Source organism: Natrinema longum, from assembly GCF_017352095.1.
Lineage (GTDB): Archaea > Halobacteriota > Halobacteria > Halobacteriales > Natrialbaceae > Natrinema > Natrinema longum.
Genome location: NZ_CP071463.1, coordinates 1,013,973 through 1,071,643, shown reverse-complemented (window position 1 = coordinate 1,071,643; position 57,671 = coordinate 1,013,973). Strand labels below are relative to the sequence as shown.

47 protein-coding genes and 1 pseudogene (2 of these 48 cut by a window edge) are annotated in these 57,671 nt (G+C 58.9%); 18 read left to right on the top strand and 30 right to left on the bottom strand.

Going from position 1 to position 57,671, the window contains the following annotated elements; translation table 11 throughout:
• The 6 genes from J0X27_RS05385 to J0X27_RS05365 form a co-directional block, all read right to left on the bottom strand.
• On the bottom strand, positions 1–276 hold the 5' portion of the coding sequence (locus tag J0X27_RS05385) for a hypothetical protein (RefSeq protein ID WP_207271382.1). 231 nt of this gene lie to the left of the window's left edge; the window shows 276 of its 507 coding nt (coding positions 1–276); it begins with the start codon at positions 274–276; the stop codon falls past the left edge of the window.
• Between the two features lie 115 nt (positions 277–391).
• Positions 392–775 carry a DUF7344 domain-containing protein gene (locus tag J0X27_RS18205; RefSeq protein ID WP_425491942.1) on the bottom strand — a complete coding sequence of 128 codons (384 nt, stop codon included), beginning with the start codon at positions 773–775 and terminating at the stop codon, positions 392–394.
• Between the two features lie 245 nt (positions 776–1,020).
• Positions 1,021–2,178, bottom strand: coding sequence for a BREX system ATP-binding domain-containing protein (locus tag J0X27_RS05380; RefSeq protein ID WP_207271381.1), 1,158 nt, complete (start codon positions 2,176–2,178; stop codon positions 1,021–1,023).
• A complete protein-coding gene (locus tag J0X27_RS05375) occupies positions 2,178–3,074 on the bottom strand; it encodes a hypothetical protein (protein WP_207271380.1) in 897 nt (298 codons plus the stop codon). Before J0X27_RS05375 ends, J0X27_RS05380 begins: the two co-directional genes overlap by 1 nt.
• Positions 3,071–4,105 (bottom strand): tRNA-guanine transglycosylase, encoded by a 1,035-nt coding sequence (locus tag J0X27_RS05370; protein ID WP_207271379.1) that lies wholly within the window; start codon positions 4,103–4,105, stop codon positions 3,071–3,073. The genes J0X27_RS05375 and J0X27_RS05370 overlap by 4 nt, the downstream gene beginning before the upstream one ends.
• Positions 4,106–4,202: 97 nt before the next feature.
• A complete protein-coding gene (locus J0X27_RS05365; protein WP_207271378.1) occupies positions 4,203–7,106 on the bottom strand; it encodes a DUF6884 domain-containing protein in 2,904 nt (967 codons plus the stop codon).
• A 241-nt stretch (positions 7,107–7,347) separates the two neighbouring features.
• Between J0X27_RS05365 and J0X27_RS05360 the strand changes: the two genes are divergently transcribed.
• The 3 genes from J0X27_RS05360 to J0X27_RS05350 all read left to right on the top strand — a co-directional run bounded on the left by J0X27_RS05360 (position 7,348) and on the right by J0X27_RS05350 (position 9,460).
• Positions 7,348–8,253 carry an endonuclease/exonuclease/phosphatase family protein gene (locus tag J0X27_RS05360; protein ID WP_207271377.1) on the top strand — a complete coding sequence of 302 codons (906 nt, stop codon included), beginning with the start codon at positions 7,348–7,350 and terminating at the stop codon, positions 8,251–8,253.
• A 332-nt stretch (positions 8,254–8,585) separates the two neighbouring features.
• Positions 8,586–8,939 (top strand): DUF7344 domain-containing protein, encoded by a 354-nt coding sequence (locus J0X27_RS05355; RefSeq protein ID WP_207271376.1) that lies wholly within the window; start codon positions 8,586–8,588, stop codon positions 8,937–8,939.
• 254 nt (positions 8,940–9,193) lie between these two features.
• Positions 9,194–9,460, top strand: coding sequence for a hypothetical protein (locus J0X27_RS05350; RefSeq protein WP_097007351.1), 267 nt, complete (start codon positions 9,194–9,196; stop codon positions 9,458–9,460).
• A gap of 1,084 nt (positions 9,461–10,544) precedes the next feature.
• On the opposite strand, the gene J0X27_RS05345 is transcribed toward J0X27_RS05350, so the two are convergent.
• From J0X27_RS05345 to J0X27_RS05315, 7 genes are read right to left on the bottom strand one after another with little or no spacing between them, the layout of a single operon-like run.
• A complete protein-coding gene (locus tag J0X27_RS05345; protein ID WP_207271375.1) occupies positions 10,545–12,521 on the bottom strand; it encodes a phospholipase D-like domain-containing protein in 1,977 nt (658 codons plus the stop codon).
• Positions 12,514–17,964 (bottom strand): DEAD/DEAH box helicase, encoded by a 5,451-nt coding sequence (locus tag J0X27_RS05340; RefSeq protein ID WP_207271374.1) that lies wholly within the window; start codon positions 17,962–17,964, stop codon positions 12,514–12,516. The genes J0X27_RS05345 and J0X27_RS05340 overlap by 8 nt, the downstream gene beginning before the upstream one ends.
• A 26-nt stretch (positions 17,965–17,990) precedes the next feature.
• A complete protein-coding gene (locus J0X27_RS05335) occupies positions 17,991–23,519 on the bottom strand; it encodes a DEAD/DEAH box helicase (protein ID WP_207271373.1) in 5,529 nt (1,842 codons plus the stop codon).
• Positions 23,520–23,521: 2 nt separating this feature from the next.
• Positions 23,522–24,358, bottom strand: a complete 837-nt coding sequence (locus tag J0X27_RS05330; RefSeq protein WP_224214653.1) for a hypothetical protein — start codon at positions 24,356–24,358, stop codon at positions 23,522–23,524.
• A gap of 1 nt (position 24,359) precedes the next feature.
• Entirely contained in the window at positions 24,360–27,437 is a 3,078-nt protein-coding gene (locus J0X27_RS05325) for a hypothetical protein (RefSeq protein WP_207271372.1), read from the bottom strand.
• A complete protein-coding gene (locus J0X27_RS05320; protein ID WP_207271371.1) occupies positions 27,434–28,363 on the bottom strand; it encodes a hypothetical protein in 930 nt (309 codons plus the stop codon). The genes J0X27_RS05325 and J0X27_RS05320 overlap by 4 nt, the downstream gene beginning before the upstream one ends.
• Positions 28,360–29,226: a hypothetical protein gene (locus J0X27_RS05315; protein ID WP_134668595.1), complete on the bottom strand. Its 867-nt coding sequence runs from the start codon at positions 29,224–29,226 to the stop codon at positions 28,360–28,362. Before J0X27_RS05315 ends, J0X27_RS05320 begins: the two co-directional genes overlap by 4 nt.
• 374 nt (positions 29,227–29,600) lie before the next feature.
• Between J0X27_RS05315 and csa3 the strand changes: the two genes are divergently transcribed.
• A complete protein-coding gene (gene csa3, locus J0X27_RS05310; protein ID WP_338147520.1) occupies positions 29,601–30,317 on the top strand; it encodes a CRISPR-associated CARF protein Csa3 in 717 nt (238 codons plus the stop codon).
• Positions 30,318–30,319: 2 nt separating this feature from the next.
• Here csa3 and J0X27_RS05305 read toward each other — a convergent pair whose 3' ends face one another.
• Entirely contained in the window at positions 30,320–30,913 is a 594-nt protein-coding gene (locus tag J0X27_RS05305; protein ID WP_207271370.1) for a winged-helix domain-containing protein, read from the bottom strand.
• 530 nt (positions 30,914–31,443) lie between these two features.
• On the opposite strand from J0X27_RS05305, the gene J0X27_RS05300 reads away from it, so the two are divergent.
• The 3 genes from J0X27_RS05300 to J0X27_RS05290 are packed head-to-tail and all read left to right on the top strand — an operon-like array spanning position 31,444 to position 33,504.
• A complete protein-coding gene (locus tag J0X27_RS05300; protein ID WP_207271369.1) occupies positions 31,444–31,902 on the top strand; it encodes a hypothetical protein in 459 nt (152 codons plus the stop codon).
• On the top strand, positions 31,892–32,353 hold the full coding sequence (locus tag J0X27_RS05295; RefSeq protein ID WP_207271368.1) for a hypothetical protein: 462 nt from the start codon (positions 31,892–31,894) through the stop codon (positions 32,351–32,353). Before J0X27_RS05300 ends, J0X27_RS05295 begins: the two co-directional genes overlap by 11 nt.
• Positions 32,354–32,358: 5 nt before the next feature.
• Positions 32,359–33,504, top strand: coding sequence for a tyrosine-type recombinase/integrase (locus J0X27_RS05290; RefSeq protein ID WP_207271367.1), 1,146 nt, complete (start codon positions 32,359–32,361; stop codon positions 33,502–33,504).
• A 433-nt stretch (positions 33,505–33,937) separates the two neighbouring features.
• Here J0X27_RS05290 and J0X27_RS05285 read toward each other — a convergent pair whose 3' ends face one another.
• The gene (locus tag J0X27_RS05285; protein ID WP_207271366.1) at positions 33,938–34,756 is read right to left on the bottom strand and encodes a hypothetical protein; all 819 of its coding nucleotides are present in this window, start codon (positions 34,754–34,756) and stop codon (positions 33,938–33,940) included.
• Positions 34,757–35,093: 337 nt separating this feature from the next.
• Positions 35,094–35,990: pseudogene (locus tag J0X27_RS05280) on the bottom strand (MBL fold metallo-hydrolase); the annotation flags it as partial.
• A gap of 238 nt (positions 35,991–36,228) precedes the next feature.
• Between J0X27_RS05280 and J0X27_RS05275 the strand changes: the two are divergent.
• Entirely contained in the window at positions 36,229–36,747 is a 519-nt protein-coding gene (locus tag J0X27_RS05275; RefSeq protein ID WP_207271365.1) for an Lrp/AsnC family transcriptional regulator, read from the top strand.
• A 54-nt stretch (positions 36,748–36,801) separates the two neighbouring features.
• On the opposite strand, the gene J0X27_RS05270 is transcribed toward J0X27_RS05275, so the two are convergent.
• Both J0X27_RS05270 and J0X27_RS05265 read right to left on the bottom strand, forming a co-directional pair.
• The gene (locus J0X27_RS05270) at positions 36,802–37,965 is read right to left on the bottom strand and encodes an acyl-CoA dehydrogenase family protein (protein ID WP_207271364.1); all 1,164 of its coding nucleotides are present in this window, start codon (positions 37,963–37,965) and stop codon (positions 36,802–36,804) included.
• Positions 37,965–39,338, bottom strand: coding sequence for an aspartate aminotransferase family protein (locus tag J0X27_RS05265; RefSeq protein WP_207271363.1), 1,374 nt, complete (start codon positions 39,336–39,338; stop codon positions 37,965–37,967). The genes J0X27_RS05270 and J0X27_RS05265 overlap by 1 nt, the downstream gene beginning before the upstream one ends.
• Before the next feature lie 350 nt (positions 39,339–39,688).
• Here J0X27_RS05265 and J0X27_RS05260 point away from each other — a divergent pair, with 350 nt between their 5' ends.
• A complete protein-coding gene (locus J0X27_RS05260; RefSeq protein WP_207271362.1) occupies positions 39,689–41,095 on the top strand; it encodes an APC family permease in 1,407 nt (468 codons plus the stop codon).
• Positions 41,096–41,161: 66 nt separating this feature from the next.
• Here the strand turns inward: J0X27_RS05260 and J0X27_RS05255 are convergent, their stop codons facing one another.
• The 6 genes from J0X27_RS05255 to J0X27_RS05230 all read right to left on the bottom strand — a co-directional run bounded on the left by J0X27_RS05255 (position 41,162) and on the right by J0X27_RS05230 (position 43,938).
• Positions 41,162–41,566, bottom strand: a complete 405-nt coding sequence (locus J0X27_RS05255; RefSeq protein ID WP_207271361.1) for an SHOCT domain-containing protein — start codon at positions 41,564–41,566, stop codon at positions 41,162–41,164.
• A 113-nt stretch (positions 41,567–41,679) separates the two neighbouring features.
• Positions 41,680–42,021 (bottom strand): hypothetical protein, encoded by a 342-nt coding sequence (locus J0X27_RS05250; RefSeq protein ID WP_097381473.1) that lies wholly within the window; start codon positions 42,019–42,021, stop codon positions 41,680–41,682.
• A gap of 52 nt (positions 42,022–42,073) precedes the next feature.
• Positions 42,074–42,352, bottom strand: coding sequence for a WNWW family protein (locus tag J0X27_RS05245; protein ID WP_207271360.1), 279 nt, complete (start codon positions 42,350–42,352; stop codon positions 42,074–42,076).
• A 281-nt stretch (positions 42,353–42,633) separates the two neighbouring features.
• Entirely contained in the window at positions 42,634–42,966 is a 333-nt protein-coding gene (locus J0X27_RS05240) for a (2Fe-2S) ferredoxin domain-containing protein (RefSeq protein ID WP_207271359.1), read from the bottom strand.
• On the bottom strand, positions 42,963–43,748 hold the full coding sequence (locus J0X27_RS05235; RefSeq protein WP_207271358.1) for a CbtA family protein: 786 nt from the start codon (positions 43,746–43,748) through the stop codon (positions 42,963–42,965). Before J0X27_RS05235 ends, J0X27_RS05240 begins: the two co-directional genes overlap by 4 nt.
• Positions 43,749–43,752: 4 nt before the next feature.
• Positions 43,753–43,938: a CbtB domain-containing protein gene (locus J0X27_RS05230; RefSeq protein WP_207271357.1), complete on the bottom strand. Its 186-nt coding sequence runs from the start codon at positions 43,936–43,938 to the stop codon at positions 43,753–43,755.
• Positions 43,939–44,184: 246 nt separating this feature from the next.
• Here J0X27_RS05230 and J0X27_RS05225 point away from each other — a divergent pair, with 246 nt between their 5' ends.
• The 9 genes from J0X27_RS05225 to J0X27_RS05185 are packed head-to-tail and all read left to right on the top strand — an operon-like array spanning position 44,185 to position 52,670.
• Positions 44,185–45,219, top strand: coding sequence for a monovalent cation/H+ antiporter subunit E (locus J0X27_RS05225; RefSeq protein ID WP_207271356.1), 1,035 nt, complete (start codon positions 44,185–44,187; stop codon positions 45,217–45,219).
• Complete coding sequence (locus J0X27_RS05220; RefSeq protein ID WP_207271355.1) at positions 45,216–45,497, top strand: cation:proton antiporter; 282 nt, start codon at positions 45,216–45,218, stop codon at positions 45,495–45,497. Before J0X27_RS05225 ends, J0X27_RS05220 begins: the two co-directional genes overlap by 4 nt.
• The gene (mnhG, locus tag J0X27_RS05215) at positions 45,494–45,847 is read left to right on the top strand and encodes a monovalent cation/H(+) antiporter subunit G (protein ID WP_207271354.1); all 354 of its coding nucleotides are present in this window, start codon (positions 45,494–45,496) and stop codon (positions 45,845–45,847) included. Before J0X27_RS05220 ends, mnhG begins: the two co-directional genes overlap by 4 nt.
• Complete coding sequence (locus tag J0X27_RS05210) at positions 45,844–46,383, top strand: DUF4040 domain-containing protein (RefSeq protein ID WP_207271353.1); 540 nt, start codon at positions 45,844–45,846, stop codon at positions 46,381–46,383. The genes mnhG and J0X27_RS05210 overlap by 4 nt, the downstream gene beginning before the upstream one ends.
• Entirely contained in the window at positions 46,383–46,913 is a 531-nt protein-coding gene (locus J0X27_RS05205) for an MnhB domain-containing protein (protein WP_207271352.1), read from the top strand. Before J0X27_RS05210 ends, J0X27_RS05205 begins: the two co-directional genes overlap by 1 nt.
• Positions 46,906–47,277, top strand: coding sequence for a cation:proton antiporter subunit C (locus tag J0X27_RS05200; RefSeq protein WP_207271351.1), 372 nt, complete (start codon positions 46,906–46,908; stop codon positions 47,275–47,277). The genes J0X27_RS05205 and J0X27_RS05200 overlap by 8 nt, the downstream gene beginning before the upstream one ends.
• Complete coding sequence (locus tag J0X27_RS05195) at positions 47,270–48,811, top strand: proton-conducting transporter transmembrane domain-containing protein (RefSeq protein ID WP_207271350.1); 1,542 nt, start codon at positions 47,270–47,272, stop codon at positions 48,809–48,811. The genes J0X27_RS05200 and J0X27_RS05195 overlap by 8 nt, the downstream gene beginning before the upstream one ends.
• A complete protein-coding gene (locus J0X27_RS05190; RefSeq protein WP_207271349.1) occupies positions 48,811–50,838 on the top strand; it encodes a proton-conducting transporter transmembrane domain-containing protein in 2,028 nt (675 codons plus the stop codon). The genes J0X27_RS05195 and J0X27_RS05190 overlap by 1 nt, the downstream gene beginning before the upstream one ends.
• On the top strand, positions 50,838–52,670 hold the full coding sequence (locus J0X27_RS05185) for a Na(+)/H(+) antiporter subunit D (protein ID WP_207271348.1): 1,833 nt from the start codon (positions 50,838–50,840) through the stop codon (positions 52,668–52,670). Before J0X27_RS05190 ends, J0X27_RS05185 begins: the two co-directional genes overlap by 1 nt.
• Before the next feature lie 92 nt (positions 52,671–52,762).
• On the opposite strand, the gene J0X27_RS05180 is transcribed toward J0X27_RS05185, so the two are convergent.
• The 6 genes from J0X27_RS05180 to J0X27_RS05155 all read right to left on the bottom strand — a co-directional run.
• Positions 52,763–53,887 (bottom strand): tyrosine-type recombinase/integrase, encoded by a 1,125-nt coding sequence (locus J0X27_RS05180; protein ID WP_207271347.1) that lies wholly within the window; start codon positions 53,885–53,887, stop codon positions 52,763–52,765.
• A gap of 261 nt (positions 53,888–54,148) precedes the next feature.
• On the bottom strand, positions 54,149–54,313 hold the full coding sequence (locus J0X27_RS05175) for a hypothetical protein (RefSeq protein WP_169924315.1): 165 nt from the start codon (positions 54,311–54,313) through the stop codon (positions 54,149–54,151).
• A gap of 205 nt (positions 54,314–54,518) precedes the next feature.
• Positions 54,519–54,905, bottom strand: coding sequence for an FAS1-like dehydratase domain-containing protein (locus tag J0X27_RS05170; RefSeq protein WP_207271346.1), 387 nt, complete (start codon positions 54,903–54,905; stop codon positions 54,519–54,521).
• A gap of 474 nt (positions 54,906–55,379) precedes the next feature.
• The gene (locus J0X27_RS05165; protein WP_207271345.1) at positions 55,380–56,162 is read right to left on the bottom strand and encodes a 4-phosphopantoate--beta-alanine ligase; all 783 of its coding nucleotides are present in this window, start codon (positions 56,160–56,162) and stop codon (positions 55,380–55,382) included.
• A gap of 148 nt (positions 56,163–56,310) precedes the next feature.
• Positions 56,311–57,138 carry a pantoate kinase gene (locus J0X27_RS05160; RefSeq protein ID WP_207271344.1) on the bottom strand — a complete coding sequence of 276 codons (828 nt, stop codon included), beginning with the start codon at positions 57,136–57,138 and terminating at the stop codon, positions 56,311–56,313.
• Positions 57,139–57,258: 120 nt separating this feature from the next.
• On the bottom strand, positions 57,259–57,671 hold the 3' end of the coding sequence (locus tag J0X27_RS05155) for a zinc-dependent metalloprotease (RefSeq protein WP_207271343.1). 547 nt of this gene lie beyond the right edge of the window; the window shows 413 of its 960 coding nt (coding positions 548–960); its start codon lies beyond the right edge, outside the window; it ends in the stop codon at positions 57,259–57,261.

The window sequence follows — 57,671 nt, the reverse complement described above, 5'->3', positions numbered from 1 at the left end:
GATGCCGTTCGTACCGAATCGCCCGACAGCGATTAGCCGGGAGTCGTCTGAACGCAAGGTACCGATACCTCCTGCCTGAGAGGCTTCTTCAAATCGATTGAATACCTCCCCGGCTTCAGTTCGAGAGGACGAGGGAGCATCACTACTTTCGAAGGAATATCCCGTATTGAAATCAACCACCCATAGTCCTCGAGCGATGTATTGTCTCTGGGAGGCAGATGGAACGGCATTGTTCTGACACGCGATAGCGACAGGCTCTTCAAAATTGCTTGCCATGGCTCACTATCAATCCTCTCTTCACTTTAAAATAGCCTGTTGAATGTACAGTCTGTACTGTCTACGGATTTCGAAAGATCCTCTGAATAAAGAAGCTATATTGCCAATTCCTCGATTATACTCGAGGGTCGTTGCGAACTAACAGTTCTACTGCGGCGCCAAATTCCGGTCCAGGCCGAATTATATTGTCTTCGAAGTCGATAACATCGTACTCAGAGAGGAGGGGGAGGTGACGGCGACGAAGAGTCTGACGAATGTCATCGTAATCAGGATCCTGATCGGAACGTTCATCGATGTAGTCCCGAAGATTTTGCGCAAGTTGTCGAAGCGACATCTCCCTGTTTGGAGCAGCTAGCACCTGCCGCACAACGTGCTGACGGCGGGAATTCGTCCACAACTTGGCCCTCTCAGCGATGACCTCGGCACTGTTATCGAAGTACCGTTGGTCCTTGCCAAGCGGGCCAGTCCTATCTTGTTCATCTTCGCCATCAGAGGTCATAGGACCCCTCCTGCTTGGAGTTCTTTTGACTACGATACATCCAACTTCGAGCGTAGGATTCAGGACGTGTGCGTACGTATCGGATCATGCGGTCGAGCTGGTCTGACCGCATCGAGGTTAGAGCACCCACGAGCCAGCGTGGGTCGCTCGCCTCATTCGAGACGAGGATTCCTCGACGCGGTTCAAGATGGTTTGAGGGACAGAAGCCCCATAACTAGTGGGATGTTCGTTCAGTAGATCACTTTTCACATCGATTCTTGAACGAATTCGGGTGTGACCTGCTCTCGGTTTTCCTCAATAGCAGAGTCCAACACGCGGCTACAGATAGCGAGGGCCTGGCGAACGTTACCCTGTGAACGTTGTAGAATCACGTCCAACGCTTCATTAGTAAACGGGTCGATCGAAGAAGCTTCGGTCGGCCCATTGCGTTCTCGACTGAGGTAGTCTAATACCAGGTCGTTTAGATGCTCGTTCGTAAGCGGTTTCAGGGCAACCTCCTCCCCGATTCGCTCACTGAAGGCATGATACTCACTCATGACGTCTTGCCAGACTTCGGGAGCACAGCCAAACAACATACACAGCCCGGAACTATTCTGGTCCATCAGGTGTCGAATACTGTTGAGCGTAGCCTGCTCGTTTTTTGGGCTGAGACGTGCGATACTCTCGAACTCGTCGACGAAAACGAATACGCCAGTGTAACCGAGCTCGAGTAGCATATTCTTGAAAGCGGTAAACGCCCGGACGCCCATCGTATCGTCATCGAGTGCGCTGTGGATCTCCATCTCCTTGCGCTGCTCATACCGGATGCCCTCTGCGGTCAACCATTGCCAAGCATAGAGGTTGGTGTCTTCATACACCATATGTACGATCGCACGAGCAAAGTCGGCAAAGTGAGTCACATCGCTTAACCGTCGAACCGCCTCCGGGACGATCTCAGAGAGAAGGATTTCTCCCTCATCGATGAGCGATTTCATTGCACTCGCGCTAATTGGATTCGCATCTGTGACATCTCGAGCAACCGAGGCGAGGTACTCGTAGGCCAACTCTTGGACTCGATTGAAACCTAGGTCGTACACGAACTCATGATAGATGTCGAGAAAGCCCTCTCCCGGTTGAGCGACGTACCCAACGACGACATCGTCCCGGTCCCGTAACAGCGAGCGGGTATATTTGAGCGTATGTGACTTTCCGTTGCCGTATTTCCCAGTGATAACGAGATGCTTTGACTTTCCAGTCGAAAGCATCGTGGAGACTGTGGAACTGATTTTTTCGGAGACGTGCTGTTGACCACAGTATATTTCGGGGTCCTCTGCGGGAACCGGACTGTACGGAAACGGATTAGCCTCGAGACCGTACTGTGAGTAGTCTTGCTGTTCGTCTGAAATGTCGAATGCGTCGGCCATTATGTATCCTCCTGGTGGAACGTGACCTCGCGGTCGTGGACCGCGAGGTAGTAGTATTGTTTGTCGTACAATTCGACGCCAGACATCACCTGCTGTGTCGACTGCGACGTGGAGACTAACGTTCCCTCATCTGCCACGGAAATCCGCTTGATCCCGAGAGCAGAATCTTTAGCCTCCGTATCCATCGGAGCTCCCGAAAGCTCGAGTTTGCCGACGTTTTGCTGGCAGAGAGCGACTAGTGCCTCGTTGAAACCCGCACGTGAACATCCAATTCGCTCACAGACTTCCTCCCGAAGTTGCGGTATCGACAGATAGCGCTGTCGCAAATCTACGCCTGCTGTCTGTTCGAGGTGATCATAAGCGTCAAGCACCACGAAAGGGAAGTTGTCCGGAATGCTGGATTGGCTGGTCAAATAGTAGCTCCCAGTGAAGGCATTCCGCTGAACGCGACCTAATCGTTCGGCCCAGTCACCGACGACCTCTATGCCGGTCTGGTTGAAGGAATAGGGTGTATACTTCTGGTTTTCTTCCAGGCACTCCAGAAGGGTATCGAGGTCTGTCGGTTCGAGCTGCTCCAGAACCTCGAGAAATGTTCCGTAGTGAGGGCTACGAGTCGCGAGGATTGAACTCACTTGCTGCCAGTTCTCATCCCGAATCGCCTCTAAGAAGGCTTCGCCGATAGCGGTGGTCCCGTAATAGGAATCGTCATCTGATTCGCGTTCGTCCAGTAGATCGATTCGTTTCGCTTCCAGAACCGTTTCTCGCGCTCGTCGATGACTTACATCGAGGGCAGTCTCGAAGTCCTCTGTCGTTTTATCTCCGTCTTCACAGGCGTGTGTGAGTTCGACCAGACGACTCAGTGTGACTGGACGGATCGTCGCTCGTTCGTCACTCATGTGAGCCTCCTCACTTGCTGTTTTGCGGTCTCATAGGCTCGCTTAGTGACTTCGTTGCCCTGGAACCGAAGATCGAGATAATTCTCGACATCTCGATCGGACTCAGCTATGTATTTGAATCGCCGAAGCTCCGTTGCAAGCGCCCAGAGATTATGCTGAGTGAGCGCGGTTCGATCTTCCCGGATGTCCTCTAAGCTCCGTTGCCCACAGATCGGACAAGGGCAAGGCAACCGATCTAAGTCCTCGATGTTGTGGAGCTCTTCCCCTCCAAAACCAGGTATCAGGTAGTTACGATTGCCGGCACTTCTGATGAACGCCGACGAGTCAAAACTATCGACACCGAGATAAAGTAAAAGTGGTTGATAGACTAATCCACCGAGCCCATAGACGTGTAGATGTTTCTCAGTCGCATTTCTTGCAGCCAGTACCAGCTTTGTTACCTTTTTGTAGTCCGTCCGGATCGGAACCATACTCCCGAGTGCGTATCCGTCAAAATCCCCGTGGTTCTCCAGGTACTGGATATTGTTCCGAATTGTTTCTGGATCGTACCCGTGAACGCTCGCAAAGAGTAGAGCATCGCCAGTATGGAGATCACTTGCCTCGAGAGCAAACTCGATGCTTCGATCGATACGCCGTTGATTCTCTGCTGCACGGTTCTCTCTGGACAAAGGAATGTCTATTGTCCCGTGTATGTCGCTATCTAGTTTCCGTTGAGTTTTGATTGTCTTTTTCGGTGTAGTGTCGATCTCCTGCTCAGAAAAATCGAATCCACCGCTATCAGCGAAGATGATGGTCTCTTCTGGAACATCCATCTCTTCGCGGAGAGTCACACCATTCGTTAGCCGATTCCACATCGGGTCCCGGTTCCGTATCGATCGAGCGTTAATCATCGCCGCGGAAAACTCCGGGATAGTGCCGACGTACTTGGGAGTGTTGTCACTCGATCGTTTTCCCACGTTCCGAACCGGGAAGAGAACTGGTGTATCCAGTTCCCCGTGGGGTAGATCGAGTTTTCGTTGTCTGTACAGCATCCCTCCCGCTCGGATAGGCTGTTATCTTACTTAGATAATGGGGCGATAGACGATCAGAAGAGGTGAAGTATAGAGGTCCACCTTAGTAATTTCTCGTCTAATACTTCTCGAAGGCCATCTGAGTAGGTTCCTCTTCTACACGACGACAGAGGCCCTCAATCGCTTCAGGTTCCAGTGATTCGACACTGTCTATACGGTGTGCGAAATTCTTCATATAGTGTCCTTTCAACCCTACTACGATTGTGCCGTGGTTTTTCGCGTCTTCTGTGCGGGCAGGTACTGACACGATATTATCGAACTGATCGTCGACGAGTTCCCGGTTGAAGACGACTCCAATACGGTCAGAACGAACGTTCTGGACCATATTATCGATGTCAATGCTGGTGTAGTAATCCTTCCCGAGAGTGAAGAAGACTACATCGTAGTCTGACTCGTTCAGCACCTGCTCTAAGTCGGCCTGAATGCTGAGTTGTTTAGATCGCTCCCTGATGTCGGCAACGCCCATCGAGCTGAACGTCACTTCATATGGCGGCAACGGTTCGTCCTCGGAAACGAGGCCGAAGCCTGCACTTATGAAGTACCGCTCGACATCGTGACCTTCTCCTTTGAGTCGTCTAACCGCTTCCTTCACGAACTCCTGCTGTCGGCCCGTGTAGAGATCCTTGGCGTTGATTCCGGGAACATTATCGCGCTCCAAGAGCTCTTCTCTCGAGAATTGGAGCGTCTCTTTATCATCGAAGACGGGTGCACCTTCGGGGATGTCCTTCGAGCCAGAACATTGGTCGATAACCAAAATGTCGAGCCCATCCTGGACGTTGATTTTGGGTGGGTGAGGCAGGAAGTCATCCCCAGCTATGTAATTCTCTCCGCACGCTTCCAAAGCATTCTGGCGCAGTTTCGATGGATCTTGGAACGTCTGGATTGTGCAGTTGCTTTCTTCCACGGCATCTACGATGTGCTCGTCGATTTCTCCGTCAGGTGTGTGGAGGAACACCTTCTGGTATCGCTCTGCTTGCTGGCCAAGGTTTTCAGCCATGCGACTCCGGGCAAGCGAAACGCCGGTTGGGGTCTCGTCCCACCATTCCCGTACACCGCCGGCATCCAAAACGCCAACTTCGGCAACTGGGAGATCATGCACCTGCTGCCAGAAGTCAGGATGCTCGGCTCGAAGGTAGTCCTCGATAGTTTCGTAGCCGTTCAGAGATGCCGTACCTCGAGTTCCGATGAGGATTTTCGGTAGCTCGTCGGTGAACTCGTCGTAGAACCGTCGGGTGTTATGGAATCCACGTCGACGGTTGCGGTCGTTACCACGGAAGATACAGACCTCGATACTGTTCTCGGTACAGATCGAGCAATCGCACTTCTCCCAAGGTCGGTTTTGCAGTGTACGCTGGTACTCTTCTAAGAGGTCTTCGTCGCCGATCCACGTCGCGTAATCGCGAACGACGGTCCAAATCGCATCACAAGTAGTTTCAGGATCGTCGTTTTCGAGGATGGTAGTCATACGCGGGAAAGGCTCGAACTCCTGCTGTGCGACGGTTAGTAGATCAGAATACTCTTCGAAGCTAACCGGGTCTTCGGGATCGTCTTTCCGAAGAAGTTTGACCAGCTTTCCTCGAAGATTGTCGCTGAAGCTCGCTTGGAGCTCTCGGGCGTACTCGAAATCGTCTCTAAAAGCGGTTTCAACTTCTTGGAGTAGCGAAGCGTCGTATTGCTCGTCGTGACGGTGTTCACGTAGATATTCTCGAGTGGCTGGAAGGACCTTTTCTGCTTTCTTCTGCCACTCATAGAGCGCGTCAACGATGGGTTCCTCAGAATCGAAGGCTCTCAACGCAACTAGCGTCTCGCGGCCTCGAAGGGACTTCTCCACGGCCTCTGCAAGAGAATCGCGGTTAGATGGGTAACGAACCCGAATCGCGTCGTATCGCTCGTTGTTGTCAAGCCGGTAATTCTGCCCTCCTGTCCATGCCGAACGGAGCATACTCGCACTATCGAAACTGGTCATCCCCGATCGACCGACCGTCTCGAATCCTTCGCTCTTCGCAAACCCGAAGACGTGCGAGTCAATGCGAGTGTTATTCTCGCGTTCAAACTCCTTTACAGTCTTTCCGACGCCCTTCACGATTTGCCTGACGTCGTGGATGGGACTGCCAGCGACGCCACCGATACCGAGATAATTGTATCCAATGTCGAGCACTTCTTCCGTGGCCTCGATATACGTCTCGGGGTTCCAGCCCTGGATCGCTACCATTAGCCGGAACGGGTAGTTACCTCGGTGGTACAGGTCGTACATCTCCTGAGCGTTCCGGAGAGTAAGCTCGTATCGGAATGCTGCGTCGTCCTCTCGGTACACCGCTCTGGGATCGCGAGCCAATCGCGCAAGTACCGTATCGACGTCACCCTGGAAGTCTTCTGGAGCAAAGGCCTCGACCTCCTTCTTCGATTGAGTACAGATGGACGGTTCGTACTCCTCGACGTAAGTAGGCCATTCGTTGGGCCACTCGTCGACCATCAAATCGACGACGTCAGTCAGTGCGTCTGGGATGTCACTCTTCTTGAAATCGGTATGGAAGGCGCGTTCGTCGAGGTACAGACGACCCTTATCTTTCCCCGAACCCAAAACGAGGTGATCGATAGTAACGCCGACTGTGACCTCCAGCGTTTCGTAGAAGTCAAGCATCTCGGCGTTCCCGTACGGAGGGAACGGGAGTGACTTGTAGCCCCACGCGCCGCAGTCGCTGATCGTAGGAAGCCATTCTGGAACGGACAACACCGGGTCATCGTAGACCCCGTACTCGGCGAGACGATCTGCTTTGCGAGTCGTCTCTTCAACTTGTTCACGCGAAATTAGCACGCCATCGATCGGGGTTGTATCGCGCTCGAAAATATCCCAGATGTAATCTAGATCCCGCTCCTGGCGGTCGAGAGTAGAGAGTTCGTCGTGTCGGAAATCGTAGTGGGAATCGACCGCGTCGTCCCACTCAGGAACGTAAAATCTCACAGATTCTATTCACCGTCTTACGCTAAGTTGGTTCCTCCTTATGAATCTCCCTTTCCGCTTCGTCGAAGTGTAGTTCCGGAACGGATGAAAATATTATCACGTTAGGACGTACCCGAGCCCGAGGTGGGCTTTTCTAGTCTTGTTGAAACCCACAGCAGGTGATGGAGATTAGCGGTCGTGCTGGAATACAGCGCGCGTATACTGGGATTGGATTATAATTCTAGAGCCAGATATAGACGGTATGGAGGTTTTTTCGTGGAACGTCCAGGGTGCGTTTCCGCCGGCCGGATCACCTGACCGGATTGACAAGCAGATTCAGTTCATTGTGGAGAATGCCGACTGTCCCGATCTCCTGATGCTCAACGAAGTGACGACTAACCGGCGTGAACTCTGGTATAACAAACTGGAGGGCATTGCCGGGTATGCGGAAATCGTGGATACCTTGGATTGGAGTCGCAAACTCGGAGAGCTTGACGTGCCCCCCTTCCAAGATTTCAACGGGGTGAACGGGAATCTCATTGCGATACACGAGGATAGTGCTCTGGAAGACCTCAGTAGACAGACGCCAAGTATCAGTGAGCCCCCGTTTGGTGACGCTACCCGCAAGCACTGGGATACAAATTTCCCTGAGAAGATTCTCAACGCAGAGGTTGATTTCGGTGATACAACGATTGATCTCTGGAACGTACGGACCGTGCCTGGGAATATGTTCGGGGAGGAAAAGATCAAGATTCTGGAGAACGTATACAACCGCATTCTCGCGAAAGAGACCGGGCCCCGAATACTCGCAGGGGACTTCAACGCTCCCAAGGCTGAGACCGAAGACGGTGAGGTGATTCCGTGGCGAAGCGAGAAGGACGATGCACTATCGGAGCGATGGCAGGCCGCAGAGTACAACATTCTGACAGGTCTAGGGGATGTTGGGATGGTAGATGTCTTTCGAACGATCTACGGTTACGGTGATCTCGGTACACTAGACATCAGTCATCCTACGGGAGACCGTGATACCCTGACGGGGAAACGATTCGACCACGTGATCGCATCAGAGAGCCTGAATCCTGAGGACTGTTATTATGACGCTGATGGACTCGAATGCAGTGATCACGCTCCGCTTTTTGTCCGATTTTCGCCTAGCTTTTCTACCTGAGACTGCTAACGGTAGTGAGGATAGCCCCTCTATCCAGCATACGAGTTCTATCAACTGGGGGAAAATTTTGACAGAACCCGGTTTCTCTAAGAGAGGCGAATCCCAAAGCTTGGTTTGTTGGCCACTGAGCCGATTTACCTACGGTTAAGACGGTTCCCGACCTACACATTTTTGACGCGCGGTGGTCCACAGAAGTGGGCCCGGTGGTGAAGACACCGAACCCGCGCTGTCTGGAGCAGACAGCATGTACATAGTCGAGGACGATTCGCAAAAGTCCGACGATGGAATAGTAGATGCAACTATCGCATTGCCCTCAACGGAGGTGGAGAAGAATGGCAGCTAAGAGTGACGTCGACACCCGACCGGCTTCGGTTCACAAACTCCTCGGCAACGAACGGCGTAACCTACTCATTCGGTACCTCTCTCTGTTCAAGGAGAACGCCTCTGTAACAGTCCGTCACATCGCGAGGGTCATTCGAGGGATAGAGACCGGAACCCCGCCCACGCAGGTCAGTACAGGCGATTACGAATCAGCCTACAACGGACTGATCCAAACGCACCTCCCGAAACTCAGCGCGAAGGGCTTGATTGAGTACGATGAATCAGCGAAGGAGGTAGTGGTAACCCCCCGTCTCCAGAGGTACGCATCGATCTCTGTGCTCGCTCAACTTGCCATCTCGGTCTAAGGTCACCTCTTTAGAATAAAGTAAGTCACCAGTCTACGCGGCCAATATCTTTATCTCTTGACCGCATTTGATCCAGTGGACGACGGCCTACCGCGTAGTGGGATGCGTGGTATGCTCTAAAATTACGTCGTCCCCACCTGGGAAGCTTGGGAGTTGCCATCCTCCATCGGTGGCACGAACTTCCCTTTTGAAATAGTGACACAGCGCCGCCAAAGTAGCCGGTATTAATTTGTGTGAACACAGAACACTCGACCATGCCAAGAATCTCTCAGTCAACCACGCTGGAACAGGTTGAACACATTCTCGGGAGTGGATCTGGGATCCTTGATTTTGCAGTTGAAGGCGAGAATGACTACTACACATGGGAGGATGGTGAAGATGCGAATTGGGAGATAGAGGACGTTGACTGCGTCAAAAACGTTGAAGAAGATCGGTTCATCATGTTCCCTGAAGGAGATTCATTCACGTGTGAGGTCGAAACCGAAGAGGATGAGAGTCGAGTTCGCTGCTGGTGCGAATGACCAATTTTGTACGAGTTGGCTCTGATGAATCACTGGGCAGCGGCGACTTTCGGTAGGAAACCACGTCGCTCAAGACGTCACGCTGGAACGCTCTTGTGTGCAATCTCGAAGGATCCGTATTGGCGAGCCAATTAGACGTTCTCACGATGACTCCAACCCATTAGACCCCTTACAGTATGGCGATTCGCCAGAACCTACGAGTTAATAATAGCAGTGGGGTCTGAAAACGCAGAAATAACAGATGGAGTTCAATTTGGTGGCCAATAGTGTATGGGAGTTTATGTAATACTGACAAATATCCTAATACCTGAATTTTCATACGATACCTCTTGCCACGTCCACCAATTCTCAAGGAATGTGTGCAATCTGCCCACATTATGATAATCAGTCAAACTATTCCGGGCGCGAATTAAATCTGAGTTATAAAAACCATCTTATGTATAGTGGGCTACCTAGCACATGTCTGATTTTGAATATTGTGTTTCGGATTTCGTCTTGCGATTTCTGGAACTCTGTGGGCAATCTGCCCACATTACAGTAAAAATTCTCTCATGATGTGTGCTAAGCGTGCTGCATAATGGTAATATTATTTATAATACGGAGGATGATACACAGAATATCATTTGGATGATTTCAGAGTCGTCTCGATGGCCTGCGATTTTTAGACCGATGTGGGCAGTTTGCACACATTTGTGTCATCCCGAGAAGCTATATTTGTCACCAGAATTATCTTTCGGCAGTTTTAGTGGGAAACAAAAACCCAATTACTATTTCGGCTTCTATAAACTCCTTAGAAAGTGTGAGGTCGGCAATGGCAAAAATCGTCGAAACCTCTCACGCTTTCTCTCGCCATTAGATGGGGTATTATCATTTCTAATACGCTTATATAGCAAAAAGTGGAGTCGTGAGGGTGGTTTTGAGTCCGTAAGAACCCATGCCTATGAGCCATTAAGGCGACGAATCGACTGAGCCAACTTGCGAAGAACTTCAGTCGCCAGTTGGGCTATATACATATTTGTACCACTTGTATACTAACGTATGTTTCTGAGGCAGAGATCCAAATGCGCTTGCTAGGCAGGACAAGCTAGCTATAGTACGTTGGTACTAGCTGGTGATCGGGAATCTCTTGCAAGCGCTCAATCGATAATTCGTCAGCCGCCGAGATGTCCCATACGATGTCGAAGAATTCGACTGCGGCATCAACAAACTGCGTTCGTTCGGTGTAGATCCCACATTCGGGGTTCCAGTCGTAACTGTTCTCCATGAAGTTCGCAGACCCGAGGAGTGCTGCCCCTTCCTCCGGTGCACCGACCGTCTGGAGTTTGCCATGAATCCCGATTTCATTGAGATCGCGGAAGTCCATATCGGGCGTCACACGCTGGTGTTCCTTGAACCGCGAATAGGAACGCACCGTCACTCGATCACGATGTTCTTTGATCTCGCTCAGCAGGTTTCGTTGAAGCCGCCGCCACTCCCAGGGTTCCTTCGTATGGCGAGTGAGCAAACGAAGCTCGAAGCCATGTTCGAGAAGACGACGAATTTGGGCCACGTACTCGTTGAACGTGTCGTCGTCGAACGGTGTCATGATGCGCAAAACCTTGTCCTCTATGTCGCGCTCGAGGCCGAGGCTGAACAAGCGGTCGGTCATTGCAGTGTACGGTTTCAGTCCCGACGAGCGCCTCTCATGCCAGCGGCGGAGACGTGCCCGTTCTCTACCGAGTCCACGTGAATCTCCGACGTAGGCGTCCATCTTTTGCTCTCCGAGAGCGTCCGGATCGACGAGCGTGTAGGTGAAGTAGGTCGGTGCGATCGCCCCGCTGTCGATCGACTCGTAGTCCTGAACCACCATCGACTCGGTCGCGACGGGGTCAGGTGGGAATGACACCGTCTCTTGAGAGAGGGTGTCGATGCGACTCTGAATGTCCGAACAGCGTTCCACGAGGTGTTTCGTATATTCGTCTCGTACAGCCTCGACATCGACAGCTTCTGGCACGACCTCAAATTCGACGAGGCCGTCGCTGACCTCACACTCGACTCCCGGAACTGATGAAAGTGCTTGGTAGAGAGAGTACGGCGTTACGCTCGGCCACCGCTCAGTAACGAAGTGCACGTCGAACGTCGCCAGAACGGGGTATGCCGCAACAGTGGCGACGACTTTGAGAGCTGCCTCCCGTTCATCAGCGCTAAGATCCGCATCTTCCGATACATCGTCGAGTCCGACCGACTGGTCCGTGTTGACCCTCTCTAAGTCGGCCTCAGTTGATGGCACCAGCAGTGATCGCACTTGGTCGAATTCGTCCTCGTATTCCTGCCGCTGGTTACGGACTGCGTCTTCGACTTCCGTTTCATCGACTGTGATCGCTTGCGTACTGGCGAGGTTTGCTACCTCGGCCATCTCCAGTTCTCCCTTCGTCGGAGTTGTTCCAATTAATCGCTGCACGAGGTCTTCTAGACAGGCTGCGTCCGCAGATTCGACGACGCAAGAGAGGATGTCGCGATAGGCTTCTGCAACAACTGTCTCGGTAGACATTGTCTGCTGGGCCGACAGCGAACTGTCGATCCGTTCTCGATTGAGGTCGACGCTATCGGGATAGATAGTCATGAACCCGAGCGACCCTAAGAGGGGAGCAAGAACGGTTTCATCCCACTCGTCGGCGAGCAGGCTGTCGAGTTCGCGTCTCGGGACGTTATCCTCCTCGATTTCGTTGCACGAGCGAAGCACCATCTCAGCTGGCTGAAGCCGAGCGACAGTAGCTGTTCGGATGAACGGCTGTGGCTCGTCCGAGATTAGCACTACCATTCCCAGTAGCGAAATGGTGCCGTTGTCGACGAGACCGAGTTCGTCGAGCAGCCACTCGTGTATCGAGACGACGGGATCGCGGCCTCGTTCGTCATTCGTTCTGATAATTTCAGTCCGAACATGCGGTTCGAGGCGTTCCTGTATCGGCTCCCCAGTTGCTGTTGCGGCGAGTGCAGAGTACACGCTCTCCGCTGAAAGCGCCCAGAGGCGCTCAGGTGACTGCGTTCGGAGTTCGTTCGCGGTGTTGAGTGGATTACTCATCGTTCCTCGGTTCGAGGTGAAGATCGTGAGATAGCAGGTCTAGCAGTTCGTCCTTTGCAAACGATTCGGGGTCGTTCTGCTCTACACACCCATACTGGTAGAGGCAGAACGGACATCCATTCTCGCAGTTACACTTCGACTCGTCCGGTGAAAACGCCTCACGCATGAGTTCGACGGCGCGTTCGAATTTCTCTCCGTCATCTTGAGTTAGCAGCACGGTGATGCCGCTTCCGCCTTCGTCGGAATCGTAGACTAGTGTTCCTTCGTCCTCGATGGATTCCGGAACCTGCCTGACGCTAACGCCGCCGATGTACTGGAGTGCGACTCGGAGGCCGTGAGCGAAGCCGTGTTCGAGTTCTTCGCTGTCGAAGCGTACCCGGGCCGCCTTCGTAGAGAACTTCGTTGCGGGCCGGACAGCCTCGCTCTCATCGACAGGATGTTCGACGTTGTTCGTACAGTATGCCGAGTCTCCAGTTTTCGCGATTGCTCCGTTACATCCGTCGACACCGCACATCTCAAACACGTTCGGTAACGGGTCTGCTCCACCGTCCTTGTAGGTCGCCCAGTATTTGCTCGTCGAGGCGAGTAGCGTGACGTCTCCGTACTCGAACTGTCCGTGGACGGTCCCGTTTTCGTCGACGATGTCCCGGGAGAACGTCGCCTCGAACGAATCGCCGGCATCGGTTTCGACAGGAGCGTACGTGCTCTGGGGTTCCGTATCGTTCTGATAGACCGTCGAGGGTTGAAGTTGCTGGGTACTCGGCGTCGAACTGAGCGGGAGATCGTGCTGATACGCGATCACTCGCTCCGGGACCTGAGTGACGAGCGGCTTTAGTCGCGTCCCGCACGACTCGCAGTTGGAGGTGTCGCTATCGTACTCGGAAGCACACGTCGGACAGATAGCCGCATCTTCGAGGTCGTCAGTGATGCGTGCAGATTCCAGCGGCTCCCAGTACACCTGTGTCACGACGTAGGTCTCGCTGTCGTAGAGATACGCAGCGCCAGGATGGAGTTCAGAGAGAGCGATACGGCGCTCGCGTGACCCGTCGCTGACGTGCTCGAAGTCTTCACCGACGAGCTGGTAATCGACCGAGCTACCAACCGACCGCAATCCGAACGCAGCAGGACTCTCCCGGTTCAGATAGCTACCGAAGTCCATGTCCTCGAGTCGGTCGAGATAGTCGTTCAGTTGGTCGAGTTGACGCTCGACCTGCTCTCGCTGTTCTCGTAGGCGGCGCTTTTCGTCGCGATCGCGAGTGTTCCGTTCTTCTCGTCGTAGATCGCTTACTTCCTCGTCAAGTTCATCGATGTCGTCGTAGATGTCGTCTTGCTGGTCGCGATAGAGATCGACGATAGTCTCCTCGAAGCTCTGTTTGTCCTCGGTTCCGGCGAGGATCCCTTCGACGATGTCCCCATGCTTATCGAGAACCGACTCGACGACACCGTCACAGTCGTTACGCTGACACTCCCCGCCGTAGCCAGCGGCGTGCTTTCGACCACACGCTGAACAAACGCTGAACGACAGGAGGTCCTCCAACCACTGCTCGATTTCGTCCCGGTTCTCGTCGAGGAGCCTCCGAAGTGCTTCGAGTGGAGCATCATCGTTCCAACTCTGAACCTGGAAGTTCGTGGACGAAAGCACCCCGGTGAACGTCATCACGTCGTTCGGTCGGGGCTCCGTTCGCGGTACTGGCTCGTTGTCACAGACGATGAGGTCTTCGAGACCGCTCTGTTCGCGGCGCCATGGGACCCATCGGGTCGTCGCAGCCCAGTCGAGGACGGCCCACGAAAGCGACTGGTGGAGCACTTCGTGGTTCACCTCGTTGAGCGGAACCTGCTGGGGGTCGGCCGCGATGAGTTCCTCTGGGTGTTCGTGGTAGTAGTAATCGATGGGGTTCCGCTGGCTGACCGAGTGAATGAGGGAATTGCCCGAAGCCCGACCCGCACGTCCAATTCGCTGAAGATACGAGTTGGCGTTCGGCGGGGTCCCGTACAGGAGGAGCGTGTTGAGGTCGCCGATGTCGACACCTAACTCCATCGCCGGCCCAGACGAGAGGAAGTGTGGATACCGCCCCTGTCGGAACTGGTACTCCAGTTTTCGCCGCTCGTCGCGATCAGTCTCACCGTAGTATGCCCGCGCGAGCAACATCATCGGGTCGGACGTCGAAACCTGTTGAGCAGTCAGGGAGTAGTGGGAGTGAGAGAACTCTGACCGGTCCTCTATTGTCGTTCCGAACTCGATGACATCATCCGGTGCGAGCCCTAGAGTGACTTCGAGCGAGGTCGCGTATTCCTCTCGGCTCGGACTGTAGTTTGTCGGCGTCACGTTGTCGACGACAGCACATTCGACCGCATCTTCGTCGACCATGACGTACCGACTCCCCTCCTCTTCGACGCGACGTAGAATACCGCGATCGACGAGGGAATCGAGATGATCGTGTCCGTCCTCGGTCTCGTCCACCAGATTTGGCTCGTAATGGTGGTTTTGACCGATTGCCTCTACGAGTAACTCACGTTCGCCCTCGCTGAGTTCGTCAATTTCGGTGTCCAGCCGAACGTCGACCAGTCCCTCGTCGCTAAGCTGGTTACTGCGGTAACGCTGACTGTACTTCCCTTCAAAGACGCGAGACACTAATTCTTCCGTCAGGTATTCGTCGACCGACTGGTCGTAGCCGGTCAGATGTTCGTACATCCCCGGGGCGTTACCGTCCTTACCGACTAATTGCCCTTCGTACTGGTGAGCATCGTCTACTCCACACTCTACGACGTCGGACAGTGTTGCCCAACCCGATTCGTCGGCCTCCGAACTGACGCTATCTACGAACAACTGGTCGAAGAAGAACGACTCTTCGGGTTCGCGGAAGTTCCGCTCGAGTTCCTTCATGTCGGACTGGCTGTCCGCGAACGAGAGCATCTTCGATTCTCCGAAGGTACTGGGATCGTCGCGATCCGCCAGTGAACGCAACAAATAGCGCCCGCTCGTCACAGCAGCATTAGCCGGACCACGGAGCATCGAGTCGTATCGCCGGTTCTTCGCGTAGGTCTCTCGCCTATCTTCGTGGTAACACGGCAGTCCGCCGGGGAAGTTACTCGCTTCCCTAATTCGTCCGTTATCGTCTACCATCCGAAAGTTCCCGTAGCCCTTCGCCCGGCGGCTAATCTCGGGATCGTCGCAGTTGCAGTTGTGTGGGCCGTTAGGAAGGAACTCGTGCCCGCAGGACTGACACTCGTCGACCATGTTGATGTCGAACAGCGCGGATCGAACGAGTTTCCGTTTATTGCAGCTGCACGATGCGGGTGGATTACCGAAATACACTTCGTCGCACCCGGGGTCGCTGCACGTCCATCCGAGGAACCGTTTGGGCGTGAGCTCGCCGTCACAGTCGTCCGTAGTGCACTCCTGACCCTCCGGATCTTCGTAGACTTCTCCACACTCGGTGCAATACTGAACATCCTCGTCTGCAAGCGGCTCTAACGCAGTGGAATGGCAGGAATGACATTCGGGTTCCCGTGCTTCCTCAACCGTGAGTTCGCCGTCACAGTCTGGGTTGGTGCAGACGTGCTTCTCCATCGAATCGTCGAGGACCATCGCGGCGTCGCAGTCGGGACAGTCATGCTGGTGGTCAATCTTCTGACGCTCGCCACAGTCCGTACACTCGTAGTACGGTCGCCAGTAAATCCGAACCATCTCCGGTGTTTCGCCGTCGACGGTTTCACACTGACATTCTCTTCGTTGGAAATACTCGAAACGGCCCTCTTCCGACGTGACGGTATGAGGTGCGAGACGCTCACAGTTCGGGCAGAACCACGATTCAAGCGACTCTTCACCACACTCGTTGCATAGTGAGAGTTTCGTTACGAAGTGGTGGTCGCACTCAGTACAGGACGACTGCGGGGTGTCGTAGACAGTCCCGCAGTTAATACACGTATAGTAACCGTCGAGCGGCCAACTGAACAAGTGTGCGCGGCGCTCGAGAATACCCGACACCTCGCCGATAGTCATGAAGTTCGCTACGACTGTCTCCGCCTGGGACTCGGAAAGCCCAGTCTCGTCGATCAGGCGGTCCCGAAGACCGACTGGCCGAAGTGGGGTCTCACGAAGCGCCGCGTAGATCCCGCGGACGAACTCAAGGGGCCCGCCTTCGTCCTCGACTAAATGTTCGTAGAGCGCATCATCAACGTCCTCACTACCGTCCTCTACGGCAGCGGCGTCAAGTGCTTGCCTCGCGGCATCGGTGTCCCCGGCACGTAGATCCTCTTCGCTCATTTCTGCCGAAACAAATTCGTCGGGGATGTCGACGGGGAACGGTGCGTCGAGGGTACGCTCGTCTTCTTCGACAACTTCGATGTCAGGGTCGACGAATGGATTGATGCGCTGGAAGACCGTCCGTTTGTTCTCCACGGTCGCCGACGCACCGACGATGGTGAGATCGTCGTCTGCCTCACTCTCGTACCCGTTGAGTTCCTGCCGCTCTCGAATATACCGGCGCATGAGCGTCGACGTGAACGAACCGAAGAGTTCGGAATACTCGTGGATCTCATCGAACACGAAGTATTTCGGCTCGGCGACGAAGCGCTGCTGTTCCTCGTCACCGTTGACGTTGAAGAGCCTGTAGTTGATCGTGTCCGGGTTCGTCAACAGGATGTCCGCTGGCGATTCGACGATGGCGTCACGAGTGACCTTGATGAAATCGAACGTGAGGTCGTCCTCGTGTTCCACCATCGGTTCGACGACGAACGAGTCGTCGTCACGCTGCCTAACCGTCAGCGACGAATCACACTCGTCGCACGGGCAGTCGAAGTATTGGAACGTGGTCTGGAGGTACGCGAGTTCGTCGGGGTCGCGACGCTTAGTGTCTCCGTCGTAGATACCGACGGTTACTTGCTCGTCCGGCGATCGATCCCGGTTGAGCGTGAAGAGGTAATCGATTAATCGTTTCAACTGGTCCTGTGCGAGTGCTTTTGTCGGGTATGTGAGGACGCACTTGACACTGTCCGGTGGATGGTCGTCGTGCTGGCCCGCTTTTGCTTCAGTAATGAACTGGAGGATGGGGATGAGCCATCCCTCGGTCTTTCCCCGACCCGTACTTGCGGTCAGGAGCGTGTGGTGGTCCTCAAGAACCGATTCGACCGCTGACTCCTGAAATTCATACAGCGATCGGAACCCGGCCTCAGAGAACGTTTCGGTGACATCGTCGTGGAGGCCGTGGTTGCTGGCGAACGTCTCCCAAGAGGTGTCGCTCATCCGTGGAAGATCCAGCACCTGGAGGTAGGGTCCCTTCGTCCGGATGAACTCAGGAAGGTCGTCCTCCAGTGACTCGCCAGACCCGTCGTGGTACCGCGAGACGAGGTTCTTGACGGCTCGCTGTGGCTGGGAGCCGGCGTAGTGTTCAGCGTACGATTCGCGCATCGAGTTCGCGAGTTCGAGTGGGTCGAAATCCATCGGTGGCAATTGGTGTGGGATGTTGGTCAGTCGGTGAGCTGTTCGTCGATTTCGTGGTTCGTGATCGGTTGAATGATCACGCTACCGTTGGCGAGGATGTCTCGAAGACGTTCTCGGTCGAACGACCGCTGGTCGTTCCTGACGTCACAGCCGTATTGGTAGAGACAGGACGGACACCCGTTCTCGCAGTCACAGTCGAACTGATCGCGCATAAGCCCGACTGCACGGTGGAACGCCCGGAACTCTCCGTCCGTCCGCTCGAAGAGGAGACGCGCGACATCGGACCCGCCTTCCTGAGACTCGAAGACATCTACATGCTCCTCGCCGACATATTCGGCGAGGTCACGAATGTTGACGCCGCCGAGGTATTGCAGCGCGACTCGGAGGCCATGTGCCAACGTGTGCGACAGGTCGCGGTCATTGAGGTCAACTCGGACACCCTGAGTATCGTACTGGTATCCAAGGCGGATGAACTCGGAGTCAGCCCCGCGGCCGTTAGGGAAGTGGTCGGAGTCGGCGCTGCACCGACGCTCGTCGTCATCGTCACGATAGATGACGCCTGGACAGTTCTCTTCACCGCATACCTCGAAGGCTGTCGGCCTCGGATCGACCTCACCGGACTTGTACTTCGTCTTGTAGCTCTTCGTATGCAGCAGGACCGAGTAATCGCCGTACTCGATCGTCCCGAGAGGATCGCCATCGGCATCCTGGAGTTCGAACGTCCGTTCAGAGTCGAACTCGAGTATCGACGTCTCCCGCTCGGCGTACGTGTTCTGGATCGGTTTGTTCGGTTCGTCGTGGAGGTAGCGCGCTTCGTCACCCTCTGCGGTCAGTTTGAGGTTGTCGTGGTAGGCATCGACCGAATCGAGTACCGCCAGTCGGCGTCGCTTGAGCGGCACATCGTTATCGCAATCACACCCGTCAGCGTCGAGGTCGTGCGAGGTGTGGCACGCCGGACAGACGAGTTCCTCGGCCAGGTGATCTCCGTCGACGGCTTCGCTCACGGTATCACGGAGGTCCGAGCTAGCCTTGTCGTCGAGTCGGACGCGCGAGACGGTGTACGTCTCCCCGCCGTCAAGGTAGGCGGCACCGGGGTGGAGTTCTGAGAGCGCCATCTGCATCGCGCGGCCGCTCCCCTGATCGCCGACGTTCCGGCGGTTGTACCCTTCGTCGACCAGGGACAGACCGGCCGTCGTGGCGACGCTCCGCATCGAGAAGTCGTATTTGCTTTCACGGGACTCTCTGAGGAAGTCGAAGTAGCTCGCACCACCCAGATCAGAGAGGTAGTCCTCGAGAACCTCGATGCGGTCCTTGAGGCCCCGGCGTTCGCGCATGATGCGTGCCCGTTCGTCTGACCCGGCCCGCTGCTGGTCACGACGCAATCGAGAGTTACGTCGTTTCAGGTCGGACAACTCACTTTCCAGTCCCCGTTTGTATTCACGGTATCCAGTGATGTAGCGCTCGTCAAAGTTCGCGAGAACGTCGTCGACAAGGTGGCCGAACTCGCTCTGAGCGTGCAGGATTTCTCCATCACAGTCACTGTTGGTACACGTTTCGCGGTCGTCGTCAGTAGCGTACCGCCGCTCACATTCTTCGCAGTAGCGGTAGTCGAGGAGAGATTCAAGGTAGTCGGCGATGTCTCGTTCGTAGTCGTCGACGACTTCGCCGAGTACGTCGAGTTTTGAGTCGTCGCTGCCGAGCGACAGCGTGTCGGCACCGAGGGACATGACGTGGGTCAGTTTACTGGCGTCGTCACGTTCGCTCTCGTTAAGCATGCTCCGACGGTGATAGGTATCTCCACCATCGATCGACCGCGCGCTACCGTGTCGACTGACATCCCACGGAATAGTGAAGTTAGCCGCCACGTAGTCGAAGATCCCCCACGACAGCGAAACGCGTAGGACCTCCTCGTTGTGTTCGTTGAGCGGTACTGGAGTCGGATCGGTGTCGATGAGTTCGTCCGGGTGGTCGTAGTAGTAGTAGTCGATCGGGTTGCGCTGACTGACCGAGTGAACCATCGAAGAATGGGAGCTGCGCCCCGCACGCCCGACCCGCTGGAGGTACGCGTTCATGTTCGGCGGCGTCCCATACAGCAGGAGTGCGTCGAGGTCGCCGATGTCGACTCCGAGTTCCATCGTCGGTCCCGAAGAGAGGTGGTGGGGGTAGTTCTCCTCGCGGAAGAGGTACTCTAACTCCCGACGTTTGCGCTTATTCGTCGCCCCGAGATACTCCTCAGAGATGAGAATCCGCGTCTCTGAGTATTCGGCACGGTGGGCACGCTGTGTGAACCGGGGATGGGAGGTCGAGGCACGTTCGGCGAGCGACGTTCCGGACTGAACAGTGGACTGCGTATCTAGACCAAACTGGTGCTGGAGCATCGTGTAGTACCGCTCAGTATCAGGGTCGAACCGAATACCATCACCGTCGCCCGCAACCGTAACAGCGAGCGCCGACGGATCGAACGAGACGTAGTCATCAGAGTGCCCGTAGGAGAGGATATTGCGGTCGACCAGTTCGTCGACGACTGCTTCGGCGGGCCTGTCGGGACTCGGATGGTCGAAGTTTGCGACACGATAGTCATTGCCTTCGTCGGCGAGTTCGCGGACGATAGCGCGCTCATCACCATCGAGTTCGTCGAGACCTGGGGCAAAGCGGACATCGAGCAGTCCTTCTTCGGTGAGGGAGCCGTCCCGCTCGCCCAAACGCTGGCTGTAGGTGTGTTCGAGTGCGCGTCGGGTGAGTCGATCCCGAAGCGCGTCATCGTCGTCCCAGCGCTTTCGGGGCTGATCTTTCAATCGTGACTTCAGGTCAAACTCGACACTCCTCGCGACTCGCGGCGGTTCCAGTGCATCGTTTACCTCGTCGACGATGTTCGCCGCATCCTCGAGGACTTGATTAAACGGTGTCCAGTCGTTCCCGTCATTACGGGACGACGCACTTTCGATTAACAGTTGATCGAGAAGGGTCTCGACCTCTGGTTCCGAGAAGTCACGACTGAGCTCCTTCATGTCACGGTGAGAGTCAGCGAACGACAGGAGCTTCGCCGCCTGTTGGCCTTCCTCGTCGGCCACGCGGCGCAACATGTACTGCGAGGTGGTCACCGCGAGGTTGCTCGGACCTCGCATCAGTTCGTCGAACCGGCGGTCAATCTCGTACCGGGCATACGGATGCGGGCACGGGACAGCCGACGGCTGCGAACTCATCGTGTGAATCCACCCACTGGTGTCGATCGTCTTGTAGGCCTGATGGTGACCGGTCCGCGGATGAATGTCCGGATCGTCACAGTTGCAACCCTCGTCGCCGAGGAATGCCGTCTCACACGAACGGCAGTGTTGGTCGTCGTGAATCTCGAAGAGTCCGCGCTTTACGAACGACGATGTGCCACAGTCGCATTGATTGGGGGAATCATCGAAGAGGACCCGGCTACAATCGTCGCTCCCACAGACCCAGGGAAGGAACCTCGTCGAGGTGAGTGAGGAACCACAGTCGACACACTGGTCAGGGGCCTGCTCGGGGTGTTCGTAAGTCGCGCCACATTCCGGGCAATCGAATCGATTCGCAACAGTAGCTAGTCCGAAGTCGGACCCGTCACAGCTGTCGCAGACTCGCTCGATCTCGTGAGCCGACTCACACTTCGGATTAACGCAGGTGAACGTCTTATCGTCGGTCCTGACGGTCTTGGAACCGCACTCGGGACAGTCACGGGTCGTCGTTCGCTCGGTTCGGAGTCCACAGTCGAGGCACTCGAGGAACGGCTGGAACGTCGTACGAACCATCTGGACGACATCGTCGCGCGCTTCCTCACATCGGCGGCAGACGTGTTCCTCGTCTTGGTCGATCGTCCCGTGTTCGGTCGGCGTGTACGGCTCTAGTTGGTCGCAGCCTGGACAGTACCATCCGACAAGGTGTTCGTCGCTACAGTGTCGGCAGTAGGTAGAGCGCGTGACGAAGTCGAATCCACACTCGTTACAGTCGTCCTGTGGGGAGCGGTACGTCGCGTCACACGATGGACACGTATAGAAGCCGTCGATCGGCCAAGAGAACACGTGACTTCGGTTCTCCAGCATACCGGAAAACTCACCGAGGGTCCGGACGTTCGACACCAGTTTCGATGCTTCATCGGTGTCGAGATTCAGCGTCGTCGCTAACTCGTCGTGTAGTTGGGACCGTGTGAGCGGCTCGTCGTACAGCAACTGGTGGACGTAGCGAACGACCTGTGCGCCGAGGTCATCCTCGACCTCGGTGAGATGGTCGAAGAGAGCGTCACTCACTAGCGTCTCCCGGCGGTCACGGTCGTAACTCGATGCATCCTCCAGCGTGTAGTCGAACGCATCGAGGCCCGGAACAACGTCGTCCGGCGCGGCCGTCGCACGCAGAATGCGGTCGACGGACAGACTGTGCGACATTAGCTCTTCCGGAACATCGTCCGGAACCTCCCCATCGAGGTCGCGTGGTGACTCACTCACCTGTTTGACATCGACGGCACCGCTAACCTTCTGGAACAACTCGACGTCGTTCTCGACGGTCGCACTGCTCGCGACGAGTTGTAAGTCGTCAAGGCCGCGTTCCTCGCGGAGCGACTGGATTCGCTTCATCAGCGTCGACGTGTAGCTCCCGAACAGGCCGTCGTAGGTGTGGACCTCGTCGAAGACGAGGAACTCGGGTTCGTAGACGAACCGCTCGTGTTCGTCTTCGGCGTTAGTGTTGATGAGTCGGTAGTTGATCGTGTCCGGGTTGGTGAGCAGGATGTCAACGCCGTTCTCGAGGATGTCGTTCTTCGTTAGCCGCAGGAAATCGAGCGGAACGTCGTGCGGTTCATCGTCTTCACAGTGCGCTTTCTCTGGAATGAGTTTGAACCGAGCGCCGGTGTTTCGGATCCGAACACCACCACCGCAGTCTTGGCATTTGTCGAGTTCGTCATTGTACCCAGGGCACTCGAAGTGACGGAAGGTCGCATTGAGGTACCCTTCGGAGCCTGATTCGCCGACATTCCGCGGGGTATCACCGTCGTAAATACCGACGGTGATCTGTTGTTCCGACCGTAGGTGGTTGTTGATGAGGTAGAGGTACTGGAGGAGACGTTTCAACTGGTCCTGCGCAAGTGCCTTTGTTGGATAGATGAGCGTAGCCTTGACGCTCGTGTCGTCTCCCCCGTCACTGTGCCGTTTGTCTTCGAGGATGCGGTTGAGGATAGGAATGAGCCACGCTTCAGTTTTTCCTCGTCCCGTCGCGGCAGTAATGACGGTATCATTTCCCTCGAGAATGGCCTCGATACTACGCTCCTGGAAGTCGTAGAGCCGCTCGAAGCCGATCTTCGAGAAAGCCCGGCGGATATGCGGCTCGAGACGTGCCGACCTGGCGAACGCGTCCCACGAACGGCCGCTCCAGTTCGGGATGTCGAGTGCCTGAAGGTAGGGGCCGCGCATCCCCGTGATGTCGTCCTCGCCGTCCGCCAGGCGATTAGCGACACTACGCGCAGCTCGTCCCCCACGACCGATAAAGTAGTCGTGGTATGCAGCCTGCATTTGTTCCGCGCTGGCGACGGGATCCTTCATCGTTACAGGTTGAGTTCCACCGCCGACTCCAGTTCATCCACGCGCTTCATCTCCTCGAGCGAGTCGAGCGAGACATCCGCCAACGTAAGCTGTTGTGACTTACTGAGCGTCTTTACGTCCTCGATTGTGGAGTCTGAGAGGTCGTGTTTCTCTTGAAAGTCGTCGAAGCTCTGGAGCGATTGATGTTTCTCCCAGTCGCTGGTGGCGTTATCCCACTTTGACACGAAACTCGTGGCGCTTCCGCTCAAGTCCATCAACTCTCGTGTCAGCAACGTGTGCATGTGGTTGAGTGTACGCGCGAAGTCCGAGTCCTGCCCACCGAGGATCTTCTGGAGTTCCTCTGCCGCTGCGACCTTTGTACTCCACTCGTCGCGCTTGCTGTCGAGTTGACCCTCAATGGTTTCGGTGACGTTCTTTACCTGCTTCTTCGCCGACCGAATCTGCTTGATCTGCGTCTCGACGTCCGGTGTCAGTTGGACTTCGAGGTCGTTCTGACCGTCTGCGCCAAGATCGTCGAGTTCTGCGTTCCCCTCGCCCATATCGTCGCTCTGGACGTTCTCGAGCAGATCCTCTTGAGTCACCTCGACCCCTTTCTCCGCCACCTGAACCGCACTACTGGTCATCGATGGCGCGGAACCGTCGAAGGCCTCCTCAAGCACTGTCTTGTAGTATTTTAGGTCTCGAAGGCGCTCAGCGAGTTCGTCGAGTTCGTCGTTCACCTCACTGATGTTGTGCCGCGCGACAGAGACGTGATACTGCGTGTTCTGTGCCTGCTTGTGTTCTCGAGCCTTGTCTTCGAGGGCGTCAACAGCCGTCGGTAGTGATTTCGATTCGCTCATTTTACAGATCCTCCGTCAGAGAGACGATCGACTGGCGCTTCTGCTCGTAGTTACTGTACTCGCTGAGTTGCTTGATGCGATGTTCGAGATCGGCCCCGGTAGCGTGTTCCTGATCTTGGAGATCGCTGATCAGCGAGTCGAACGCCCCGTATATCTCCCACGCTGCTTGTTCGTCCTGGCTCCGGGCGAAGTCGTGAAGTCGGGCGATGAACGTCACACCGGTTGCGTCGCCCATGTTCCGGAACTGCTCGACGTCATCACGGAAGGCCGTGAGCTTCACTTCCTCCGGTGATTCGGTGAGCAGTTCGTAGGCGTCCTCGTAACTCGACTTGATCGGCACGTCCATCGCACCTGCGCACTGATACAACGTCTCGAACCACTCTGCGAGCTGATCGACCGTATGGCCGCTGTCGTACCACCGTTCAACGGGTTCAAGCGCCTTTTGGATGTGTGATGCGTCGTCGTCGACCGTGAGCCGCTGGAGTTCTGCTGCGTAATCCGAAATCCGATCGAAGAGACTCGATACCTTGGTATTGGCGTTATTTCGCGTCGTTCCGACTTTGTACGCGTCAGCGAGTTCGTCGGTATCGATGACCATCGCAGCGTCGACGTGTGCCTCTAGGTCTTCGGCAACCTCCCTACGTGCTTCAGACAGGCGCTCGTAGTCTACGACGTTCGATTTGAGGAGGAAGAACCCCTCGATGAGGTCACTAATATCTCCCGACGACACGGTGAGGTTGGTGAACGCCTGTCCAAACGCGCTATCTCGATCGAAGTTTTCGACGATCGGTTTACCGTACGACTGGTTGCTGTCGTACTCCTCGAAGGCGATTTCTGTGGGAATCTGATCGTCGTCGACCTCCACACCACGGGCAGCGTTGATAAGGAAGAACTGTGCGAGGACCAGCGTTTTCTCTATCGTGAGCTCCTCGGGTAGACAGTCCTCGATCTCTTCGCGCATTTCATGCTGAAACTGGGCGACGTTAGTGTCTGCCCACGCACGGAGCTGATCGAAGTTCGTCGTCGTTGGATCGAACATATCGAACAGTCCGTACTCCAGCATCGGAGTATAGAGATCGGCGTGTTCTGCACCCCATTCGAGTTCGATGTCGACGCTAGCCTGACGTTGTTGGTCCCCCTGAATGGAGACCGGGATACTGTCGCCGCGAGCGTAGTAGATCCCACCGACCGACCGCGTCGAGGAGTTCGGATTACTCAGGCGTGTGGGGTTGTGCCACCGTTTGAGAACGGCGACTGCGCCGTCGTGGAGCGTGTCCGAACTGGGATACTCCTCGCCGCTCGTGACCCAGTCTTGGAACTCTTGGAATTTTCGCTGTCGCTCGCGTTCTTCCTCGCTCAGTTCTGGTTCGTCGATGACCTCAACCTGCTCGTCTTCTGGCTCCTCGTCGTCTGCTGCTTCTTTGCCTTCTTCGCCCTCAGGAGAGTTGCTTTCTTTGTCGTCTTCGTCGTCCTCGGTATCGACCTCGTGATCCGGTACCGGCGGATTCTTGATCTTATCGAGTACCGCACTCCCTTTGCCCTTGTCGAACACGACGTAATCGCCTTTCACAGCGGCAATGTCGTCGTCCGGTAGTTCGATGCCGAACGTTTCGAAGATGCCGACCTTGACCCCGACGCCGTCCTCGACAGGTACTCCGTACCAGCGGCTGACGTCTTGGTAGATTTGGTCGTATTTCATGTCGATCTCGAAGGTCGGCGTGTCGACGAACGAGTTCGACTTCATCGCTTCGTAAGGTGCCCACGTCGACTTGAGACAGTGCTTGACCACTCGAAGAAGCAACAGTCGAGGCGTCTTCCGGTTGCTTCCTTCGTCGTTTAGCTGTCGATAAGCGACGTGTATGAAGCGCTCGTTGAACGGGTACAAACCGTCGAAAGCTTCTGCGACGTCCTGAGGCGCGTCTGCCGCATCAGAATTCCGTTTGATGGCACCTAGATACGATCGGGCGAGAGCTACCGAAGCATCGTCGTCGAGGAAGTACGCCTCGCCGTTCTCGTCGGTCATCGTTAGGTACCCCTCGGATCGCCCTTGCATGTACGTCGCTGCGTCTTCGCGAGCGAGGGCGTCGTCGATGTTGTCCTGCTCCCAGCCGACCGTCCAACCGAGAACGATGTCGTAGCTGCTACTACTGAGTTCGAAGATGTGATCCAGAAGTTGCTCTTTCAGGACGCTGAACGTCGTGAGGTCCTCACAGATGAGTACCGGCCGGATACCTCGCTCCTGATACATCTCCGAGTATTGCTGTAGCTGTTCCTTGAAGTCGCCCACGAGATTGCGGGAAAGGTATTCGTGAGCCTCGTTCTTCAGGACAGAGTACAGAACGTCTTTGTTCTCCGTGAGCTTCGTACTGAAGCTCAGTTGCAGGCGTAGAGTACGGAAATCTGCGCGGGTTAGCAGATTGAAGTCAGGATTCTCGTCACGAGAATCGAGAGCCTCCTGATACTCCCTGATATTCTTGGCGAAGATTTCTCGCAGGTCGCTATTATCGCCTCTGTTCTCGGTCAGCTCCTGTATCTCTTGGTCCGAAAAGTGCTCGGTTGACCAGATGCCGCGCATATACTCGACGATAGCACTCGCCGCATCGGCAGGGTCGAGATCATCGATGTTTCTGACATCGGTGTCGACATCGAGTGGCTCAGTGAGGACATCGATGATCTGATCCATTCGGGTCTGGCTACGGGAGACGTGCAGGGCGACGTAGTCTTCAACACCGTCGTCATCCTTGCCGTACCCATTTATCTGGTACTTCGTCCACTCACAGAGCTGGCTTTTCCCCGACCCTGGTTCACCACGGAGGATGAAAATACGGTTCGGGTCGTCGATATTCGAGGCAGTAATCGCGTCGAGTACGTTCTCTTGGGTGACGAAGTCGCCCGAGATACCGAGTGGGGTCAGCGTGTCTGCGTAAATACGATCGATGTCGACGTGGGTCTCTCGGAACTGTTCGGGCGTCTTCTTCTTCGTGTGGGCTTCCGACGTGATGAAGTGGTCGACTTCGTCGTCGTCCCAGTAGTGGGGCATCTCTCCGCTGGCCGGTGAATCTTCGGTTTGCTGGCTCATTGGTGAGTAAGAAGTTGGTCGAGAGGGTACTGATACGCCGTTTCGTCCGGTCGAGAATGAATCGAAACGTGCGTCACGCTTCGTCTGTTTCCGCGGACGTCATCGTCGAGGTCTGCTGGTGGCACTTCTACCTGGTTCTGCGCGTCGCCGGGTGCAGACAGGGACAGGACCCCATCTTCCTCCATGTTACGGAGGACGTCAGCGATTGCAGGGTGAAGCCGCGGCGTTCCAGTTCGTGCCTTGTAGACGGTGAACAGGTTGTCGTTGATCCAGTTGAGTGCGCGTCGGAATTCACCGTTTTCAACTGTCTCTCCGTCGTAGCCTGCGTCCTCTCCTGAACTAGTTGGGGCGAGTACGAGCGCGTCGTACATCATTGCCCGACAGGGGCTCAGCACGAGACCGTCCTCGGTCTCCGACACAAGACCCAGTTGCTCGCACAACGTCACCCACATGTCGATCTTCTCGTCAGTCCAACTGAAGTCGTAGTCAGTCTCGCGCTTCAGGATGGTTCGAAGGTTGTCTCGGCCAGCGTTCACCGTTCGGCTCCCCTCACTCAATAGGGCACGGTGAACATCCCCAAAGTGGGACTGACGACCGTCCTGCTGATTGCAGTGGTATAGCAACCGTGCTTCGAAAGGGAGGCCCTCGAAGTGCCGCTCGTTAATGGGTTCGACCGTATCTTTGATGTCCCCGGTCGGACTCTCGACAAGGTCGACCGCATTCAGGAAACGAAGTGACCCTTCGACGTGATCGGTTTTCACCTCACCGCCGGTGGCTGGTCGACCGAATTTGCTCGTGACTTCCGAGACACTGGTGGTCCCCTGAAGTGAGCCGTAGATGTGTTTTAGCTCCGGTGCTCGCACCGAGATGAACCCGGTGAGTAGTTTGTCCGGCTTGTTGGTCGCCGGTGTGTATGTTGTACTCATATGTCCTCCTGGTGGCGATAACGATAACTGTCTAATCGATCTTCCTCGAATTCTACACGTTCGAGCATGTCGAGCATGCTGTTCGCGACTTTCTGCGTGGGCCCGCGCTCAGTCCACGAACGGAGCGCCTCTCTGATGCGCTCGGAGTAATCTTCCAGTACACGGTCTACGTCCTCTCGAATGAGGTAGTAGAGGGGTGCCCAGGCGGGACTGTCAGCCGGAATCTGCGTGTAATCGAAGAGTACCGGAATCGAGCCTGCCTCGAGACCTTCCTGTTTGTGATGCGCAGAAATCTGATGGAAGAACAGATTCTGCGTCGTTGATAGCGGTAGATCCGAATCGAGGTTGTACTGTATGTACCGCTTTAGCAGTCCTTTGTAATCGGTGACCGTGCACTCGAACTCGTCGATGAACGATTTCCCTGGTTTTTTCGTATGACGGGGCATCTTTGGTGTGCTCGTGTCAGTGACGAGCACATATGGCAGACTTTCCGGGCGCTTCCGCAGCAGCCGCCGAATAACGTCTTGATCGTCGAATGTGCTGTCTTCGTCCCGTAGTTCTCCCGTCAGCATCTCTTGGCTGACGTAGTGAACTAGTGGAAACTCGACACCACCCACCCCATGCTCTCGGAGGTCCTCGTTCGGAAACAGTTCGTACTCAACGAGTCGCAACCCGTTATCGTATATCTCCGGATGTGAAACTCTATCGAGGCCGAATTCGGCGAGGAACGGCAACGACCTGAGTTGCGCACGTGCTTGCGAACCAGTCTTTGCTAGTTGCGGATCCCGAATCACGAGAAACGAATCCCGTGTTCCGATGAAGTCCGCTAATGCTGGCGTCTCTGAGTCGGGTGGATCGTGCATCGTTCTGGGTGATCGCTTGGGAGTTGGTTTCGGCGTCGGTGTGGGATGGACGCCGTCTGCACGCACCCATTGACCGTAGCTATCACTACGTCGTTCTCAGCCTTCTCAGGCCGTGAACGTAGGATGCGGACGCATAGCAGTCTGACCGGGACCCACATAAAACTGTCGGAGAGATTATAATTACGCAGATGCCTCTACTCGCCCCGCCGGCGAGATGAGCGAACACTTCACACTCTCTGTCGAATCATCATATAATTATCGGCGATGAAACAGTTCGTCGTGAGTTGCGATAATGTAATGCGGCACGTCGGGAACTAAATCAAGACATCCGATATACCAGTGATTTCTGACCCTTTCTCGTCGTTTCTGTTCGGATGCGGTGCGTACTGTTGCACTATTCCGGAACAGTAACGAGGCTTCGAGCAGATACTATCGATATGCGCACATACCTCGCTCCATTGGGATTCGATAGTCGACGAGTAGTCAGACCAGTTTTGAGTGAAGGCATAGAAACAGGAGATCGAGTCGTATTACTGCAACCCGCAAGCAGTTCCGATAGAGGAGAGGATGCTTTTCAGGAAGTTCAAAATGTCCTGACACAGGTAGTCCCGGACCTAGACTTAGAAACAGAGCATCTACCGTACACAGACTTTGTCGAGACAACGTTGTACTGTGCTGATCTCATCCAAGCATCGGAAGGGGACACCATCGTTATTTTGGGTGGTGGTGCGCGAGAATTACTGTTGCCACTAACAGTCGCGACATTCACTAGTGGTGCAAATATCGACACAGTGCTCCAAGTAGGCGATATAGATAGCAGCGTCCGACGGTTACCACGCTTGAATCTTCGCGGGGAAGTTTCGGACGCCGAAGCGACTCTTCTCGCCGACCTCCACGATTTGGATGCAGTTTTATCAATAAGTGAGATAGCAGATGAGTTTGATAAGTCGAAGAGTACAATCGCGCGCCATATTAATAGCCTAGAATCTGAGGGGTTCGTACACACCAGAAAGGATGGAAGGAGTAAAACTGTCGATATAACTGATAGTGGACGGGTTTTCCTAAAAACAAGAACTTCTATTCCTATCTGATATTATCCCCTCTGATGTTGGTTCGTTCCATCGTCTAAATCTACGACGCCGTATCGGTCTATCTGTCCTTCTACATCCGAGCCCAATCGGAACATTTGAAGTATATACTGACCTCCGAGCGACAATTTGAGCTGGTTCTCTGACGTTTCAGTAACGGTTCCATCCGAGATGAGATCCTCTATTCGATCCCGTATACGCTCGGGATTAGCGGAGACAACCGCAATGATTTCGTCAACTTCTGGGGGCTCGTCACTGCTATGAATCGCATCGAGAATTTCATAATCTAGTGGCTCAATCTCTGTTACTTCTACGGGTTCATCTCCCGCTGTGGACGCCCCATATGGTGAACCAGTGAGATAGCTGACCCCTTTCCCCGTGATGCGATAATAGGACCCCTCCTCGCGAGCTTGTTCTACAAAGCCTGCTTCAGCCAATTTATCGATTCGCCTCTTGATCGTCGAATACGAGACGGACTTGTCGCTAAGTTCGAGGTTCAACTCAATCCCTCGCTTATTGAGAGCAACACCGCTCTTTCCCAGTAATTCGAGGATTAGATCATCGTTTTCATTCAGCCAGTTCGGCTGGATACGACGCATTTTCGCAATCGTACGCACGTTGCCTTTTTATTAGTGTCCCCTATCGATTCGCAGTTGTGGCCATTATATTCTCTATCTATATGACCAAATAGTGGGCCACTTTTATATATCGCTGGCCATAATCTGGGGATGGAAACGATGTATGAAGATAATCGATGTACCCTGAATAGAGGTGAAATAGGCTGTGGGGAGTGAAATCGGCTCTTCTGGGACCTGGTACGATACGGAGGAGCAGGTAGCCTGGCCAGATTGGTCTCCCAGTAACGAGTGCACGAACAGTCCCTACGGCGATCCAGACGATTGGTCCAAAGTACAGGCCATCGGAAACGGTTCGGACCAACGGCAAGCAACCGTAAATCGAGACGCGAACGGAGATCCTCTCGGTATCGCGATTACGCTGAGTGCTGCCGAGTTGCATCTGCTTGGAGTCGAGCTTGACGGCGTCCGTGCCCTCGATTACTGGGTAGAGAACGGCCAGCTTCGATTTGCCGAAGTGAGATCGTCACGTACCGGTCCAGAACCTCGGAAGGATGTCTGAGTCGCAACCCGCTACCGCATATCCGACCGAAGAGCAGTACGATCGCTGGGCAGACCGTGCGGAAGAGTACGGGATGAGCATCAGCGAATTTATTCAAGCGATGGTGGAGGCCGGATTGAAGAAGTTCGATGCTCGCGTTGAACCGGACGAATCTCATCGTGAGCTGCGAGAGCAACGTAACGATATAAAAGACGAACTCGAACGCGCCCGAGACCGCATCGACACGCTAGAGGATCAACTCCATGGGACGGAACGCGAGACGATCCGGACCTACGTCGAGAAAAACCCTGGAGCAACATACGAGGAAGTCACGCAGCATATCATCGACACTGCTCCAGATCGTATAAACGGGCATCTGGATGCGTTGCAGGGCGACTCGATAGAGACCGTTGGTGATCGGTACTATCCTGCAACGATGAAGCCACAGGAGGGGGTCGCGGATGCCGCGTGAACTCTCCGAAGACCCGAAAGACCGCCTCGGCGTCTACAAGCGTCTCGAGGAGGTGCCTTCGCGGTACCGCCTGAATCAGCACGCTGCTGCGTACCGCGACAAAGACGTCTGGGAGACGTTCCTTGAGGACCATCTGTTCCCGCAGTATTCGAGTGATCGGTATCGGCAGGACACTTGCCGTGCGGGACAGCTCTGGAAGGAACACATGGCCGATCGTGGTCGCCACCACGCACTCGCGACCCCTGCTGACGTCGACCAGTGGTGTAAATCACTACTGGACCGACGGAACGTCAGGACGGTGTACAACCATTACTGGGTTCGTTTAGAGCGGTTTTACAGTTGGCTGCTCGCACGAACTGATCATCCTCATGTTTACCAGCCGTTCCTGATGGCTGCGGTGGAGTACGATACCGCTGGCCGAATTTGGGACGCAAAAGTCAGTTCGAGGTAACACCCATGAGTAATGAAAACAGGAATAACGACGGTATCGACGCACAGCGACAGGCCTTCGCTGACGCGTTCGACCTAGAGGCTGATCCGCTCGCGAAGTACGAAGAACAGTTTCAGATCCTCGATGTCGACCCTCTCGAGGTATACATGAAAGAGGTGATTGAGTCACGAGGGCTCTCGAGCCAGCGGGAAAACGACTATCGAAGGATCTTCCGGCAGTTCAAAGAGCACATGGAAGAGCAGGGTCGGCACTACGCCTGCGCAAACACGAGCCACATCACGAGCTTCGCCGAAGCGCAGCGGACAGATCGAGACCATGATGTCGGGACTATCAAACCGCAGCTGCGAGTGTTGAACGGTGCATATCAGTATTGGCAGCGTGAATCGGTGTTTCCTCACGGTGAAGATTTCAACCCGATTGAGGCTGCTCGCGAGAAGATTCCGTTCCGTGAGTGGAAGAAAGAGGAATCAGATAAGGATCACCCGAATGTCCCCCTCGAAGACCTACGAGAGGGGATCTGGGCGATCAAGCACATCAGAGACAGATGCTTTGTCTGCGCGCAACTCAAGTTGGGGATGCGAGCAGGAGCAGTCTGCAACAGTAAGCTCAAAGACGTGAGCATCCAGCACCCCGGAATCGAAGAGAGCTATCCGGAGCTGGGAACGCATCCTCAGGTTCGTGACTACGAAAATGCAATCTACATCCCGCCCGCAGACGAGCGGGATAGGAACAAGTCCAAACGAGGGCGCGTCCTGCCGCTGGACGACGAAATGCGTCAACTCCTCGTCCAGTGGCTGCTCATTCGACCCGACAACGGTGAGCCGTGGATGTTCCTCTCCGACCAGCGCCATGACAAGTTATGGCCTAAAAGGATCAACGAGGCGTGGAAGACCGGGTTCCATCCCAAGTACGCCGAAACCGAGCACCACGAAGCAGTGACGAGTCACTTCGGACGACACTGGTTCTCCAGCTTCTGGCGTATCGACCAGGACCTCAACCGAGAACTAGTCAAATACATGCGCGGAGACGCGATCGGCGACGCAGCAGTCGACTACGGCGAAGCAATCGACGTGTATCTCCACACGTACTACGACGACATCGAGAACATCTATCGTGAGAACGTATTTAAGCTAGGTATTGGACCATACTGAAATACATCTACATCTCAATTGAGAAGGCACTGATAGCTTCAAATCGTTCTCTCCACTAATAGTGCAAGGATGACTGTGAACAGCCAATGGATAGCACACAATTTTAATAGTGGAGGGACAGAATAGCCAATCCCATGCTAGTCACGGAACCGGCCTGGTTCAAAGTCGTCGGCAGACAGAACGGAAATCTCTGGCTGCAAGTCCAGACTGGCCAGGATCAAGGTCGCCGGATTTCCGTGCCAGTCGTCCATGAGGAGTATGACCGAGACCTAACGGGACGACTTAGATCCCTATCTGTTGGTGATCAATGTAAAGTAACCCTCCAGAGCAGCTCAGAAACTGCTCCAGATTGGCGAGTGGTGGATATTCTTGAAGTTGACGAGAGCGTTCAGAACTCCTCTGCTCGTAATCTGAACTCTGTTGGACTGTCAGGCTAATTTTCTTGGCTTTCGTTGGGGGACTCATCGTTATCAGGAGATCCCTGTGTATCTGGGGAATTAGACTTTGAATCTAAACCGTTCAGAGATTGTGAGTCCACTGTAAGTTCGCTGGTCAGTGAACCAGATAGTTGAAGCACATCGTCATTTGAGAACCGGAGTTCTTGGCTCGGTGTCTGAATCCCAATCGCATAGTCTACAAAGAGATACTCGACATAATCCTCCTCAAATGATTCAAAGAGCCACCAGAAGAGAACTACAGCAACAATCCCCACTATTGCTAGATTCCACACCGGTGTCCAGTACGTATAGTACGCTGGACGCGCGTAGACCACGCCTGGGTAGATTTGATCTCCGGGCTGGAAAATCAGATCCATTATAATTGCTACAGTAACCAGTACGGTAGAATACCAAGCCGCAATCCAAAGACCCCGCTGAAAATTGCGGATCGCCTGCATACGCACAGCACGAGATGGAGATTGAATATTATCTACTCGACTAGACATGAGGTGATAAAGGACGCCTAGTGAATCTGTATTATCGGGAATACTGTATGTGGAGGACAGGTGACTCCAAATTCGATTGATCAGGATAGCGTCATCAAGACGTTCTCCTCGCTCTGGGAGACGCCACCACCAAAGAAGCGGTCCGAGAACGGCATGGAGAAATCCGCCAGCGACATACCTCATTCCTTTCGATGACTCTGAGTCAGAGGTTGCTTCGCCATCCCCTGCTTCGCTATCTCCCGCTTCGCCACTTCCGCCCGAAGAAGGTTGAGACTTTGAAAGGCCTGGAAGCGATTCCGCTGCGGTCATTGTTTTGTCAAAACTCGTTCGTTCACCACCGGCCTTCGAAGCATGTCCCTGAACCACTGACCCAACCACAAAAGCTAGGACCACAAATAAAGAGTACCCAAGAAGAGTTGACGGGAGTCTCGGTCCTGGAAGAAATAGTAGTACCGCAACAAGCGTTAGCAGACCTGGAATCAGGTTTCCCAATAGATCAAATGACGTGAGGCCCCGAAAGTACCGTCCAACGGGCATTATCGGAACCACTGATTGACAAGCAATAGAACTTATGCTATCAAAACCAATGACCTATGCCTCCAGAAGAATTGGATTAGTCAGCGACTGCTAGCGAATCTTCGTTTCCGAGCATCCCACTCGTCGTGACGATGACCGTATTTTGTTCGGCGATCCGCTCGCGCTGGCCGTCGCGCCCGTCGACGAACCGGGCGTTGGCCTTCGCTCGGCGCAACAGCTCCGGATCGCGAAGGAACTCGCGGTTCCGATCGCGCAAGAACAGTTCCGTGACGCGTTTGCCCATTCCGTCGACGTAGCACTCGAGGTCGTACGCCTCGCAGATGCAGAGGACTTCCTGAGTCCGGCCGATGCCGAAGGCGGGGACGACGACGGTACCCCCCTCCCAGATCGTCGTCCGGAGACTCTCGGCGAATTCGCGTTCGATCTCCTCGCGGGGCGGTCGAGTCGCGTCCGAGTACGTACTCTCACAGACGACGACGTCGGCGTCGGGCCGTGCGGTCGTTCCGGCGAGCAGCCGTTGCTCCTCGGTGTGGAAGTCGCCGGTGTAGAGCAGTCGAGTCGTGCCGTCGTCGACCAGCACGTGGGCGCTGCCGGGGACGTGGCCGGCGTCGAAGAAGGAAATCTCGTAGCCCGCGGCCTCGAAGGACTCTTCGTAGCCGTGGGTCTCGGAGACTTCCCCGACGCGGGCGAGCTCCGCCTCGGTGAACGGGCAGTCGTAGCTGCCGCCGTGGAGCTTCAGCGTGTCCCGAGCGAGTACCATGGCGAGGTCGTACGTCGGGGGCGTCCAGTGAACTTCGGGGCGCGCGTCGCCGGACAGCAGCGCCGGCACCGAGCCGACGTGATCGAGGTGGCCGTGACTGACGACGACGGCCTCGGGATCGACGTCGCCGATCGGAAACGACGGCGGGTTCCCCGAGTCCATCCCGAAATCGAAAACGAGCGTCTCGTCGATACAGAGCGCGCTCCGACCGATCTCGCCGGCACCGCCGAGAAACCGTACGTCCATTACCGAGCGGTAATGGCCCGGACCGTTTGATGCCATCGGTTACTGCCCCGTCTTTCTCATCGATCAGCGCGCGAGCACTCCGTCCATCCGTTGCGGCCGACGATCGACGTCCCGGTCGGGCAGGCGGAACGCGAGGACACCGGCCACGCTCGGCCGAGTGGAATCGCCTTCGAGAACCGGCTCCGGCGGAGTGGTCACCGAAAGAGAATAGGTTCGGGTACGTCAAACGAACGCACGAATGAACAACACACTCGACGAGCGGGATATCAAGATTCTCTTTGCGATCGCTGATCGGGAGACCGACAATACGGAAGTGCTCCACGAGGAGACGGGCATCCCGAAGTCGACGGTTCATTACCGCTTGCAGAACCTCAAGGAGGAGGGCGTCATCACGAACGATCTGTACGAACTCGACCTCGACGAGGTCGGTTTGGGGCTGACCGTCATCTCCGAGATCTGGGCGGAGTTCGGTGAAGGGTATCAAGAGCGAGTCGGCGAGCAACTCGCCGCTATCGAGGGCGTCAACCAGGTGTATTTCACGATGGGGGATACCGACTTCATCGTCATCGGGCGGCTGACCTCGCGGGATATGGTCGAGGGACTCGTCGAAGACTACGAATCGATCGACGAGATCACCCGAACGAGTTCGAAGTTCGTCATCTCGACGATCAAGACGAGCGAGGGAATCGGTACGCTGCGCGATTACGGGCTCGACTCGTTTCTCGAGGCACACGGCCTGTCGGCCGACGAGGAGTAGCACGCCTCGCGTCCGCACGCGTTGATTCCGGCGGTCCCCTCGTCGATCGGCCGCTCACTCGTAGGCGGGGATCCCGGTGAATTCCTCGCCGAGCACGAGGGTGTGGATGTCGTGGGTCCCTTCGTAGGTGTAGACCGTCTCGAGGTTGGCCATGTGACGCATCGGCGAGTAGTCGGTGGTGATGCCGTTGCCGCCGAGCATCTCACGGGCGACCCGTGACTGGTTGCGCGCCATCCGAACGTTGTTGCGTTTGGCCATCGAGACGTGCTGGGGACGCAACTCGCCGCGTTCTTTGAGTTCGGTCAGACGGGAGACGAGCAGTTGGGCCAGCGTGATCTGGGTCCCCATCTCCGCGAGCTTGCGCTGTTGGAGCTGGAACCGGCCGATCGGACCGCCGAACTGGTCGCGGTCTTTCGCGTACTGGCGCGCCTCCTCGAAGCAGTCCCGAGCGGCACCGACGGCACCCCAGGCGATGCCGAAGCGAGCCTGCGTCAGGCAGGACAGCGGCCCTTTCATCCCGGAGACACCGGGCAGAACGTTCTCTCCGGGAACGTAGACGTCGTTGAGCCCGATTTCGCCCGTGATCGAGGCACGCAGCGAGAGTTTGTCGTTGATCTTGTTTGTCGTGACGCCGTCGCGGTCGGTCTCGACGAGGAACCCGCGGACCGGGTCGTCCTCGGCCGACGTGTCGCGGGCCCAGACGATAGCCACATCAGCGATCGGCGAGTTCGTGATCCAGGTTTTGGAGCCGTGCAGCACGTAGCCGTCGCCGTCGGCTTCGGCGCGGGTCTCCATCGCCGACGGGTTCGAGCCGTGTTCGGGTTCGGTCAGCCCGAAACAGCCGACGGCCTCGCCGTTGCCGAGTTTCGGCAGCCATGCTTCCTTCTGCGTCTCTGAGCCGTAGGTGTGGATCGGGTACATCACGAGCGCGCCCTGTACCGACGCCATCGACCGCAGCCCCGAGTCACAGGCCTCGAGTTCCCGCATCAAGAGCCCGTAGGCCGTCTCGGAGACGTTGGGCGAGCCGTAGCCCTCGAGATTGGGTGCGTAAAACCCCATCTCGCCCATCTCCGGAATCAGCTCGGTGGGGAAGGTGCCGTTCTCGAAGTGGTCGCCGATGTCCGGGCGTATCCGGTCGTCGACGAACTCGCGTGCGGTGTCCCGGATCAGGCGCTCTTCGTCCGTGAGTTCCGACTCGAGGTCGAGGAAATCGAACATCAGTTCGTCCCCTCCGTGGCACTCGCTCGAATCGCGTTGCAGAGGATGTCCATCCCGACTTCCGCCTGGTCACGGGTGAGGACGAGCGGCGGTATCAGCCGCAAGACGTTCCCGTGTCGCCCGGCGTTCCAGACGAGGAGCCCGTTCTCGTAACAGCGGGTCTGGATCGCTTCGACCAGGTCGGCGTCGGGGTCGCCGTCGGCGTCGACGAACTCCGCGCCGACGAAGAGTCCTTTGCCCCGTACGTCCACCAGTTCCGGCGTCGTCTCCGCGACCTCGTCGAGTCGGTCGCGGAGGTACTGTCCGAGCGCCGTCGCGTGGGACAGCAGGTCGTGAGATTCGATGTACTCGATCGCTCGCAGCCCGCCGACCATCGCCGGCGCGTTGCCGCGGAAGGTCCCGACGTGGCCGCCGGGCCCCCACGTGTCGAAGTCCTCGTGATAGAGCATCGCCCCGATCGGCAGGCCGGTCCCGCCCAGTGCCTTCGCCATCGTGATCGCGTCGGGGGTCACGTCGAAGTGGTCGGTCGCGAACCACTCGCCGGTTCGCCCCAGCCCGGTCTGGATCTCGTCGACGATCAACATCGCGTCGTTGTCGTCCGCGATGTCACGAAGCCCCTGGAGGAAGCCCTCCGGAGGGACGACGACGCCGCCCTCGCCCTGGATCGGCTCGACCCAGATTCCGGCGGGCGTTTCGTGACCGCCGTAGGGTGCCTCGAACTTCCGCTTGACGGCATCGAGACACCGCTCACAGGCCTCTCGACCGCCCGCGCCCGCGTCCCGCGTCGGGTACGGGACGTGAACGGCGTCCGCCAGTAGCGGCCCGTACCCCTCTTTGTACTTCTTGCCCGCGGTGAGACTGAGCGCGCCGGCGGTCGTCCCGTGATACGCACCCTCGAAGCCCAGAATCCCGTGGCGTCCGGTGTTGTGTTTGGCGAGTTTGATCGATCCCTCGATCGCATCGCTCCCGCTTGGACCGCCGAACACGACGTTGCTCGAGCCGGCCAGGCCGCCCGGGGCGATCGTTCGCAGTTTCTCGATGAGATCGACCCGCGCCTCGGTCGGGAAGTCGATCGTGTGCGCGATCGACTCGAGTTGCTCCTGGGTCCCCTCGAGAACGTAGGGGTTGGAGTGACCGACGTTCAGGACGCCGATCCCCGCGAAGAAGTCGAGGAAGGTGTTGCCGTCGACGTCCCGGATCGTAGCCCCCCGCGCCTCCTCGAGCGCGACGGGAACGCGTCGCGGATACGCCACTGCGTTGCTATCGATCTCTCGTTGGCGTTTCAGTAGTGTCCGTGAGTTCGGTCCCGGCACCTCGTCGACCGATGGTTCGGTCGCGAAGTGAAGGTCGTCGATCGATGGGCCTACGGCCATGGGTAACAGTCCCACTCCTAGGGTATATTTGGTTCGGTTCCTATTTTAGTGGTTATAAATGGGAAATTATACAATATAGATTCTTGTGTTGGGTATAGTACAGACATGTTGGGGAAGCGATCGGTTGGGCGATAGCCCTCGAGCAACTGTTTTCGAGCGCTGTTGGTTGCCCGCTTCCGCCGAGGAGTCCCACCGCTGGCATCTGGATGCTATATTATGTACAATATAGGTGGTGTAAGTTGGATGTCGGCCATTATCTAGTGCTGTATTTGTTATATATACAACGCCAGCGAAAAGTATAAGTACAATCGTATTTATGCGACATATGCTACGGTATCACAAGCAATACCATGTCAGAGACCACACAGAGCGGCCTGGAGAAGGCACTGGGGAGAAAAGAGATGCTGATTCTGGCGTTCGGCGCGATGATCGGGTGGGGATGGATCATCCTCGCCGGTGACTGGATCCACGAAGGGGGCCCGCTGGGAGCGATCGTCGCGTTTCTCGGCGGTGCGTTCGTCGTCGGGATCGTCGCGATAATTTACAGCGAACTCGCCGCCTCGATGCCGTTAGTCGGGGGCGAACACGTCTACAGTCTCCGCGCTCTCGGGCCGATCGGCTCGTTCGTCTGTACGTGGGCGATCATCTTCGGATACGTCACCGTCGCCGCGTTCGAAGCAGTTGCGCTCCCGTCCGCGATGGCCTTCATTATCCCCGGCTTCAATGCAGTCCCGCTCTGGGATATCGCCGGTGAACCGGTGTACGCGACGTGGGTTCTCGTCGGCGTCCTCGGGACGATCGGCATCACGTACCTGAACTATATCGGCATTCGGATCGCCGCACAGTTCCAGATCATCATGACTCTCATCATCGCGTTCGCCGGCGTCGTCTTGATCTCCGGGGCGATTACCAACGGACATCCGTCACCGGATAGCGCGTTCGGTGCAGGGACCGCTGGCATCTTCACCGTCGTGTTGATGACGCCGTTTATGTTCGTCGGCTTCGACGTCATTCCGCAGTCGGCCGAAGAAGCCGACGTTCCGGCGCGAACGCTGGGGCTGTTGATCATCCTCTCCGTCGGGCTGGCCGCACTGTTTTACATCGCCGTCATCTGGGGCTCGAGTCGCGCGCTCCCTGGGAGCGCCTTGATCGATAGTTCGCTCCCTGCGGCGGCGGCGATGGCCGAACTGTACGACAGTCCAGCCGCCGGCCAAATCATGGCTCTCGCGGGTGTTGCGGGCATTCTCACGAGTTGGAACGCGTTCATCATCGGTGGCAGTCGAGCCCTCTTTGCTCTCTCCGAGTCGGGAATGATTCCGGCACCGCTCTCGAAAGTCCATCCGGAACACAACACTCCGAGTAACGCGATCTTGCTGGTCGGCGGTCTGTCCGCGCTCGCGCCGTTTTTCGGCGAACAGATGCTCACGTGGATCGTCAACGCGGGCGGCCTCGGTATCGTCGTCGCCTGGTTCATCGTCGTCGTCTCGTTCCTGGTCTTGCGCTATCGTGAACCGGACATGGATCGGCCATACGAAGTCCCGGCGGGTCCAGTCGTCGGGATCGTCGGCTTCGTGACGACGGCGATTTTTATCTCGCTCTATCTGCCGGGCGGTCAATCCGCACTGCTGTGGCCCTACGAGTGGCTCATCGTCCTCGGCTGGTGCGTCCTCGGGGTCGTCCTGTACGCGTTCTCGGGCGAGACATCGGTCGAAACGGCCGACGAAGTGGTGAGCAGAATAGAAGCCCTAGACGAGTAACGGATCCGTCCGCGATCGGCCGGAACCGCTCATCGACCCCTTCCCTTCCATTTTCGTCCGTTTCCACTACCGCTCCCGGTGTCGACGACGCGAACGATCAGTCTCGAGGCCGTCTTCGGCACCGAAATCGTCCGCGTCGAGCACCCGCTCGAGTTCCCGTTCGAACTCCGCGTCGTCGAGTTCGCCGGCGACGTACTGCGAGCGAAGGCGTTCTTTCCGGTCGGCTCGCTCCTCGGACCGCCGTGGTGTCTGCGGGTCGCGTTCGGGTTCGGCACTGCTTCCGAGGATAGAGCCCAATCCGACGATCGCCAGGACGAACACGGCCAGGACGGCGACCGTCACGATCACCGAGAGGACGGTTGCGAGGACCGAGAGCGCGATACCGACGATCGCCCCGACGACGCTCAACACGACGAACGCGAGTACGAGCACGCCGATGCCCTTCAGCAGGACGGAACTGAGTCGTCCCATACGCGACGTTCGGCCGATGGATACAAAAACCACGCGGGGCGGGGAACGCGACGGTCACGGCTCGGGAGCCCGATACTGAGGCGATCGATCACGACCCCGCGGTCGGGAGCCGCTTACGTCCGCGAGTGAATCTCGTCGGGGCCGGTCGCCAGCGCCTCGGTCCGCTCGGTCAGTCCGATGAGATAGACGTCGAGCAGGCAGATCAACAGGATCGCGAGCGGAACGGCGACCTCGGTATAGCTCACCGCGTCGAACTGCAGTGCCGTCACGACGAAGGGGTCGCCCGGCTCGAGTGCGCCCGAGAGCGACCGTGCGCTCAGGAACGCGAGGGCGAGCCCGTAGCAGACGAACCAGATCACGCCGCGCTTCCACCGCCCGAGGTAGCAGTGGCCGAGCCCGGCGACGAGCGCCGACAGCGGGTACGACGGCCAGACGGGTCGTGACAGTTCGCTCATGGCCGTACCTACGTCGTGGACGCTAATCGGTGTTGCCATCGGTACGGATCGATCACTTCCTGTACGTACGGATCCCGAACCGGTCGTAGCCGCCGTATGCAGCCTCGAGCGATCCGATCCACCAGTTCCACCGCTCGGACGGTCCCCCGTCGGGAGCGTCCGCCAGTTCGTCGATGAGAAAGTCGTTCGTCAGCGTGGTCTCGGCGTCGGCTTCGTACTGGCCGGAATCCGCGAGATCGACGGCCTGTCGCACGACGACCCGCGATTCGCCGCTCGTCCCGCCGAATTCCTCGCGCAGCCGTGTCTCGAGTCGATCGGGGTCGATGAACACACCGACCGTAGGGGGTGGACGTACTTGACTGTTAGAACGGGTCCCCCGCTGATAGGGACTCCTGCCAGTCGGTGTGCAATCCATACGACGGGTCGCGGTTGCGCCGGCCCATCGGTACGGTAGACCGTAAGACGGTCCGTCTCCGGTCCTGGGGAGAACGGTTCCAGTCGATCTCGTCGTTCGGGTCGGTCACACTACCCACTGAAATGATTGAGACACCGATCGAAATGTCCTCCGGCGATCGGATGTGTATCGACTTTCAGTGACTACTATCGCCCGTCTCAGCGCTTCTCGTCGGTCCGTTCGGCGTCCGGTCCGAACGCCGACTCGAGCAGTTCGGGAACCGTTTCGGGCGTCACGTCCGAGTACCAGGTGTTTCGGGGCTGGATCGTCATCGCGGTCCCGTCCTCGCTGCACAGCCCCAGACACGAGGTTTCGCTGACCGACACCGCCGTCCAGAACGCATCCCGTTCTCGGAGCCACGATTTGACCGCCGTGACCGTCTCCTCGGCACCGGCCGTGCCACAGCTCGCGTACTCGGAGTCGCGGTCGTTCGTACAGACGAAGACGTGTGCGTCGAGGCGTTCGCGATGTTCCTCGGTACGGTTCTTCATGGACTGGCCAGGAGGTCGTCGCGTCGATCGGTCGCCGATCGAACGCCGGCCCGCGTCTGGAGCCAGCCGAACGAGCCGGCGACGAGCGCCCAAAGCGCGGCCTGGCTCAGCACGGTCAGTCCGCGGAACGCAGCCACGAGATCGGCCGGCATCGCGCCGGAGTCGACGATCGCCGGCGCTGCGACCGTGGTGACCGCAACGAGCGCGACGATCGGGACCGCAGCGGTGATGCCGCCGAGTGGTCGACTCCGCTTCGAGACGCGCTTGTAGCCGTCGATCGAGAGTGCAGCGACGACCGCACCGACGGCCATCATCCCGGCGTACATCGCGATCCGGAGCGTGGGATCGAACGCCTGTTCGGCACCGGGCGTCGTCGGGGGGAGCACCAGCCACGGCGCGACCGAGGCAGTGAGAAAACCGGCCCCGGCCAGCACGTAGGTCTTGGCTCGCCCGCGGCCGGGCAGGGCCGGTTCGAGGAAGTAGAACGCGAGCGCGAAGATCCCACCGAGCAGGATCCCCCAGAGAACGCCGCTGCCGATACTCACGGCAGCGGTGGTCGCTTCGCTTACCGCGTGGGCGTGTTCGCCCGCCTCGTGAGCGTGGCCGCCGGCAGCGTGGGCGTGTTCACCCGCTCCGTGAGCGTGGCCCTCGGCTTCACCACCGTCGGCGAGTCCCTCCATGTGGCCGATCAGTGGATTTGCGACGAACGTCATGTACGCTCCGTATGCGATGCCGGCGATCGAACCGGCGAGCACGCCCCGCTCGAGGTAGTCGACGAGCATGGTCTCAGTGACAGACGACGCCGGCCGCGTGTCGGAAGTTGTGCATCGAGTCGTGGGCCAGTGGCTCCTGCAGGAACAGCAGCGTAAACAGCAACGCCGCGGCGAGTGCGAAAACGGCCAGTAGCTGTGCGGTCGTGAGTTCGTTACGTGCGGTTCCGATTCGATCGTGAACGGTTTCGGTTGTCGTCATGCAAGTTAGCTTGGTCTACTGAAACTCGGATTGTAAAACTACCGATCGCCCGTCGACGGGGGCGGATTTCATTTCTGCCGACCGTTCGGCACGAACGGGGCCTGAATGTCACGATCGTTTCAGGGAACGGCACGGAAATGGGGGGCAACTGGTGGATAACGAAATCGTTTTCCTACGGCTACCGCTTGACTCGAGTACCAACGAGTGCTATGAGTATCCAACGACGGTCACCAGGAGGGAGACGCCGTGGCGGTTGAACGCCTGCTCGTTCCGCTGTCGGACACGGTGACCGTCCGGCAGACGGTTAGCTATGCCGTCCAGTCGGGGCTCGAGGGGGCCGACTCGCTCGAATGCCACCTCGTCGTCGCGATGCCCTACGACGCCGATGTCCCCGAGAGCGACCAGTACCGCGAGGACGCCGACGGACTGCTCTCGCGAGCGCGCAACTGGGTCGAGGAGGACGCGGGCGAGGCCGACGTGACGATCGAAACGACACGACTCGGTGCCGACGAGTACCTCTTCGGTCCCCGCGACTACGCGGAGATCTTCGACGCCTACGCCGACGACCACGGGATCGACCGCGTCGTCCTCGATCCGGAGTACCAGCCCGGCGTCACCGCTCAGTTGCTCCAGCCCCTCGAGCGCGAACTCGATCGCATCGGGCTGGCCTACGACGAGGCACCGGTCGAGCGATCGGCTCGCCGCGGACGCCTCGCCGGCGGCACCGAAGACTTCGGTCGGCTGTTCGCGACATTCCTGATCTCCTATGGCTTCTATCTCGTGCTCGGCGATCCGACCTACTGGTTCGATCTCGTGACCGGCGCGGCGGTCGCCGGTATCGTCGCCGTCTCGCTCGCACGGGTGACGTTTGCCGTGCCCCTCGATCTCGTTCAGTCTCCGCTGCGGGTCGTCCGGTTCGTTTTCTACATCCCGTATCTCCTCTGGGAGATCGTCAAGGCCAACATCGCGGTTTCGGCCGTGATCCTCCGGCCGTCGATGCCGATCGAGCCGACGCTGACGCGGGTCAACTCCCGCGTGCGAAGCGGACTGCCCCTGACCGCGTTAGCCAACAGCATCACGCTCACGCCGGGGACGCTGACGGTCCGGGCCAACAACCAGCAGCTGCTCGTCCACACGCTGATCCCCGCCGCGCGCGAGGACCTCTTCGATGGCGGCCTGGAGCGGGCGATCCGCTTCGTCTTCTACGGCCGCGCTTCGGCGGCGATCCCCTCGCCGCGAGAGCGCGACGACGCGGAGATCGTCGGAGGTGACGAGCTGTGACGCCGGTCTCGCTCGAGGACGTCTTCCTCGCTGCGGCCGGGCTGTTCGTCGTGCTGGCGATCGCGGTGTTCTATCGCGCCGTCGTCGGTCCGACGACGCAGGACCGACTGCTGGCGGTCAACGTCCTCGGGACGAACACGGTCGTCATTCTCGCGTTGCTGGCGGCGGGACTCGACCAGGCGTGGTTCCTCGACGTCGCGTTGATCTACGCCCTGCTGAACTTCCTGATGTCGATCGCCATCTCGAAGTTCACCGTCGAACGGGGTGGTGTGTTGTGATCGAGACGATCCGGTTCTGGACGATCGTCGTCCTGCTGGGACTGGGCGTGTTCTTCACGCTCGTCTCGACGATCGGCGTCGTTCGGCTCCCGGACATCTACGCACGGGCCCACACCGCCTCCCAGACGGACACGCTCGGCGCGGGCTTTGCACTCGCCGGCGTCGCAGTGGCCTTCGGCTGGAAACAGGGGGCGATCTACACCGTCCTCCTGTTGTTCTTCGTGTTCATCACGAACCCGACGGCGGCCCACGCGATTGCCCGCTCGGCCGCGGAAACCGGCGTCGAACCGATCCTCGCAGAGGAGGGAACGGACGCGGAGACGGACGAAACGGACGGTGAAACGACATGAGTCTGTTCGCCTATTCACTGGTGGCCTTCGTCCTCGCGACGGCCGTCGCGACGGCGCTGTTCCGGGACGTGCTATCGGTGATCGTCGTCTTCGGAGCCTACAGCCTCGGGATGGCCATCCTCTACACGTTCCTGCTGGCTCCCGACGTGGCGATGACCGAGGCCGCGATCGGAGCCGGCGTGACCACGCTCTTGCTCTTGTTAACGATCGCACGCACGACCAGACCCACGACCGATCGGCTCAGAGAGCGGATCCACCTGCCGGCGGTCGCCGTCGTCGGCGCGTTCGTCCTCCTGGTGTGTACTGCGGTCGTGCCCGAAATGTACCCGGTCGGCAGCACGGCGACGCCGGTCTGGTCGAACCTCGACGTCACCCAACACTACATCACGGAGACGTACAACGACACCCGCGTCGAGAACGCGGTCACAGCCGTGCTCGCGGCCTACCGTGGCTTCGACACCTTCGGCGAGGCGGTCGTCGTCTTCGCCGCCGGCGTCTCGACGCTCGTCGTCCTGAAACGCGAGGTGTTCGCCTAATGTCCGTCGACGATACCTACACCGAGAGTCAGGTGATCATGACCGCCGTCAAGATCATCGCACCGTTTACGCTCACCTACGGGCTGTTCATGACCTTCCACGGGGGCGACGCCCCCGGCGGCGGCTTCCAGGGCGGGACCATCGTCGGCGTCACGGTCCTCATGCTCGCCTTCGCCTTCGGTATCGAACCGACCCGACAGTGGCTTCGAAATTCCTTCCTCGTCGGCCTCGTCACTGGCGGCGTCGTCATTTTCGGCGCGATCGGTCTCGCGATGGTCGCCCTCGGCGGGGAGTTCCTCGAGTTCACGATGCTCGAAGAGGTCTTCCACGTCAAGCCAAAGTGGGGGCTCGAGGCCGTCGAGATCGGCGGCATCTCGCTGATCGTCTCGGGGGTCATCATCAGCCTCTTCTTCACGATGGCGGCGGGCTTTACGCCCGAGCGGCCCAGCGGAACCGGCGGTGTCCGCGAGACCGACACCGCCGACGAGAGTTTCGACTCGACCGACGTGGAGGTGAGCGACGATGATTGAGTTCCTTTCGAACTACTACACGTACGTGCTGATGGTCGTCATCCTGGGGATCGGGCTCTACATGGTGATCGCCAGCGAGAACCTCGTGAAGAAGCTGATCGGCGTCAACCTCTTCCAGACGGCTATCTTCCTGTTTTTCATCTCGATGGCCTACGTCGAGGGAGGATCGGCACCGATCGTCCCCCACGATGGGGTCCCCCTGGAGGTCATGGTCGCGAGCCCGCTGCCCCAGGTCATCGTGTTAACCGCCATCGTCGTCGGCATCGCGCTGACCGCGGTCGGCCTGGCGCTGATCATCCGCATCTACGCGGAGTACGGGACGCTCCGCGAGGACACCCTCAGGGAGGTGCGTGCCGATGAGTAGCGTCGACCTGCTCTTGCCACTGCTGATCGTCGCCCCGATCCTCGCGGCGACGCTCCCGATCGCGCTGGGACTGTGGTTCGAGCGGACCGGCTGGTCCGTCGCCGGACTCACGACGCTCGGCCTGTTCGGCGCAGCCGTCTCCCTCGCGAGCGTCGTCTACAGCGGCGGAGAGGAGGTGTCTCACAAGCTCGGTGGCTATCCACGGACGTACGGGATCGAACTCGTCGCCGACGAGTTCTCGATGCTGATCGTCCTGCTCGTGACCGCCGTCGCCACCGGCGTCCTCGCGTACACGCGACGCGGCGGCCCGCGCGGGAACACGTTCTACACCGCCTACCTGCTGCTCGTCGGCGGGCTGCTTGGCATCTCGCTGACCGGCGACGTGTTCAACCTGTTCGTCTTCCTCGAGATCACGAGCCTCGCGACCTACGCCTTGGTCGCCAGCGGCGACGGCCCCGAGTCGGCAGTCGCTGCCCTGAAGTACCTGATTCTGGGGACGATCGCCGCGTCGATGTACCTGATCGGCGTCGCGTTCGTCTTCATGGCGACGGGGACGCTGAACATGCTCGAACTCGCCGACGCGATTCCTGCTGCGGAGAGTCAGACGCTGATCCGGACCGGCTTCGCGTTCATCGTCGTCGGCTTCGCCGTCAAGGTCGCCCAGTGGCCGCTGCACACCTGGCAGCCAAGCGCCTACCAGCAGGCCCCCGACGGCGTGACGCCGCTGATCGCGGCGCTCGTCTCGACGGCCTCGGCGTACGCCTTCGGCCGGCTGATCGTCACCGTCTTCGAAGTCGAGTATCTGGCGGGCGTGTCGAACGCGGCCGCGATCGTCCTCACCGTCGGCTGCGTGAGCGTCCTCGCGGGCACGGTGCTGGCCGTGATCCAGACCGAGGTCAAACGGATGCTCGCGTACTCCTCGGTCTCGCAGTTCGGGCTGGTCATCGCCGCCTACGGTGTCGTCGTCGCCGGCAGCTCCGAGACGGCGCTGATCGGGGCCGCGATCCACCTCGTCGGCCACGGGCTGTTGAAGGCTGGGCTCTTCCTCGGGGCCGCGCTCGTCGCCGCGAGCTACGGGGCTCGCACCGTCGACGAGTACGCCGGCCTCGCGAAAGCGCGGCCGATCGTCGCCGGTTCGATGGCCGTCCTCTTGCTCTCGCTGGTCGGCGTCCCGCCGGGCGTCGGCTTCGTCGGCAAGTGGTACATCGCGCTGGGTGCCGTCGAGTCCCAGCTCTGGCCAGTCGCCGCCGTGATCTTCCTCAGTACAATGCTCACCCTCGCCTACGCCGCCCGTCTGCTCGAGAAGATGTACTTCACGCCGCCCGCGGCCGTCGAATCGCCACACGCGTCGGGCTCGGTCGCGACGGACGGCGGTGAGGTCGACGCCGCGGCCGAGACCGACCGCGCAGACGCCGTTTCGATCGGCATGATCGCGGTCGTCGTCGTCGCCGCGCTCGGTGCCGTTGCCCTCGGCTTCTCGGGTGGTGCGTTCGCCGACCTACTCGAGCCGTTCCTGACGGAGGTGTTCAACTAATGGTCGAAGACATCCGACCGCTCGCCGCCGTGTTGGTGTCGGCGGTCGCCATCGCCCTGATCGTCGCGTCGCATCGCCGGCCGAACCTCCGCGAAGGATGGTCCGTGCTGGCCGCACTCACGAAGTTCGGGATCGTCGTCAGCATGCTCCCCGCGGTCATGGGCGGCGAAACCTTCCGGTGGAGTCTCGCCGACTCGACGGGGATCCAGTTCCTCGCGGGAGTCGACTTCGCCCTGCGTGCCGATCCACTGGGGATCTTCTTCGCCTTGCTCGCGAGTTTCCTCTGGATCTTCACGTCCTTTTATGCAACGGGCTACATGCGCGGGCTCGACGAACACTCCCAGACGCGCTTTTTCGCTTCCTTCGCGGCTAGCCTCTCGGCCGCCGTCGGGATCGCGTTCGCCGCGAACCTGGTGACCATCTTCGTCTTCTACGAACTGCTGTCGCTGGTGACCTACCCGCTGGTCGCCCACAACGAGGACAGCGAGGCCCGCATCGCCGGCCGGAAGTACCTCACGTACACGTTCTTCGGCGGCGGGGTCTTCCTGCTCGCCGGCACGGTCATGATCTATTGGCTGACGAGCGTGGTCGGCGACCCGACGCTGGCCTTCGAGGCCGGCGGGATGGAGGCACTCGCGGCGGCTGCCCAGGCAGAACCGGTCTACGCACAGGCCGCCTTCTTCCTCCTGATCGCCGGCTTCGGCGTCAAGGCCGCGCTGATGCCCTTACACTCGTGGCTCGCCGACGCGATGGTCGCGCCCACCCCCGTCTCCGGGCTGCTCCACGCCGTCGCAGTCGTCAAATCCGGTGCGTTCGGCATCGCTCGGGTCATCCTCGAGGTCTACGGGCCCGGACTGATTCACGACCTGCCACTGGACGTGCCAGGTATCGGCGAGGTCGGGTTGAACATTCCGGTCGCGCTCGTCGCCGCGTTCACGCTGACCGCTGCGAGCATCATCGCGATGCGCAAGGATCACCTCAAGCGCCGGCTCGCCTACTCGACGACGGCACAGCTGTCCTACATCGTCCTCGGGCTCTCGATGCTCCATCCCTACGCGATGGTGGGGGCTCTCTTCCACATTCCGGCACACGCCTTCGCGAAGCTCACCCTGTTCTTCTGTGCCGGCGCGATCCACGTCGAGACCCACACCGACTACATCAGCGAGATGGCCGGCATCGGCAAACGGATGCCGCTGACGATGGCTGCCTTTACGGTCGGTGCGGCCGGCATGGCCGGGCTGCCCCCGATCGCCGGCTTCGTCAGCAAGTTCTACATGCTGATCGGTGCCGGTGCCATGGGCGGCGAGTACTGGCTGTTCGCCGCCGCATTGCTCCTCTCGGCGGTCCTCAACGTCGCGTACTTCTGGCCGGTCGTCTACACCGCGTTCTTCGAGAGCGAGGACCGCCACGACGCGAAACCGCTCCTCGAGTTCCCCCGAGGCGGCCTGCGCCGTTCGTACGGTCCCGATCAACCGGACGACGGCATCGCTACGGATGGCGGTGAGAAGGGCCGACCCGACCGGGAACCGACGGACTCCCCGGAGGTGTCCGATACGGAACCCACAGCCCAACCGGACGGCGACGCCGAGTACGCCGTCGACAAATACCCGAGCGATCACACAACCGCCGACGCGGGGGACGCGTCGACCGATACAACTTCCGCCGCCGATCGCCCCGGTGACGACGACCGCACGGGCCACGACGACGCCGTCGATCAGGACGACGCTGCCGACCACCACGACGACGCCGTCGGCGTCGTCGACCACCACGGCGACCGCGACGATCACCTCACGGGCGGGCCGCCCGCCGACGGCTGGCAACGACACTCGCCGGTTACCGAGAGTACGTGGCTCATGCTCGCGCCGATCGCCGTGATCGCGACCGGCGCGATCGTCCTCGGGATCGGCCCCGATTACGCCGTCTTCCTCGAGTTAGCGACCCGGATCGTCGAGGGCGTCTTCGGGATGCCGTTCGAGGAGCTAGGAACCGTTCCCCTCGACGAACTCGTGACGGAGGTGACCGACTAATGGCACTCGACGTCCTGTCGATGGCCTACCCGCCGTTGCTCGTCTTCGCGGCGGCGGTGCTCGTGCTCGTCCTCCCCCGAATCGCCGGCTTCGCCGTCGGCGCGCTCAGCCTCGCGGCCGTCCTGGCGGTCTCGCTCGTCGCACCCGAGGGCCAGCATCTGGCCGGGACCTTCCTCGGCTTCGAGGTCGTCCCCTTCTACGTCGACGACTTCTCCCGGATGGTCGGCCTCGGCCTCGGTTTCCTCGGGGTCTGTAGCGTCATCTACGCCTACTCGAGCGAGGCCAGTAAGACGCTGGTCGCGTTCGCGCTCGTCTACGTCGCCTCGTCGATCGGGGCGGCCTTCGCCGGCGACTGGCTCGTCCTCCTGTTCATGTGGGAGTTGATGGCCGTCACCAGCACGCTCGTGGTCTGGCACTACGGCGGCGAGGCGGTTCGGGCTGGCTTCCGGTACGCGCTGTTCCACGGCACCGGCGGTGTACTCGTGATGATGGCGGTCGCCGTCCACTACATCCAGGCGGGCACGTTCGTCTACGACGCGGGCGGTATCGCTGACGGCGTTCCGGCCTTGCTCGCCGTACTCGGGATGGGCGTCAACGTCGCCTTCATCGGCGTCCACACGTGGCTCCCCGACACCTACCCGCGACCCCACATCGCGGCGTCGGTGTTCCTCTCGGTCTATACGACCAAGACGAGCGCGTTCGTCCTCTACCGGGCGTTCCCCGTCGGGAGCGAGAGCGATCTCTCGATCTACGTCGCCTACATGGGCGGCCTGATGGCCGTCTACGGCGCGACCTTCGCCTTGCTCCAACACGACATGCGGGCGCTGTTGTCCTATCACATCCAGGCCCAGCTCGGCTACATCGTCGCCGCGATCGGGATCGGCTCCAATCTCGCCGTCGCCGGCGCGATGAGCCACCTCTTCAACAATATCCTCTTCAAGAGCCTGCTGTTCATGGCCGTCGGCGTGGTCATCTACCGCACGGGTAAAGAGGATCTGTACGACCTCGGCGGGCTCTGGCGCGAGATGCCACTGACCGCGGTCGGGTTCGGCCTCGGGGCGCTCTCGATCACTGCGATCCCCGGCTTCAACGGCTACGTCAGTAAGGGGATGATCTTCGACGCCGCCGATCCGGGCTACTACGGCCAGCCCGAGTACCAGGCGCTGTACTGGCTGCTCTGGCTCGGTGCGATCGGAACCCTACTTTCCTTTATCAAGCTCGGCTACTACGTCTTCTTCCACGGCGAAAGCGATCTCGAGGTCGCCGACGCCAAACCCGGCCAGACCGTCGCGATGCTCGGGTTGGGCGGTGCCTGTCTCCTCTTTGGCGTCTGGTGGCAGGGACTGGCCGACCTCGCGCCGACGATTCACGGGAGCGATTTCGCCTTCGCGTACTCCGGCGGCGAGGGCCACCTCCACCCTTACAGTCCGTCTCACCTCGAGACAGCGGGGATCCTGACGGGGGTGGCAGCGGTCGTCTTCGTCGTCGTCCGGAAACCGCTCTCGAAGCTCGATCTCGGCGATCCGGCGATGGTCGTCTACCCGGCGACCTACAGCGTCAGCCGCTGGACGATGCTCGCCGTTACCGAGACCTACGCTGCCGTGGACCGGGCCGTCGTGGGCGCGGTCACGCGCTGTTACTGGATCGGCAACAATCCCGTCCTCGCGGTCGACGCGGCCGCCGGCCGGCTTCCAAACTGGCTGGTCGACGTCGACGAGCGCCAGCCGACCGACGGCGGTCGCCCGTCCACGATCCACCTCCGGACGGGCATCGGGACGACCGTCCTCCTCTTGACGCTCCTCCTGACGGTGCTCCTCTGGCTGCTCGTCTAGAGCGTCGGAACCGACCCGCTCCTCCAACCCGAGCCGCCTCTTCCTGCGGCGAGCCGACTAGCGACCCCGCCGACAGCAACCCGGTGCTTTCGTCAGTCGGTTTCCGTCGACTCGTCGTGGGACCCCGCGTCGATATCGCGAATCAACGGCCGGTCTGCCGGCACGGCGATCGACTGCTCGAGTACCGATGCCCGAAGCGTCGGCTTCGATGCCGTCGCCTCGCGTCGATACGGATCGTCCGTCTCCGCTCGACGGACGCCCCGTGGCGTCAGGTAGTTCCCGTCGACGTCGACGCCGGCCCCTTCACAGAGGCGCTTCAACACCGATCGGGCACCCTCGGTCGTGATCGCTGGCGGCGCGATCGACCGCTCGCGTGCGAGTTCCACCGCCGTCGCGTCCGCGAACAGGGCGTCGATCTCGCTCTCGTCGTACCCCCGTTCGCGCAGGCTCGCTCGCACCTGACTCGCGATCGACGGCGCGTGCCCCGTGGGAAACAGCGGCCAGTCGTTCGACGGCGGATCGAGCACGACCCGGTACCGACGCAACGGCGTCCGGGCACGGGCGGGGAGGGGAACGTCCTCGAGGCGCTGGGACTTCCCCAGCACGCGGATCGTCCCGGTATAGAAGTCGACGTCGTCCCAAGTCGCCCCCGTGCGTCGGTCGTCTTCGGGCGCTCGGAACAGTTCGGCCCCGCGGACGCTCGAGTGGGCGAGGACGGCCACCATCGCGTACTCGCGCAACCGCGTGCGTCGCTCCCTCGTCGAACGCGTGCCGGCCTCGATCGCCCGCTCCCTGACGTATCCTTCGAGTTCGCGGCGTCGATCGGCCGTCCAGGAGTCGTTCGGCGACCGCGTCTCGGCCGTCGGTAGCGCAGCCTCGGCGCGGTCGCGCGCCGCGGGATTGTCCTCGAGGATCCCGCCGCGGACACACCACGAGAGAAACGCCCGCACCACGGCGTAGTAGGTGTCGGCGGTCGACGCAGTGTACTCCCCGCGTTCGGTTCGACGACGCAGTTCCGTGGCGTAGGCGCGCATGTGCTCGACCGACAGCGCGACGATCGAGCCGATCTCGTGTTCTCGCTCGAGCCACTCGGCCCATCGCCGGAGGATCGATTCGGCGTTGGCGGCGTAGGCACCCGCACCCGAACTATCGGGATCGCCGACGGCCTTTCGCTGGAGATAGGCGTCGACCGCGTCCGTGATCGCGACCGCGGTCACGGGCCGATCACCTGCTCGAGGCGCTCCCCACCACGGCCGAGACGGATCGTGAGCGTGCCACCACGGATCATCTCGTCCGATAGTAGTTTCACGAGGCTAAATCCGTGTTTCGGTCTCACGGGGTCGGAAACGGACGAGCGCCGCCGGCCGGAAGCGCCACACCTCCGGGCCGGCCGGCGGATTTGATATATCGATATATCGTGTATGTGTCTTTTCGACGACAGTTCTCACGAACGGGTCGCTCCACACCGAGTCGACGGCTCAGGACGGGTGCTGGTGTCTGATTTTCTCCGCGGTCATCCCTGGAACCGGCGTCCCACAGTCCGTACACTTCCAGCTCGGCGTTACCGTTCCCCGCTCTTTCTCGAGGTCGTGTCTGAATTCGATGCGGGCACCACACGGACACTGGTAGGTCGTGCGGGTCATACACGTGACAACCTGCCGAGGAGCGATAAGCGATTCGACGGTCGTAGCTCGCGACGTACTCACGGCCCCATCCTCCGTGGACAGCACTCGAGAACCGATACGGACCGCTGTCAGTCAGTGCCGGCGACCCCACAACTCGTCTGTGGGTCGCCGGTCACCCGGGCCAGCAACCCGTATGACGGCGGCCGTCCGTATGGCCGGCCGGTCACGCGTCCTTCAGAATGATTCCCTCGGTCGTCGCGGTCAACACGGTCTCACCGGCCTCGTTCTCACAAACGACGTCCGAGGTGAATTCGTAGCGGTCCGCTCGTTCGACGACTGTGTCGTACGTCGATCGACACGTGATCGATTCGCCAGTGTAGACTGGCTGGTGGAAGTTAAACTCCATCGTACTGGCCAACACTTCGGCATCGCTCCCCATTTTCGTCGGCAGGGTCGCGGTCAACAATCCCTGTACCATCACTCGCCCGTCCTCGTCCGGTTCGGTGTGTCGGGGTTGGTCATCACCGGAGAGCGCTGCGAACTGCTGGACGTCTTCGACCGTGAACGTTCGCTCGAACGTTCTCGTCTCGCCCTCGATTGGCTGAGTCATCGAGATCTACGTCTCTCATTCGGATCTCGATATAAGAAGCAACTGGTGGGAGCCAAGGCCGGTTCTAGTACCTGAACCGATTCATAGACTGGCCGCAGTCGCGCGGCCTGCGAACCGAGGTTGGCCCGCCGTCGAGAGGAGGTTCGCCGAGTTTCTCCGCCTCCGATAGTGGAACCCGAAAGTCCTCTTCCCGATAACTCGCGACCGCTACTCCTCGAGGAACGGCGGAGTGTCTTTCGAGCACAGACTGCCGGGTACTCGAGCGTGCAGCGACGCGAACGCCGTTCTCGCGGTCGTTCGCCGTCGAACGATCGGACGAGCACGCTGTCGCCCTCTCCTGGTAAACTAAAAGACGATATATCGAATCCGGGTTCCGGCGTGGGAACTCCCGAGTAGTGACCAGACCGATCCGATACCACGTCGAACGCATCGAGAACCAGCGCTACAGCGTCGCCCGTTCGACGATGAGCCTCGCTACCGATCGATGCCGTTCCGAATGCGGGTCTCGGCTTCCTCGAGTGCCCGCTCCCGGTCGAAGTCGTCGATAATCGCTCGCAGCCGTGCCTCGTCCGCGTCCGCCAGCTCGCGCGCGTGGTCGGTCACGGTGGGGATCGCACGGATGATGTTGTCGACGATCGGCACGTCGGCGACCTGTGGCGAGCGCGAGAGCGGATTGAGATCGATCACGATTTCGGTCTTCCCCATCTCGTCGAGCGCTTCGGCGCGGTCGCCGTCCTCGAGGGGGACGAGCACCACGTCGGCCTCGTAGATGCCGTCGGCGTCGACTTTCGCCCGCTTGTGATCCAGGTTCGGGATGCGCGCGTCGGCCTCGAGTCCCTTCACGTCGGCAGCGCCGTGCTCCCGGAGGTGGTCGGCGATGGCTTCGACCCGCTCGGGCGTGCGGTTGAAGAGGTTGACCTCGAGGTCGGCGTCGACGGCGTCGGCGAGGGCGGCCATTTCGCCGGGAACCAGCGCCGCGACGTTGCCGTTGATCGAGAGGACGGGATGCTCCGCCAGCAGGAGGTGGGCTGCGGCGGTCCGTTCGGCCGCATCGGCGCTGGGAAGGGTTTCCTCGCCCAGCAGGTAATCGAAGGCGCTGCCCCGCCCCTCGGCGTGCATTCCCTGGAGGTGGGTGATCCCTTTTTCGACGCCCTTCTCGATCCGATGTCGGGTGAGTAGGTCCTGATATCTGGGGTGGTCCTCCGGGATCTCCTCCTCGTGTTCGACGTCGGCGGAGACGGTGTCGTAGTCGCTCACGATCGATTACTGGATTGGGTCGATAAAAAGCGGCCCGATCGGTCGGCGGCCGCGAACCGCTCAGCCGATCGCTCGCGTGACACACCGCCGCTGGGGGCCGGTCCGAGACCAGCCGAACGCGATCGCGTCGGCCCGCTCGAGCGAGCGCCTACTTCAACACCGCACCGGCCGGATGCGTCGCACAGACCGACGGATCGTACCCCGCATCGGACAGTCCCGTTCCGAGCGCGAAGACGGTCTCACCGAGCATGGCCATCGACGCCTGGCCGTCGACCGACGAGACGTCGGTGATCGCCTCCGTGACCCGCTCCGTGAGGAGGCCGGCGTCGCGTGCGAACAGCCGCGACGCATACATGAACGACAGCAGCGTCGGCTCCTCGACCAGCCGGGAGAGCGCCTCCGTCCCGGCGGCCGTCAGTTCCTCGGTCTCCCCCGAGAGCACGTCGGCCGTCGAGAGTTCGCCGAACGAAATGTATTCGACGCGCGCCCGCGACGGAATCGCGTCGAGTTTGTTGTCCTGTGGCCCACCCGGTTCGAGGCGGATCGGAACGCCGCCGTGTGCCTGGGCGACGACGTCGCCCAGTCCCGTCCCGGCCTGGACTTCGGCACCGTGAGCGACCGTCACGAGTTCGTTCGCGGAGAGTTTGCGCTCGAACACGCGGTTGGCCGCGAGTGCCGTGCCAAGCGCCATCGCACCGGAGACGCCAAACCCTGCCCCGATCGGTAGCTCGGAGTCGGCCTCGACGCGGGCGGTCACCTCGAGGGTCTCGAGGACGGTCGTCACCGGTTCGACGTCGGTTTCGGCCCCGTCGAGGACGATGGTTGATTCCTCCGCCGGTTCGACCGTTACTTCGACACCGTCAGTAAGCGTTAGTCCCGCTCCCCGTGAGCCGGCTTTCGTCGGATCCTCGTCCGGGTGCGTGCTAAAAAAGCCCGTAACGTGGCCGGGGACGAACGCCGTCGCCTCCTCGCGCATTACCGCCACGCTTTCGGCCCGACCGATATAACGTTGAAGGTTCCACTCGCCGTTTCGGCAGGCAGCCCGCCCGAAACTGTTGGAAAACCTATTAGATCCCGATCGCTCGGACGCGGTCTCCTATCGGCGATCGACCCGGCGGACCCACGACCCCGGCGCGTCGAGTTCGTCGTGACTCGGCAGATACTCGGGCCCCTCCCAGACGAGACTCGCCGTCTCGAGGTCGCGAACCGCGACGACGTGCTCGAAGAAGTTCTTCCCGCGTTCGTACTGGCGTTCCTTCAGCCCGAGCCCGAGCAGGCGACGGAAGAGTTTCTGGAGCGGGCCCCGCCCCTGCCGTCGCTCGTCGAGTTTGCGCCGGAGGTCCTCGTACTCCTCGTCGAAGGCGTGGTCCATCAGGAGTTCGGCGTACCCCTCGACGACGGTCATCGCCGCGTCGAGATCGCGGAACGCCTCCCGGTCGAACGAGCCCTTCGAGAGCGTCGCGATCCCCTCCTCCATGCGAGTCTCGAGGTGATCGGAGAGCCACGGTG

Excerpts from the sequence above, each read along its gene's own strand:
- J0X27_RS18205 (WP_425491942.1), bottom strand. The coding sequence starts at position 775 with ATGACCTCTGATGGCGAAGATGAACAAGATAGGACTGGCCCGCTTGGC.
- J0X27_RS05380 (WP_207271381.1), bottom strand. The coding sequence starts at position 2,178 with ATGGCCGACGCATTCGACATTTCAGACGAACAGCAAGACTACTCACAG.
- J0X27_RS05375 (WP_207271380.1), bottom strand. The coding sequence starts at position 3,074 with ATGAGTGACGAACGAGCGACGATCCGTCCAGTCACACTGAGTCGTCTG.
- J0X27_RS05370 (WP_207271379.1), bottom strand. The coding sequence starts at position 4,105 with ATGCTGTACAGACAACGAAAACTCGATCTACCCCACGGGGAACTGGAT.
- J0X27_RS05360 (WP_207271377.1), top strand. The coding sequence starts at position 7,348 with ATGGAGGTTTTTTCGTGGAACGTCCAGGGTGCGTTTCCGCCGGCCGGA.
- J0X27_RS05355 (WP_207271376.1), top strand. The coding sequence starts at position 8,586 with ATGGCAGCTAAGAGTGACGTCGACACCCGACCGGCTTCGGTTCACAAA.
- J0X27_RS05350 (WP_097007351.1), top strand. The coding sequence starts at position 9,194 with ATGCCAAGAATCTCTCAGTCAACCACGCTGGAACAGGTTGAACACATT.
- J0X27_RS05345 (WP_207271375.1), bottom strand. The coding sequence starts at position 12,521 with ATGAGTAATCCACTCAACACCGCGAACGAACTCCGAACGCAGTCACCT.
- J0X27_RS05340 (WP_207271374.1), bottom strand. The coding sequence starts at position 17,964 with ATGGATTTCGACCCACTCGAACTCGCGAACTCGATGCGCGAATCGTAC.
- J0X27_RS05335 (WP_207271373.1), bottom strand. The coding sequence starts at position 23,519 with ATGAAGGATCCCGTCGCCAGCGCGGAACAAATGCAGGCTGCATACCAC.
- J0X27_RS05330 (WP_224214653.1), bottom strand. The coding sequence starts at position 24,358 with ATGAGCGAATCGAAATCACTACCGACGGCTGTTGACGCCCTCGAAGAC.
- J0X27_RS05325 (WP_207271372.1), bottom strand. The coding sequence starts at position 27,437 with ATGAGCCAGCAAACCGAAGATTCACCGGCCAGCGGAGAGATGCCCCAC.
- J0X27_RS05320 (WP_207271371.1), bottom strand. The coding sequence starts at position 28,363 with ATGAGTACAACATACACACCGGCGACCAACAAGCCGGACAAACTACTC.
- J0X27_RS05315 (WP_134668595.1), bottom strand. The coding sequence starts at position 29,226 with ATGCACGATCCACCCGACTCAGAGACGCCAGCATTAGCGGACTTCATC.
- csa3 (WP_338147520.1), top strand. The coding sequence starts at position 29,601 with ATGCGGTGCGTACTGTTGCACTATTCCGGAACAGTAACGAGGCTTCGA.
- J0X27_RS05305 (WP_207271370.1), bottom strand. The coding sequence starts at position 30,913 with ATGCGTCGTATCCAGCCGAACTGGCTGAATGAAAACGATGATCTAATC.
- J0X27_RS05300 (WP_207271369.1), top strand. The coding sequence starts at position 31,444 with ATGTCTGAGTCGCAACCCGCTACCGCATATCCGACCGAAGAGCAGTAC.
- J0X27_RS05295 (WP_207271368.1), top strand. The coding sequence starts at position 31,892 with ATGCCGCGTGAACTCTCCGAAGACCCGAAAGACCGCCTCGGCGTCTAC.
- J0X27_RS05290 (WP_207271367.1), top strand. The coding sequence starts at position 32,359 with ATGAGTAATGAAAACAGGAATAACGACGGTATCGACGCACAGCGACAG.
- J0X27_RS05285 (WP_207271366.1), bottom strand. The coding sequence starts at position 34,756 with ATGACCGCAGCGGAATCGCTTCCAGGCCTTTCAAAGTCTCAACCTTCT.
- J0X27_RS05275 (WP_207271365.1), top strand. The coding sequence starts at position 36,229 with ATGAACAACACACTCGACGAGCGGGATATCAAGATTCTCTTTGCGATC.
- J0X27_RS05270 (WP_207271364.1), bottom strand. The coding sequence starts at position 37,965 with ATGTTCGATTTCCTCGACCTCGAGTCGGAACTCACGGACGAAGAGCGC.
- J0X27_RS05265 (WP_207271363.1), bottom strand. The coding sequence starts at position 39,338 with ATGGCCGTAGGCCCATCGATCGACGACCTTCACTTCGCGACCGAACCA.
- J0X27_RS05260 (WP_207271362.1), top strand. The coding sequence starts at position 39,689 with ATGTCAGAGACCACACAGAGCGGCCTGGAGAAGGCACTGGGGAGAAAA.
- J0X27_RS05255 (WP_207271361.1), bottom strand. The coding sequence starts at position 41,566 with ATGGGACGACTCAGTTCCGTCCTGCTGAAGGGCATCGGCGTGCTCGTA.
- J0X27_RS05250 (WP_097381473.1), bottom strand. The coding sequence starts at position 42,021 with ATGAGCGAACTGTCACGACCCGTCTGGCCGTCGTACCCGCTGTCGGCG.
- J0X27_RS05240 (WP_207271359.1), bottom strand. The coding sequence starts at position 42,966 with ATGAAGAACCGTACCGAGGAACATCGCGAACGCCTCGACGCACACGTC.
- J0X27_RS05235 (WP_207271358.1), bottom strand. The coding sequence starts at position 43,748 with ATGCTCGTCGACTACCTCGAGCGGGGCGTGCTCGCCGGTTCGATCGCC.
- J0X27_RS05230 (WP_207271357.1), bottom strand. The coding sequence starts at position 43,938 with ATGACGACAACCGAAACCGTTCACGATCGAATCGGAACCGCACGTAAC.
- J0X27_RS05210 (WP_207271353.1), top strand. The coding sequence starts at position 45,844 with ATGAGTCTGTTCGCCTATTCACTGGTGGCCTTCGTCCTCGCGACGGCC.
- J0X27_RS05205 (WP_207271352.1), top strand. The coding sequence starts at position 46,383 with ATGTCCGTCGACGATACCTACACCGAGAGTCAGGTGATCATGACCGCC.
- J0X27_RS05200 (WP_207271351.1), top strand. The coding sequence starts at position 46,906 with ATGATTGAGTTCCTTTCGAACTACTACACGTACGTGCTGATGGTCGTC.
- J0X27_RS05195 (WP_207271350.1), top strand. The coding sequence starts at position 47,270 with ATGAGTAGCGTCGACCTGCTCTTGCCACTGCTGATCGTCGCCCCGATC.
- J0X27_RS05190 (WP_207271349.1), top strand. The coding sequence starts at position 48,811 with ATGGTCGAAGACATCCGACCGCTCGCCGCCGTGTTGGTGTCGGCGGTC.
- J0X27_RS05185 (WP_207271348.1), top strand. The coding sequence starts at position 50,838 with ATGGCACTCGACGTCCTGTCGATGGCCTACCCGCCGTTGCTCGTCTTC.
- J0X27_RS05175 (WP_169924315.1), bottom strand. The coding sequence starts at position 54,313 with ATGACCCGCACGACCTACCAGTGTCCGTGTGGTGCCCGCATCGAATTC.
- J0X27_RS05170 (WP_207271346.1), bottom strand. The coding sequence starts at position 54,905 with ATGACTCAGCCAATCGAGGGCGAGACGAGAACGTTCGAGCGAACGTTC.
- J0X27_RS05160 (WP_207271344.1), bottom strand. The coding sequence starts at position 57,138 with ATGCGCGAGGAGGCGACGGCGTTCGTCCCCGGCCACGTTACGGGCTTT.